This window comes from Tepidibacillus sp. HK-1 (genome assembly GCF_001748485.2).
In the GTDB taxonomy this organism is placed as follows: Bacteria; Bacillota; Bacilli; order Tepidibacillales; family Tepidibacillaceae; genus Tepidibacillus_B; species Tepidibacillus_B infernus.
This window is the reverse complement of sequence record NZ_BDGM02000001.1, coordinates 57,672-115,342: the sequence shown is the minus strand read 5'-3', so window position 1 is coordinate 115,342 and position 57,671 is coordinate 57,672. Positions and strand designations below refer to the sequence as shown.

61 protein-coding genes, 1 other RNA gene, 1 riboswitch and 2 other annotated features (2 of these 65 cut by a window edge) are annotated in these 57,671 nt (G+C 36.3%); of the genes, 4 read left to right on the top strand and 58 right to left on the bottom strand.

The genetic code is table 11. From position 1 onward, the window contains the following. The 16 genes from leuS to sigK all read right to left on the bottom strand — a co-directional run. Positions 1-748 carry the beginning of a leucine--tRNA ligase gene (gene leuS, locus BEN26_RS00600; RefSeq protein ID WP_069800275.1) on the bottom strand. Its footprint begins 1,724 nt before the window's first position, so the window shows 748 of its 2,472 coding nt (coding positions 1-748); the start codon lies at positions 746-748; its stop codon lies beyond the left edge, outside the window. A gap of 48 nt (positions 749-796) precedes the next feature. After that, positions 797-1,023: a binding site (T-box leader), on the bottom strand. Positions 1,024-1,079: 56 nt separating this feature from the next. Next, on the bottom strand, positions 1,080-1,826 hold the full coding sequence (locus BEN26_RS00595) for a class I SAM-dependent DNA methyltransferase (RefSeq protein ID WP_069800277.1): 747 nt from the start codon (positions 1,824-1,826) through the stop codon (positions 1,080-1,082). Further along, a complete protein-coding gene (locus tag BEN26_RS00590; protein WP_069800279.1) occupies positions 1,816-2,706 on the bottom strand; it encodes a CvfB family protein in 891 nt (296 codons plus the stop codon). The genes BEN26_RS00595 and BEN26_RS00590 overlap by 11 nt, the downstream gene beginning before the upstream one ends. Beyond that, the gene (rsfS, locus tag BEN26_RS00585; RefSeq protein ID WP_069800280.1) at positions 2,703-3,062 is read right to left on the bottom strand and encodes a ribosome silencing factor; all 360 of its coding nucleotides are present in this window, start codon (positions 3,060-3,062) and stop codon (positions 2,703-2,705) included. The genes BEN26_RS00590 and rsfS overlap by 4 nt, the downstream gene beginning before the upstream one ends. Beyond that, positions 3,046-3,657: a bis(5'-nucleosyl)-tetraphosphatase (symmetrical) YqeK gene (gene yqeK / locus BEN26_RS00580; protein ID WP_069800282.1), complete on the bottom strand. Its 612-nt coding sequence runs from the start codon at positions 3,655-3,657 to the stop codon at positions 3,046-3,048. The genes rsfS and yqeK overlap by 17 nt, the downstream gene beginning before the upstream one ends. Further along, positions 3,647-4,240: a nicotinate-nucleotide adenylyltransferase gene (locus tag BEN26_RS00575; RefSeq protein WP_069800284.1), complete on the bottom strand. Its 594-nt coding sequence runs from the start codon at positions 4,238-4,240 to the stop codon at positions 3,647-3,649. The genes yqeK and BEN26_RS00575 overlap by 11 nt, the downstream gene beginning before the upstream one ends. Before the next feature lie 2 nt (positions 4,241-4,242). Further along, complete coding sequence (gene yhbY, locus BEN26_RS00570) at positions 4,243-4,536, bottom strand: ribosome assembly RNA-binding protein YhbY (RefSeq protein WP_068723274.1); 294 nt, start codon at positions 4,534-4,536, stop codon at positions 4,243-4,245. Positions 4,537-4,551: 15 nt separating this feature from the next. Further along, positions 4,552-5,394: a shikimate dehydrogenase gene (locus BEN26_RS00565; protein ID WP_069800286.1), complete on the bottom strand. Its 843-nt coding sequence runs from the start codon at positions 5,392-5,394 to the stop codon at positions 4,552-4,554. Between the two features lie 59 nt (positions 5,395-5,453). Continuing rightward, positions 5,454-6,563, bottom strand: a complete 1,110-nt coding sequence (yqeH, locus tag BEN26_RS00560) for a ribosome biogenesis GTPase YqeH (RefSeq protein WP_069800288.1) — start codon at positions 6,561-6,563, stop codon at positions 5,454-5,456. A gap of 6 nt (positions 6,564-6,569) precedes the next feature. Beyond that, the gene (locus tag BEN26_RS00555) at positions 6,570-7,088 is read right to left on the bottom strand and encodes a YqeG family HAD IIIA-type phosphatase (RefSeq protein ID WP_069800290.1); all 519 of its coding nucleotides are present in this window, start codon (positions 7,086-7,088) and stop codon (positions 6,570-6,572) included. A gap of 180 nt (positions 7,089-7,268) precedes the next feature. Then, a complete protein-coding gene (locus BEN26_RS00550) occupies positions 7,269-7,571 on the bottom strand; it encodes an MTH1187 family thiamine-binding protein (RefSeq protein WP_069800292.1) in 303 nt (100 codons plus the stop codon). A 73-nt stretch (positions 7,572-7,644) separates the two neighbouring features. Further along, on the bottom strand, positions 7,645-8,421 hold the full coding sequence (locus tag BEN26_RS00545) for an ABC transporter ATP-binding protein (RefSeq protein WP_069800294.1): 777 nt from the start codon (positions 8,419-8,421) through the stop codon (positions 7,645-7,647). Further along, positions 8,421-9,449: a FecCD family ABC transporter permease gene (locus BEN26_RS00540; protein ID WP_069800440.1), complete on the bottom strand. Its 1,029-nt coding sequence runs from the start codon at positions 9,447-9,449 to the stop codon at positions 8,421-8,423. The genes BEN26_RS00545 and BEN26_RS00540 overlap by 1 nt, the downstream gene beginning before the upstream one ends. 2 nt (positions 9,450-9,451) lie before the next feature. Then, positions 9,452-9,775 carry a hypothetical protein gene (locus BEN26_RS00535; protein WP_181482148.1) on the bottom strand — a complete coding sequence of 108 codons (324 nt, stop codon included), beginning with the start codon at positions 9,773-9,775 and terminating at the stop codon, positions 9,452-9,454. A 108-nt stretch (positions 9,776-9,883) separates the two neighbouring features. Beyond that, positions 9,884-10,073: riboswitch (cobalamin riboswitch) on the bottom strand. 68 nt (positions 10,074-10,141) lie between these two features. Then, entirely contained in the window at positions 10,142-11,044 is a 903-nt protein-coding gene (locus BEN26_RS00530; protein ID WP_069800298.1) for a DMT family transporter, read from the bottom strand. 230 nt (positions 11,045-11,274) lie between these two features. Next, positions 11,275-11,982: an RNA polymerase sporulation sigma factor SigK gene (gene sigK, locus BEN26_RS00525; protein WP_069800300.1), complete on the bottom strand. Its 708-nt coding sequence runs from the start codon at positions 11,980-11,982 to the stop codon at positions 11,275-11,277. A 191-nt stretch (positions 11,983-12,173) separates the two neighbouring features. On the opposite strand from sigK, the gene BEN26_RS00520 reads away from it, so the two are divergent. Continuing rightward, positions 12,174-13,931 carry an SLC13 family permease gene (locus BEN26_RS00520; protein WP_069800302.1) on the top strand — a complete coding sequence of 586 codons (1,758 nt, stop codon included), beginning with the start codon at positions 12,174-12,176 and terminating at the stop codon, positions 13,929-13,931. A 180-nt stretch (positions 13,932-14,111) separates the two neighbouring features. On the opposite strand, the gene BEN26_RS00515 is transcribed toward BEN26_RS00520, so the two are convergent. The 21 genes from BEN26_RS00515 to BEN26_RS00415 form a co-directional block, all read right to left on the bottom strand. After that, positions 14,112-15,887 carry a peptidoglycan D,D-transpeptidase FtsI family protein gene (locus BEN26_RS00515; RefSeq protein WP_068723252.1) on the bottom strand — a complete coding sequence of 592 codons (1,776 nt, stop codon included), beginning with the start codon at positions 15,885-15,887 and terminating at the stop codon, positions 14,112-14,114. 77 nt (positions 15,888-15,964) lie between these two features. After that, complete coding sequence (udk, locus tag BEN26_RS00510) at positions 15,965-16,603, bottom strand: uridine kinase (RefSeq protein ID WP_068723250.1); 639 nt, start codon at positions 16,601-16,603, stop codon at positions 15,965-15,967. Between the two features lie 3 nt (positions 16,604-16,606). Next, the gene (locus BEN26_RS00505; RefSeq protein ID WP_069800304.1) at positions 16,607-17,872 is read right to left on the bottom strand and encodes a peptidase U32 family protein; all 1,266 of its coding nucleotides are present in this window, start codon (positions 17,870-17,872) and stop codon (positions 16,607-16,609) included. Positions 17,873-17,900: 28 nt separating this feature from the next. Next, positions 17,901-18,815: a peptidase U32 family protein gene (locus BEN26_RS00500; protein ID WP_069800442.1), complete on the bottom strand. Its 915-nt coding sequence runs from the start codon at positions 18,813-18,815 to the stop codon at positions 17,901-17,903. A 14-nt stretch (positions 18,816-18,829) separates the two neighbouring features. Continuing rightward, a complete protein-coding gene (locus tag BEN26_RS00495; RefSeq protein ID WP_068723247.1) occupies positions 18,830-19,465 on the bottom strand; it encodes an O-methyltransferase in 636 nt (211 codons plus the stop codon). Between the two features lie 83 nt (positions 19,466-19,548). After that, positions 19,549-20,577: an endolytic transglycosylase MltG gene (gene mltG, locus BEN26_RS00490; RefSeq protein ID WP_235589057.1), complete on the bottom strand. Its 1,029-nt coding sequence runs from the start codon at positions 20,575-20,577 to the stop codon at positions 19,549-19,551. 112 nt (positions 20,578-20,689) lie between these two features. Further along, entirely contained in the window at positions 20,690-20,983 is a 294-nt protein-coding gene (locus tag BEN26_RS00485) for a DUF1292 domain-containing protein (protein WP_068723245.1), read from the bottom strand. Positions 20,984-20,997: 14 nt separating this feature from the next. Next, complete coding sequence (locus BEN26_RS00480; protein ID WP_399167585.1) at positions 20,998-21,279, bottom strand: DUF1292 domain-containing protein; 282 nt, start codon at positions 21,277-21,279, stop codon at positions 20,998-21,000. A 2-nt stretch (positions 21,280-21,281) separates the two neighbouring features. Next, complete coding sequence (gene ruvX / locus BEN26_RS00475; protein ID WP_068723243.1) at positions 21,282-21,692, bottom strand: Holliday junction resolvase RuvX; 411 nt, start codon at positions 21,690-21,692, stop codon at positions 21,282-21,284. 60 nt (positions 21,693-21,752) lie between these two features. Then, positions 21,753-22,016, bottom strand: coding sequence for an IreB family regulatory phosphoprotein (locus BEN26_RS00470; protein WP_069800306.1), 264 nt, complete (start codon positions 22,014-22,016; stop codon positions 21,753-21,755). Between the two features lie 44 nt (positions 22,017-22,060). Continuing rightward, on the bottom strand, positions 22,061-24,709 hold the full coding sequence (gene alaS, locus BEN26_RS00465) for an alanine--tRNA ligase (RefSeq protein ID WP_069800308.1): 2,649 nt from the start codon (positions 24,707-24,709) through the stop codon (positions 22,061-22,063). A gap of 47 nt (positions 24,710-24,756) precedes the next feature. Continuing rightward, positions 24,757-25,602: a YitT family protein gene (locus BEN26_RS00460; protein WP_069800311.1), complete on the bottom strand. Its 846-nt coding sequence runs from the start codon at positions 25,600-25,602 to the stop codon at positions 24,757-24,759. A gap of 327 nt (positions 25,603-25,929) precedes the next feature. Further along, the gene (locus BEN26_RS00455) at positions 25,930-27,012 is read right to left on the bottom strand and encodes an AI-2E family transporter (RefSeq protein ID WP_255421828.1); all 1,083 of its coding nucleotides are present in this window, start codon (positions 27,010-27,012) and stop codon (positions 25,930-25,932) included. Positions 27,013-27,270: 258 nt separating this feature from the next. After that, positions 27,271-27,465: a hypothetical protein gene (locus BEN26_RS00450; RefSeq protein ID WP_069800313.1), complete on the bottom strand. Its 195-nt coding sequence runs from the start codon at positions 27,463-27,465 to the stop codon at positions 27,271-27,273. 14 nt (positions 27,466-27,479) lie between these two features. Beyond that, positions 27,480-27,677, bottom strand: a complete 198-nt coding sequence (locus tag BEN26_RS00445) for a hypothetical protein (RefSeq protein ID WP_068723234.1) — start codon at positions 27,675-27,677, stop codon at positions 27,480-27,482. A gap of 14 nt (positions 27,678-27,691) precedes the next feature. Then, positions 27,692-28,204 (bottom strand): PRC-barrel domain-containing protein, encoded by a 513-nt coding sequence (locus BEN26_RS00440; RefSeq protein ID WP_068723232.1) that lies wholly within the window; start codon positions 28,202-28,204, stop codon positions 27,692-27,694. A 44-nt stretch (positions 28,205-28,248) separates the two neighbouring features. Beyond that, a complete protein-coding gene (locus BEN26_RS00435; RefSeq protein ID WP_069800315.1) occupies positions 28,249-29,388 on the bottom strand; it encodes a cysteine desulfurase family protein in 1,140 nt (379 codons plus the stop codon). Next, entirely contained in the window at positions 29,385-30,002 is a 618-nt protein-coding gene (locus BEN26_RS00430; RefSeq protein ID WP_069800317.1) for a YczE/YyaS/YitT family protein, read from the bottom strand. The genes BEN26_RS00435 and BEN26_RS00430 overlap by 4 nt, the downstream gene beginning before the upstream one ends. A 65-nt stretch (positions 30,003-30,067) precedes the next feature. Further along, the gene (locus tag BEN26_RS00425) at positions 30,068-31,363 is read right to left on the bottom strand and encodes a replication-associated recombination protein A (RefSeq protein ID WP_069800320.1); all 1,296 of its coding nucleotides are present in this window, start codon (positions 31,361-31,363) and stop codon (positions 30,068-30,070) included. 9 nt (positions 31,364-31,372) lie between these two features. After that, a complete protein-coding gene (gene ltaE / locus BEN26_RS00420; protein ID WP_068723226.1) occupies positions 31,373-32,419 on the bottom strand; it encodes a low-specificity L-threonine aldolase in 1,047 nt (348 codons plus the stop codon). A gap of 62 nt (positions 32,420-32,481) precedes the next feature. Then, positions 32,482-33,054 carry a 5' nucleotidase, NT5C type gene (locus tag BEN26_RS00415; protein ID WP_069800322.1) on the bottom strand — a complete coding sequence of 191 codons (573 nt, stop codon included), beginning with the start codon at positions 33,052-33,054 and terminating at the stop codon, positions 32,482-32,484. 213 nt (positions 33,055-33,267) lie between these two features. Between BEN26_RS00415 and BEN26_RS00410 the strand changes: the two genes are divergently transcribed. Both BEN26_RS00410 and BEN26_RS00405 read left to right on the top strand, forming a co-directional pair. Continuing rightward, entirely contained in the window at positions 33,268-33,546 is a 279-nt protein-coding gene (locus BEN26_RS00410) for an autorepressor SdpR family transcription factor (protein WP_069800324.1), read from the top strand. 5 nt (positions 33,547-33,551) lie between these two features. After that, positions 33,552-34,214 carry an SdpI family protein gene (locus tag BEN26_RS00405; protein ID WP_069800326.1) on the top strand — a complete coding sequence of 221 codons (663 nt, stop codon included), beginning with the start codon at positions 33,552-33,554 and terminating at the stop codon, positions 34,212-34,214. A 61-nt stretch (positions 34,215-34,275) separates the two neighbouring features. On the opposite strand, the gene BEN26_RS00400 is transcribed toward BEN26_RS00405, so the two are convergent. The 21 genes from BEN26_RS00400 to BEN26_RS00300 form a co-directional block, all read right to left on the bottom strand. Further along, positions 34,276-35,253 carry a winged-helix domain-containing protein gene (locus tag BEN26_RS00400; protein ID WP_069800328.1) on the bottom strand — a complete coding sequence of 326 codons (978 nt, stop codon included), beginning with the start codon at positions 35,251-35,253 and terminating at the stop codon, positions 34,276-34,278. Between the two features lie 15 nt (positions 35,254-35,268). Beyond that, positions 35,269-36,249: an ABC transporter ATP-binding protein gene (locus tag BEN26_RS00395; protein ID WP_069800330.1), complete on the bottom strand. Its 981-nt coding sequence runs from the start codon at positions 36,247-36,249 to the stop codon at positions 35,269-35,271. Further along, complete coding sequence (locus BEN26_RS00390) at positions 36,246-37,256, bottom strand: ABC transporter ATP-binding protein (protein ID WP_069800332.1); 1,011 nt, start codon at positions 37,254-37,256, stop codon at positions 36,246-36,248. Before BEN26_RS00390 ends, BEN26_RS00395 begins: the two co-directional genes overlap by 4 nt. Before the next feature lie 16 nt (positions 37,257-37,272). Then, a complete protein-coding gene (locus BEN26_RS00385; RefSeq protein ID WP_069800334.1) occupies positions 37,273-38,142 on the bottom strand; it encodes an ABC transporter permease subunit in 870 nt (289 codons plus the stop codon). 11 nt (positions 38,143-38,153) lie between these two features. Continuing rightward, positions 38,154-39,074: a glutathione ABC transporter permease GsiC gene (gsiC, locus tag BEN26_RS00380; RefSeq protein ID WP_069800336.1), complete on the bottom strand. Its 921-nt coding sequence runs from the start codon at positions 39,072-39,074 to the stop codon at positions 38,154-38,156. A gap of 107 nt (positions 39,075-39,181) precedes the next feature. After that, positions 39,182-40,780, bottom strand: coding sequence for a glutathione ABC transporter substrate-binding protein (locus tag BEN26_RS00375; RefSeq protein WP_069800338.1), 1,599 nt, complete (start codon positions 40,778-40,780; stop codon positions 39,182-39,184). 186 nt (positions 40,781-40,966) lie between these two features. After that, positions 40,967-41,698, bottom strand: a complete 732-nt coding sequence (locus tag BEN26_RS00370) for a gamma-glutamyl-gamma-aminobutyrate hydrolase family protein (RefSeq protein WP_069800340.1) — start codon at positions 41,696-41,698, stop codon at positions 40,967-40,969. Positions 41,699-41,881: 183 nt separating this feature from the next. Continuing rightward, positions 41,882-42,619 carry a tRNA threonylcarbamoyladenosine dehydratase gene (locus BEN26_RS00365; RefSeq protein WP_069800342.1) on the bottom strand — a complete coding sequence of 246 codons (738 nt, stop codon included), beginning with the start codon at positions 42,617-42,619 and terminating at the stop codon, positions 41,882-41,884. A 142-nt stretch (positions 42,620-42,761) separates the two neighbouring features. Continuing rightward, positions 42,762-42,941: non-coding RNA, 6S RNA (ssrS, locus tag BEN26_RS00360), on the bottom strand. 88 nt (positions 42,942-43,029) lie between these two features. Beyond that, entirely contained in the window at positions 43,030-44,805 is a 1,776-nt protein-coding gene (aspS, locus tag BEN26_RS00355; protein ID WP_069800344.1) for an aspartate--tRNA ligase, read from the bottom strand. Between the two features lie 12 nt (positions 44,806-44,817). Further along, positions 44,818-46,086 carry a histidine--tRNA ligase gene (hisS, locus tag BEN26_RS00350; RefSeq protein WP_069800346.1) on the bottom strand — a complete coding sequence of 423 codons (1,269 nt, stop codon included), beginning with the start codon at positions 46,084-46,086 and terminating at the stop codon, positions 44,818-44,820. A gap of 92 nt (positions 46,087-46,178) precedes the next feature. Further along, positions 46,179-46,405: a binding site (T-box leader), on the bottom strand. Between the two features lie 78 nt (positions 46,406-46,483). Further along, a complete protein-coding gene (locus BEN26_RS00345; protein WP_069800350.1) occupies positions 46,484-47,983 on the bottom strand; it encodes a coproporphyrinogen III oxidase in 1,500 nt (499 codons plus the stop codon). A gap of 25 nt (positions 47,984-48,008) precedes the next feature. Then, on the bottom strand, positions 48,009-48,164 hold the full coding sequence (locus tag BEN26_RS00340) for a hypothetical protein (RefSeq protein WP_181482147.1): 156 nt from the start codon (positions 48,162-48,164) through the stop codon (positions 48,009-48,011). Positions 48,165-48,266: 102 nt separating this feature from the next. Further along, on the bottom strand, positions 48,267-48,704 hold the full coding sequence (gene dtd, locus BEN26_RS00335; RefSeq protein ID WP_068723203.1) for a D-aminoacyl-tRNA deacylase: 438 nt from the start codon (positions 48,702-48,704) through the stop codon (positions 48,267-48,269). 27 nt (positions 48,705-48,731) lie between these two features. After that, on the bottom strand, positions 48,732-50,852 hold the full coding sequence (locus BEN26_RS00330) for a RelA/SpoT family protein (RefSeq protein WP_399167613.1): 2,121 nt from the start codon (positions 50,850-50,852) through the stop codon (positions 48,732-48,734). A 141-nt stretch (positions 50,853-50,993) separates the two neighbouring features. Beyond that, positions 50,994-51,506, bottom strand: coding sequence for an adenine phosphoribosyltransferase (locus tag BEN26_RS00325; RefSeq protein WP_068723199.1), 513 nt, complete (start codon positions 51,504-51,506; stop codon positions 50,994-50,996). A gap of 22 nt (positions 51,507-51,528) precedes the next feature. Further along, positions 51,529-53,853, bottom strand: a complete 2,325-nt coding sequence (gene recJ, locus BEN26_RS00320) for a single-stranded-DNA-specific exonuclease RecJ (protein ID WP_069800354.1) — start codon at positions 53,851-53,853, stop codon at positions 51,529-51,531. A 308-nt stretch (positions 53,854-54,161) separates the two neighbouring features. Next, positions 54,162-55,106 carry a protein translocase subunit SecF gene (secF, locus tag BEN26_RS00315; RefSeq protein ID WP_084818868.1) on the bottom strand — a complete coding sequence of 315 codons (945 nt, stop codon included), beginning with the start codon at positions 55,104-55,106 and terminating at the stop codon, positions 54,162-54,164. Then, positions 55,096-56,328, bottom strand: coding sequence for a protein translocase subunit SecD (gene secD, locus BEN26_RS00310; protein ID WP_082732341.1), 1,233 nt, complete (start codon positions 56,326-56,328; stop codon positions 55,096-55,098). The genes secF and secD overlap by 11 nt, the downstream gene beginning before the upstream one ends. 131 nt (positions 56,329-56,459) lie before the next feature. Then, positions 56,460-56,693, bottom strand: a complete 234-nt coding sequence (locus BEN26_RS00305; RefSeq protein WP_069800446.1) for a post-transcriptional regulator — start codon at positions 56,691-56,693, stop codon at positions 56,460-56,462. Positions 56,694-56,774: 81 nt separating this feature from the next. After that, complete coding sequence (locus BEN26_RS00300; RefSeq protein WP_161937272.1) at positions 56,775-57,221, bottom strand: COG2426 family protein; 447 nt, start codon at positions 57,219-57,221, stop codon at positions 56,775-56,777. 90 nt (positions 57,222-57,311) lie between these two features. Here BEN26_RS00300 and spoVB point away from each other — a divergent pair, with 90 nt between their 5' ends. After that, positions 57,312-57,671 carry the beginning of a stage V sporulation protein B gene (spoVB, locus tag BEN26_RS00295; protein WP_069800356.1) on the top strand. 1,215 nt of this gene lie beyond the right edge of the window, so the window shows 360 of its 1,575 coding nt (coding positions 1-360); its start codon is at positions 57,312-57,314; its stop codon lies beyond the right edge, outside the window.

The window sequence follows — 57,671 nt, the reverse complement described above, 5'->3', positions numbered from 1 at the left end:
TAAACACTGAAATCTTCGTATCCTCTAATGCTGGAACAGTAAAAACCACTTCTGCTCCTTCACTTTTACCAATCCAGTTTTTTTGCATCATTTTTACTTTATCAGGCCAACCCTCTAATTGGTCTAAATCTTGAAGTAAGCGTTCCGCATAATCAGTGATACGGAAGAACCATTGGTTTAATTCTTTTTTGGTCACTTCGCTATCACAACGCCAACATTTCCCATCTTCGACCTGTTCATTTGCTAATACCGTGTTACAAGTAGGACACCAGTTAACTGCTGCTTTTTTCTTGTAAGCTAACCCTCTTTCATAGAAAAGCAAGAAGAGCCATTGGGTGAATTTATAATAATCAGGTAGACAGGTGGCTACATAACGATCCCAGTCATATGAAACACCTAAACGTTTTTGTTCATTACGAATCCTTTCCATATTGTTTAGGGTCCACTCTCTTGGGTTGACTCCTCTTTGGATTGCGGCATTTTCTGCAGGTAATCCAAACGCATCAGCACCCATTGGATGAAGGACTTGATATCCCTTCATTCGTTTAAAACGAGCGATCACATCACCAATGGTATAAACACGGACATGCCCCATATGTAATCCTTCGCCAGAAGGGTATGGGAACATCTCCAAGGTATAAAATTTGGGTTTTTTTTCATCTTCATTGGTTTTGTGTGCATCTGTTTCTTCCCAGATTTGTTGCCATTTTCGTTCAATTTCTCTAGGTTGATAAACCTGTTCATTCATGGTAAAAACCTCCTAAAAAATAATAAAACCTCCCACCCCAAAGCATGTGCTAGGGACGAGAGGTTAGGTTACATTTCCCGTGGTACCACCCTAATGATATCTACTCAACCATAAATACCACTCGAGCTCTTTAACGCAGAGGTACGGTAGAGAGTACTTTGCTTTCCTATCTACAGTTTAAAGGCGAGTTCGCAAGCTTTTGATTATCGGTTCTCACCAACCACCGACTCTCTCAAAATCTATGGCTTGTTACTACTCCTTTGCATTACTTTTGTACTAGATCAGATTATTTATGATTATATGCAATCTTGTCGTAAAATGTCAATAGAAATTAAGATTGTTTTCTTGCAACGTAAAAAATCCGCTCAGTATTTTCTTGAACTGGTTGCCATTGAAAATCACCAAAAACTTCCTCTAATTCAAAACCCGTTTCTTCTAAGCCTTGTTTTACCATTTCCATGGAATATGTTTGCTGAATATGAGTTTCTTGAAACTTTTCATAACAATGCTCAGATTGCTTCACAAAAAAAGTTAGATCATGGTTTACCATCAATTGATCGATATCTACCTCTGTTTGCCAAATCACAGAAATATCCTCATCATTCCAAGCAAAGGTTTGATCATGGAAGACTTCCCTAAATTTGTAAGGAGAATGCATATCAAATATAAAGTATGCCCCGTCCTCAAGATGTTTATTCACTTGAATAAATGCTTTTTTTACCTCTTCGATTCCGTGTAAGTAATTAAATGAATCGCAATAACTTATGATAAGTCCAACCTTTTGATCAATATCTAACTCCATCATGTTTTGTTGAATAAGAGGAAAAGAAACATGTGATTCTAACATCTTGTCAAAAGCGATGGACAACATTTCTTCGGATAAATCAACCCCGATCATTTGGTAGCCCTGTTTACTTAAAGGGATTGCGATATTCCCAGTACCACAGCCTAAATCAATGATCCGTGAAGGATGAAGGTTGTATTTTTTAATGAGCATCTCCGTTATTTTTATCCATTGGTCATATGGAGCATCTTTCATCAATTGGTCATAAACATAGGCAAATTTTTTATAATTCATCTCGATTCTTTAAATAAGTCCATCCTTCCTCTTGATAAATGACTCCATCCTTCATCAACTTTCCTAATGCTCGTTTAAATGCTGCTTTACTTAAATTAAATTTCTTTTGTAAAATATCTGGTGGGGTTTTATCCCAATAAGGCATAGCCCCTCCCCGTTCATGTAATACCTCTAAAATACGGTCTGCATCTTCTATTCTACTGGTTTGCTTTAATGGTTTCATTGAGAGATTTACTCTACCATCATCGCGAACAAAGGTAAGTCTTACCTGTACTTTTTCCCCTAATCTTAGTTCATGTATTTGTTCCATACGATGGAGAAAACCAATTTGATGATTTTCCAAATAAACATGTGCGCCTACACTTATATGACGAAGTACAATCCCTTTTACAAATTGGGTTTGTTTTATAGGATCTGGCAAATGACCATCTAATTGTTGATCGATGAAACTCTTTATTTCCTGTTCATCATCTACCAAATGGGCCAATAAGCGTTTTTGCTTATCATGAACCAATTTGACTAATAATTGATCACCAGGTTTTGGCCAAATTTTCTTTTCTTCTGGCAATTCAGATATAGGTAAAAGAACTTGCTTACTAATTCCATTATCTAGAAAAAAACCCATTCTTGTTTCATATCCATCTACAGTTAAAAAACCAATTTCACCCATAACAATTTTTGGGGTATGCAACGTTGCAGCTATTCTTCCTTTATGGTCATTATATAAAAAGACTTCAATCTGATCCCCTAGTTCAAACTTTTGCTGATTAGTCTCAGAAAAATGAAGAAGTACATCTTCTGTTCCATCGCTTAAAAAATAACCAAATGGAGACTCTCTTTCCACCTTTAATACATGGTACATACCTGTTTGTAAACTCATTCTGTATTCTCCTCAAATTCAATTCGGGGTGCATCTCCCCATAAACGTTCTAAATGGTAAAATTCCCTTTCTTCCTTATGAAAGATATGGACAACAACATCACCAAGATCGATAAGGATCCATCTTGCCTGATCCATGCCCTCAGACCCTTTTACTAAAACACCAACTTCATGCATTTTGTCCTTAATCTCATTGGCCACAGCTTGTACTTGTGTTTCAGAATTACCACTACAAATAACAAAGTAATCAGCGATCACTGATAATCCTCTAATATCTAAAATGACAACATCTTTTGCCTTCTTATTACTAGCTGTTTGTGCAGCCAACTCGGCAATTTCTCTAACCGATAATGCCATTTTCATCCTCCTTTTTTCTTTTCTTTTCAATCTGGTCAATTAAATCGTTTCTTGCTCTAACTGTTAAAGGATAAATCTTCATTTTTTTCTTGATCAAAAATTGAATTGTACCATCGATTGCGGCTAATAAGGCTTTGTCTAAATCTTTTTCTGCCCATTTCCGAATTTCCTCAACTCCTGGAAATTGTCGAGAGGGTTCAATATAGTCAGCCAAACAAACAATTTTTTCAATCGTTGACATTTGTTCTCTTCCAGAAGTGTGATAACGAATTGCCATAATTACATCCTCATCATCAATTTGAAACCTTTCTTGCACAATGACAGAAGCAACTGGTCCATGCCATAATTCTGCATTGTAATCTAACAAATCATTTGTTAATACTTCATGTTTTCTTATTTCATTAGCCAATTCCTCTTTTGACCAAAATTTGCAAAAATCATGTAATATCCCGGCTAGCTCAACTTTTTCAGGATCTGCACCGTATCCTTTGGCTAACTGTTTCCCAGTTTCCGCTACACCTAATGAATGAATATAACGATGCGCTGTTACTTGTTGTTTTAATTCGGATTTTAACCATGTTAAATCAATCTTCATAAAGATGATGCTCCTTAATATATTGTTCCACAACATCGGGAACGACATAACGGATCGTTCTCCCCATCTTTACCCAATCCCGAATTTGAGTGGATGAGATATCTAATTGTAGCATTGGCAGCATTTGCACCTGTTTATAGATTTTTTCCATAGTCGGTGACTGTGGAGCAAGCTGATATCCTGGTCTTTCTAAACCAATAAATTGAACCAATGATAACAATTCATCGATTCCAACCCATTTCGGTAGATATTGAACCATGTCCCCGCCAATTATAAAATAAAAAAGATGATCTGGATACCTTCTTTTCAATTCCTTTATCGTTTCAATGGTGTACGATGGTCCAGAACGTTCTAATTCAATCGTACAGAGCTTGTATCGTTGATCAATGTTCATCACTTGTTTCAACATTTCTACCCTATGTTGAATCGGTGTGATTTTTTCCTCACTTTTATGAGGAGGTATCGGCGCTGGTATAAACCAAATTTCATCAAGCTTTGCGTAAAACAATACTTGATCCACCATGACAAGATGTCCAATATGAAGCGGATCGAAGGTTCCTCCAAGTATTCCAATCTTTTTCATCATTACCTCGGTAATTCGATTTCTTTATTTTCCTTTGATTCCTTATATAACACGATCGTATGGCCAATAATCTGAACCAATTCTGCATTGGTACCTTCTACAATGGCAGCTGCTGCTTCATCAGCATCCTCTAGGCTATTTTTTAATACAGAAACTTTAATCAGTTCTCTTGCTTCTAAAGCCTCATTGATTTGTTTCACCATGTTTTCATTAACCCCACCTTTACCTACTTGAAAAATAGGATCAAGATGGTGTGCAAGTGAGCGTAAATACCTTTTTTGTTTTCCCGTTAACATATTTTTTCTTCCTTCCTAAACGATAGAATCTAATACTACACGTCTCATAATATTTGGATCTGGAGTGATTCCGGTCCATTTTTCAAAGGCAATCACGCCTTGATAAATAAACATCCCTAAACCAGAATGAATCTTTGCTCCTTGAGCCTTGGCATCTTGCAATAACTTGGTTTCAAGAGGATTATAAACAATATCACTAACTAAATGGTGAGGTTGAATCCATTCTTTTTTTATAAGTGTTTCCTTGATATTGGGATACATCCCTATCGATGTCGTATTGATGATAAGATCTACTTGTTCCATTTCATTTGGAAGTTCATGATATGTAATCGCTTTATGATAATCAGTCTGCTTTAACTCGTTTAATAATGCGTTTGCCTTATTCAGATCACGATTAACTAGAACCATGCCCTCAATTGGTTGCAGAGATAAGGTATAACTAATCGCCCTAGAAGCACCCCCAGCCCCCAAAATCATAATCCGTTTCCCTTGAAGCTGAAAACCCGTTTCTTCTTCTAGTGATCGAAGATATCCTTCTCCATCTGTATTGTAGCCAATCAGTTTTCCATCTTTGTTAACGATGGTGTTAACTGCGCCAATTCTTGCTGCCTCTTCAGATATTTCATCCAAAAAAGGAATTACATTTACTTTATAGGGAATCGTTACGTTGCATCCCTTAAAATATAAGGCTCTTATTCCTTGAATGGCATCTTTTAAATTCTCTGGTTTTACATCAAATGCTAAATAGATATCATTCAAACCTAAATTCCTTAAACTGGCATTATGCATTTGTGGGGATTTGGAATGGGCGACTGGATGACCAATTAACCCGATGATCCCTGTTTCACTATTTACCATATCAAACTCTCCCAAAAAATACTTCCTTTAAAGTTTCATTTACCTATAAAATATAAAGATTAGATCAATGCTTTACGAATGTGTACCCCTATTCCCTTCGGCACAAAAACATCTACATTTGTCGATTCTCCTCCAACACTTATCCATCCCAAACCTGAGATCACAATGTCCATTTTTTCTTTTCCAGAAACTTTAAAGGAATGTTTCATCAAATTTGGTAAAGCTCCAATCTCTTCCTTTGTAGGAGGGCTAAGTAGTTCTCCTAGATGTTTCTGATAAATCTCTTCTGCCTGACTCCTTTTTGTTCGATGAATAGGCAGCTCATTAGAAATATAACAAACAAAAGTATTAGTTGAATCCCCATTTTGATCGATTCGAGCCAATCCACCCCAAAATAGAGTTTGCTGACCATTTAATTGATAAACCTTAGGTTTCACGGTTTTTTTAGGTGAAATTACTTTTAATGTATGTGGAGAGACCCATTCACTCAAACGATCACGGTTTACTACTCCTGGCGTATCAATTAGGTAATGACCATCTTCTAATGGAAGACGTATCTCGTTGAGAGTAGTGCCTGGAAATCTTGAAGTGGTAAGTTCCACTTGTGTTTCACCTTGTAATTCATGAATCACTCGATTTATAAATGATGACTTACCCACATTGGTTGCACCCACGACAAAAACATCCTGATCTTTTCGATAAGATTGAATAAAGTCTACTACTTCGAGTATACCAAGATTATGTTCAGCACTTATGAGGAAAATCTCTTCTGGAGAAAGCCCATGTTCTCTAGCGTATTGTTTTAACCAAATTTTGACCTTGTCCCTATTTGTAGACTTAGGAAATAAATCGATTTTATTAGCAACCATGATAAAAGGATTATGGCCAATAAAACGAGGTAATCCTTGGATAAAAGTCCCATCAATATCAAACAAATCTACAATTTGAATGACAAGACTTTTCGTATTGCTTATATTATGTAAAATTTGCAGAAATTCATCTTCATCTATTTGTATCGGTTGTACTTCATTATAATGTTTAATACGAAAACACCTTTGGCAAATTAAATGTTCTTTATTTAATGTAGAGGTAGGAATATAGCCCGCCTTTTTCGAGTCTTCCGTCTGTAGGGCCACTCCACAACCTTCGCAATATTTAATCTCCGTCATTTTAAGCTAATCCTCCCATGACATCATTCCCCGTTTTTTCATCCAAGTTAAGATTCGTCTTTCGAAGAAACGGTTGATTTTTGTTCCTAATCCTTCCTTTTTGGAGATAGGAACTACTAAAATGGTATAAAGGCCTATCCGATTACCACCAAGTACATCTGTTAGTAATTGATCACCAATTACAACCGTTTCATTCACGGTCGAACCTAAAAGTTCTAATGCTTTATGAAATGCATCTTTAAACGGTTTCCTTGCTTTATAGATATAAGGAACAGTTAAAGGATCGGCAAATTCAGAAACTCTTGTCTTATTATTATTGGATACGATCATCACCTTAAAACCCATTTCTTGTAAGTCATCTAGCCATTTCACTAACTTTGGCGTATACTCTGGTGAATCAGCTTCAACCAATGTGTTATCTAAGTCAGTGATGATCGAGGTGATTCCAGCTTTTTTCAAGGCTTGTAGATCAATATCATATATCGATTTCACATGCAAATTGGGAGCGAATTTATCTAAAAACATGAATGATTATTCTCCTTCTTATCCCTTCATCTGAAAAATAACTATACCATATTTATCCTGTTTTCTGCAAAAAAAAATATTAGAAATGAAAAGATAAGTTAATGTAAACTTTATCATAAAAAAGAAGGCTACTAATAAAGTAGTCTTCCTCTATGATTAGGCTTTTATTTCTATTGAAAATTAAAGTTTTTCTTGAACAGATTTTAGCTTTTGCTCCATCGATGCTTTTTTATCACGACGATCATCGATTTTGATTGAAGTAGATACTCTTAAGGCTCCCTTTTCAAAAGGAACCTCATGCATTCTTTGAATGACGGATAAAATATCCTGTAGCTCTCCTTCAATAATCGTGCTCATAGGAGTCAATTGATATTTAAGCGTTTCAGGTGCTTGCTCCAAAACCTTATGTACTTCCGCTACATAATGACTAACACTTGGTGTTCCAGTACCTAGTGGAGTAATCGTTACTTCAACAATCGCCATTAAGAACATCCCCTTTCTTTAATTTTGATTCCTTTATATCTATTTTATAAAAATTTTAAAACTGTTAGAATGATTAATTTGGTAGCAGAACCTGTGGAATTCCCAGTTCTGGATGTTTCACCATAATTGTTTTTGTTTGATAAACCTCTTCTATATGTTCTTTTCTCAGAACTTCAACAACTTTGCCGATTCTTTGTATATTTCCCTGTTTCATAAGCAATAACCGATCGCAATACTGTGCCGCCAGATTTAAATCATGTAATACCATGACCACGGTTAAGTCTTTTTCCTCCTGCCATTTCCTAACTAGTTGCAATACCAATACTTGATGACCGATATCTAAATAAGTGGTGGGTTCGTCCAAAAAAAGAATCTTAGGTTCCTGTACCATTGCGCGGGCTAAAGCCACTAATTGCCGTTCCCCACCAGATAAGGTTTGAATGAGACTGTTTCTTTTTTCCCAGAGATTCATCAAAATCAGCGCGTTTTTGATCACTTCATCATCTTTAGCAGAGAGATTAGCAAATGGTTTTAACCAAGGATATCTCCCCATGGCCACGACTTCATGTACAGTAAAAGGAAGAGGAGGGGTTCCTTCTTGGCCAACAAAAGCAATAATTTTTGCAAGTTCCTTCTTGCTGTAATGTTGAATAGATTTACCCTGTAAAAAAATATCGCCAGCAAATTTTGATAAAAGCCCACTCATCATTCGTAAAAGAGTGCTTTTTCCACTTCCATTAGGCCCAATGATTCCAAAACTTTCACCCAGTTTTATCTCAAAGGAAATCCCTGATAAAATTTCCTTTGTACCATATTTAAAAGATAAGCTTTGCAACTCAAAAATCTTCATTAATGTTCTCTCCTTATTCCCTTTCGAAGCAAATAAGCAAAAAAAGGTGCACCGATCATTGCTGTAACTACACCGATTGGAATTTCTCTTGAAGGAATAATTGTTCTAGCTATTGTATCAGCCCACAATAAAAACAACGCCCCTGCTAAAGTAGAAATAGGAAGCAAATTCCGATGGTTTGGTCCAGTTAATAAGCGAATAAGATGAGGGATAATCAGACCAACAAATCCGATGATACCAACAATCGATACTGCTGCTGCAGCAAGTAATGAAGCAACGGTTAAAATATAAAACTTTTTCTTCTCTACTTCGATCCCCAAATGTGTTGCAGCTTGTTCACCTAAAGCCAATATATTTAATTCTCGGTATTGCGTGCCTAAATACAATAAACCAACTAGAAAATAAGGCAAAAGGATCCTTACATCTATCCAATCATGGTTGGCTAAACTTCCCATCATCCAAAAGATAATCGATTGCATTTTTTCACCAGACAACGCAATTAAAAAAGTTAATATTGCTCCCGAAAAAGCTTGAATAACAACCCCAGCTAAAATTAGTATCTCATTTGAACGAATATGCTGGGTTGAGGTTAATAAAATGACTAGGCCTAGTGAGATAATCGCTCCAATAAAAGCAAAAAGGGGAAGGCTGAATTGACCAAGGAATCCGATTTGATGTCCAAATAATATGGTCATTGCTGCTCCTAGTGCAGCCCCAGACGAAACACCCAGTATATATGGATCTGCTAAAGGGTTACGTAAAACCCCTTGGAATGCAACTCCAGCAATAGATAACATTGCTCCAACTAACAGGCTTAAGAAAACTCTTGGTAATCGTAAATTCCATACGATAGATTCTTGGCCAATTGACCAATTAGGCTCTAAATTTAAAAATGGTAGATGATTAAGTAGTATTCGCACGGTTAAGTTAGGTGGTACAGAAACAGAACCGATCATTAAACTTAAGATCATGGAAAACATGAGTAGGAGAATAAGCCCTCCAACCCATAAAAGGATTTTTTTATTCATGTTCATATCATAACCAACTCTAGCAAATCTGGATATAATGCATTGACAATACTTTCTAGGCCATCAATAATGCGATGTGCTCCTAAAACGATGCCGAGAGCAAATAAAGTTTCAGTCTGTGTACCTGAATCATCAGTAATCGTTGAAGGATAATTTGTGATGCTAGATACTGAGTTGGCTGGAGTTTGTACTTCAGGTTGCTTTGATGATACATCATTCGCAATTCCACATCCTGACAACCAGACAAGACTTTTTTTCAACATGCTCTTCTCTCCTTCTTTTTTTTGCATGTCGAGGAATAAAAATCCACAAAAGTACCCTACCATTAAAAAAACCTTTTTTATCCTAAGGACAAAAAAGGTTGTATGTATGGTGCTGAAAAACGTTATGAAGAATTTACGTTTTCTCGGCGCCTTCCTTTTCCTCGAAGGATAAGCTTCCTCTATGAATAGGCAGGTCTCCTGGCTTATGGCAATGCAATTTCGCACCTTCCCATCTTAATGACAGTGGCATCACACGAAATGCTTCCAATTTACAGTGGCGGGACCGCGTCGGGATTTCACCGAACTTCCCTTTTCATCTTTTAAGTCATGACTTAAAAGAACCTATTCATACATGCTATTCAATTATGTGTTCTATTATACATCATTTCAAGCATTGAACAAGTCCTTAAATTTAGTTCTAATCGTATTTTATTCGTTCATCAATGTTGCTTGTTTAGAAATCGAATTAGCTCTTAACGTAAAAATATAAACCCCGATAATCACTGTTACTGTTCCAATCAGCTGTACAAAAGTAATATGTTCACCTAAGAAAAAGTATGCAAAGAAAGCAGTAAAGATCGGATTAAAATTAAGAAACATCCCTGATTTTGTCCCTCCAACCTTTTGTACCCCTATATTCCAAAAGACCATTCCTAACACTGTTGCACCTATACTAACATAAGCAGTAGCCAACCAAAAAGAAAAATTCGGATCGATCACATAAAATGTGAACAAATTAAAAGGTAACAAAGTAAGAACTCCAAATATGCCTGCCCATAAAGTAGACATTAAAGGTGAAACCTGATGCATCACTTTTCTACCTACTACAGAATAAAGTCCCCAAGAACCAACTGCAGCTAACATGAATAAATCGCCTGTGTTGAAATGAAATCTTAAAAGTTTTTGCCATTCTCCTTCAGATATGACAATGAAAACACCTAGTAATGAAAGAGTCATTCCTAAAATTTGGCGCCTAATCATCGTTTCCTTTAGTAAGAAAAAGGAGGCAATGGCAATTGCAATAGGATTTAAAGCAGAGATTAATCCAACATTATCAGCAGTTGTCCTCTCAAGGGCAAGAAACATAAAGATATTAAAAAGGTCAACGCCCGTTATCCCCATTAAAAAGAGTAGAAAAAAACTCTTTCTAGGGGGAATAAACTGTTTTTCTTTAAACCAAACGATTGGAAATAAAAATAAAACTGCAATCAACCAGCGTATCGAAGTTAGCGTGATAAAAGAAGCGTGGCCAACCAGAAATTTCCCTGCAACAAAATTACCTGCCCAAAGCAAACTTGTTAATAATAATAAAGAATAGTACAACTGTTGCATCTCCTGTCCCTATCTCCTAAGAAAGTGTATGATCATACATTACACCATTTTTAAAGAATTTTAAATACTGGAATATTAAGAATGTGAGCTGTATCACATCATAATCCATCAATCTCATGTATCCTAATTAGAGTATATAAAAGGAGGAAGGAACATGGATCAAAAATTTACAAGTATTTAAAACCGATTCGATCAAATGTTTTCTTAACTTCTTCACCGTTTTTATCCTTCTAACCCTTCTTCCTTCCACTTCGATAAAACTCATTAAATAACTTCATCAGTGCTCTTTTTTCTATTCTTGAAACATACGAACGGGAAATGCCTAGTTCTTTGGCGATCTCCCTTTGGGTGCGTTCGTTTCCATCTATCAATCCAAACCGTCCAATGATCACTTCTTTTTCTCGATCATCCAAAATATGAAGAAAGTTATAGATTTTGCTTTTTTCAATTTTTAATTGTACTTCATCAATGACATCATCCAATTCCGTTCCTAGTACATCTATCAGGGTAATTTCATTTCCTTCTTTATCCGTACCAATTGGATCATGCAAGGAGACGTCTTTCTTGGTTTTCTTTAATGAACGTAGGTGCATGAGAATTTCGTTTTCAATACAACGAGCTGCATATGTAGCCAATTTTGTGCCTTTATTAGCTTGATAACTTTCAATACCTTTAATCAGTCCAATCGTTCCAATCGAGATTAAATCTTCTGTGTCCTCTCCAGTATTCTCGAACTTCTTTACAACATGGGCCACCAGTCGCAAATTATGTTCGATCAATTTGTTTCTTGCTTGCTGATCCCCCCTTAGTAATAAGGTGATTTGGTTTTCTTCATCCTTCTCACTCAGTGGTTGAGGAAAAGCATTATTTTTAACATAAGAAACAAATAAAGTTAACTCTTTAAGCAGTAGTGCAAGTGCGGTAAATAAGCCAGACACATTGTCACCTCCTAGGCATCGAAAAGGAAAACTATTATAGTATATGCAGCAAAGGAGAGTTACCGTGCCTGTACCATAAAACTTTTATACTTCACAATATTGTTTTTTTCTGAAAAATCTATAAAAATAAGAATATTTTGTATTATAATATAATTATACAAATACTAAAAAATTAAATGGGGGAGCATAAAATGAGTATTTTTTTGAAGGTTTGGCGTTTGATGTGGCAATATCATGACCAGATGAAACAATTGCTTCGCTTAAAGCCTTTATTTGCAACAGATGGTATGATCTTAGAAAGTCAAAAAGAAAGTAAGGTTCATTCGATATTTCTTTTTGCTGAGCAAACTGCTGAAGCACAAGAATATCCTTCTTCGAGTTCAAAGCATTCCTACTCTGAACAAGAACCTGAAGACCAGCGTGACAAATATTCTACAAGACAAAAGATTGGTTTATTTTTAGGACCACTATTATTTTTACTTACTTTATTATTTCCTACATTAGAAGACCTTACTAATGAAGGGCAGTCTGTAGCTGCCGTTGCATTATGGATGGCAACTTGGTGGATTACAGAAGCAGTACCCATTCCACTGACTTCGTTATTACCCATTCTTTTATTTCCGGCAACAGGTGCTGTAAGTTCCAAGGCTGCTACTGCTCCTTATGCTAATGATCTCATTTATCTTTATTTAGGCGGATTCTTATTAGCAATTGCTATTGAACAATGGAATTTACACCGTCGTATTGCTCTACATGTTATTAAAATGTTTGGCAAAAATCTAGATGGATTAGTTCTAGGATTTATGGTAGCTACTGGTTTTCTATCGATGTGGATTTCTAATACAGCTACATCGATGATGATGCTTCCCATTGGTTTAGCGGTTATTTATCAAATCGCAGATCTATTTAAAGAAAAGCAGATCAATATTAACACTGAACAGGGTAAATTCCCATTAGGCACTGCACTGATGTTAGGGATTGCTTATAGTGCTTCGATTGGTGGTGTGGCAACGATTATTGGTACACCGCCTAATACAGTCCTAGTCGCTTTTATTAATGAAACTTATGATAAACAAATTTCCTTTGGCCAGTGGATGGTATTTGGGGTTCCCATTGCCGTGGTAAGTTTGCTCTTTACATGGTGGTATTTAACGAAGATCGCCTTTAAAACGCAAATTAAGTCTCTACCTGGTGGTATTGAAGTCATTAATAACGAAATTCGGAAACTTGGAAGGATGTCAAAGCAGGAAAAACAAGTCTTGGTGATTTTCTCATTAACAGCTTTTCTTTGGATCATTCGAACGTTTGCTATTGATTGGTTTAAATCGATAGATATTCATACGTTTGATAAAATTAACGATACAACGATAGCCATGTTTGCTGCCATTCTTTTATTCATGATCCCTGTCAGTTTAAAAAACAACCAATTTTTATTAAGTATTGATGCTTTTAAAAAGGTACCATGGGGGATTTTACTTCTATTTGGTGGTGGACTATCGCTAGCAGATGCGATGGCTGATACAGGTTTAGCTGAATGGATTGCTTTAAAACTTCAAGCACTAGAAAATGTTCCAGCCCTTGTTTTGATGTTAGCGGTGACCACCCTAGTGATTTTCTTAACAGAAATGACCTCGAATACCGCAACAGCAACCATGATGATGCCAGTTATGGCCGCTTTAGCAATGGCAATGCATGCTCATCCATATGGTTTCCTAATAACTGCAGCCGTAGCAGCAAGCTTTGCATTTATGTTACCAGTGGCGACTCCACCAAATGCCATTGTTTTTGGAACAGGATATATTACAATCCCCCAAATGGCAAAAGCTGGTTTTTGGCTAAATATCTTTGGAGTTCTTCTTATAACCTTGTTAGCCTATTATTACATCCCAGTCGTATGGAATTTTGATCCGAATGTTTTACCTGATTGGGCAGTTTTTCAACCTAAATAGAATAGGTTTGTATATTCCAACGCGCTCCGTTGTCCGTGTATTTCTATGAATAAAAAATAAGGTAAGAAATACACTCCCAAAAGTCACTACTTATGGAATATACAAACCCCCAATGATAAGGGGGAAGAAAGTTATACTTTCCCTATAAAAATTGGGTCGTAAAAACGGCCCTTTTTATTTTTAATCCTCATAATCGGCTAGATCGTCCATAATCCCCATAAACACTTGCTTGGCTAATGGTTTTGAAGTAGAAACATTTTTTACTGCTACCGCGACCGCGTATTTGGGACTTTCAACAGGCCCATAACCGATAAACCATTGATTATTTTTGGTTTTATCTGTTTCTGCTGTTCCTGATTTACCTGCCAATTTCCATTTTGCTTGTCTTAAAATTTTCCCTGTCCCTTCCTCGACGACTTTTTCCATCATCTTTCTCATTTCCTCATAAGTCCTTGGACTTCCTACTTTTTCTTCGTTCTTATGAATAGAGAATTGATAATAATCTGCTCCATTTTTATATACGACTTTTTCTACTAATCGTGGCTGGTACACTTCCCCATCGTTTAAAACGGTAACTACCAAATTAGCCGCAGCTAGTGGTGAGATTCTTACATCCTGTTGGCCAATAGCTGTCCTTAATATGGAGCCAAGATCTTTTTTATTTGTATTCTCATGAAATACCCGATTCTTTTGTTCATTATCGATTTGTTGAAAGGATTCATTGTTAAAAAAACGGCCTCTCCAACCAACTTGCCCAACCAATCCTAACTTATCTGCATATTCCTCTATTTTTTCAGGGCCTAACCATTCTGCTACCTTTCCGAAAATAAAATTGATCGAATCGGCATAACCATCAGAAAAAGTCATTTCTTCTGAATCTTGGTCAACAGAGAAATGGTAAAAATCATATTCGCCTTGATAAGCAAATTTCTCTTGCGGTGTAACAACACCTTCTTCTAATCCAGCAATCGCTACAACGGTTTTAAAAATGGAACCTGGCTCAATGACTTGTACAGCTTTGTTGTTCCAATCCGTTGATGTAGGGTTCACTCGGTCTAATTGGAAATCTGGTGCACTTGCCATGGCTAATATGTCGGCATTTTTCGCATCTAACACGACAACACTTCCATCTTCAATCCCATATTTTCTTAATTCTTTTTCTGCGAAAGATTGAACCTCTTTATCGATTGTTGTGACTAATGATAAAGGGTAATAAGGATCTTCTGGTATCTGGTATTTTGAAGCTAGTCCATTTAATGGTTTTCTTTGATTGTCTACAAAATAGGCAATCTTTGATTCACCCACTCCCATCAACAACTCCTGAAAAGACTTTTGTAGTCCGGAACGACCGATTAAACTATCTTTTTTTAATATCCCTCGTTTCAAAAAGTCCTGATACGTTTCATTTTCTAAAATCTCTTTTGGAGCCTGACCTAAGAACCCAATGACATGCTTTGCAAGGACTTGTTCAGCATCTTGAAAGGTATAAGTCGTTGCTAAGATGCCAGGCATATTTAATGCCTCTATTTTCTTTTGTTGTTCAAAGGTGATTTCAATTGGATTTCCATCAATATCCAAATAGTTAGGTGATTTCATTTTACTCATTTTGTTGGTTAGAAAAGTTAAATTGAGGTTAAGGATGTCCGCTAATGTTTTGATATTTTCAGTATTGATCTCCTGCTTGATAAAAGGAAAAATAATCACAGTCCTGATTTCTTTTTGTCCTAATAAAGATTGTTGATTCCGATCATAAATGTTTCCTCGCCCATTGGACAAAATAAATTCTTGTTTTCTTTGGCGTATTGAGTTTGTGATCAAATCAATATGATGTGATGAAAAATCTCGAGTTGCAATGATTTGAATCCAAGATAATCTACCTAGTAATGCAACCCATAACATAGATAGTAAAATGAGAACTTGAAACATTCTTCGTTTATTTCTTGAAGGGTGAGCCATAATTATCCTCCACTTTTGGCAATATTATTACCATTTTTGCCAGATTCTCAGGAGGATAAACGAAAAGAAGCCATTAGCTACACGAGCTTGGCTTCTCTTTCTTGAAGAATCGTTTTTATTTTGGTTACCAAAAGATCGATCGCAACTTTATTTTTACCCCCTTCGGGGATAATGATATCTGCATATCGTTTTGTCGGCTCAATAAATTGTAAATGCATCGGTCTGACGACAGATAGATATTGGTCAATGACGGATTCGATAGTTCTTCCGCGTTCACGAATATCCCTAACCATTCTTCTAATAATTCTTACATCAGCATCTGTATCAACAAATATTTTAATATCCATTAAATCTCTTAGCCTTTTATCCTCTAATACCAGAATCCCTTCTAAGATTATCACATCCTTAGGTAGGACTCGATTGGTTTCAGCTTTTCGGTTATGAATTGAGAAATCGTATATCGGTTTTTGTATAGGTTGATAATTGAGCAATCTGTTAATGTGTTCAATAAACAAATCATTGTCAAAAGCAAAAGGGTGATCGTAATTGGTTTTTACCCTTTCTTCAAACGATAAATGAGATTGGTCTTTATAATAGGCATCTTGCTCAATCATAAGAACTTTCTGATCAGGGAAACTCTTGATAATGCGCCTGGCAACAGTCGTCTTTCCTGATCCCGTTCCACCGGCCACTCCGATTACAACGGGTCTTTGCATAAATCAATTCTCCTTCCGCATCATATCATAAGGGTAAACGGGCTGATCTACTTTTACCTTCACAATTTGAAGTGGGTGTCTTGCTGCATCTAGTAGATTGCCTTCTTCATCTTCTATCTGTTCAATTTTTTGTATAAATTTGGTATTCGAACCAAAGAACTCTACTTCTTGACCTACCATAAAATTATTTCTTTGTTGAATCGTTGCTATGCCTGTTGTTTGGTCATAGTCTAAAACCAAACCAACAAAATCGTATTTTCGCATTTTAGGCTCATTCCCATAAATTTGATCCTCTTGATTTGGGGTGGTGTAATAAAATGCTTTTGTAAGTGGCCTGTGGCTTGCTTTTTCAATTTCGTCCAACCAAGCAGGATTAAAGGTATAATTTTGTGGATCTTCAAAATAAGCATCAATCGCTTGACGATAAGCATTCACCACTGTTGCTACATAGTGGACACTTTTCATTCTTCCTTCAATTTTAAGAGAATCTACACCAGTTTCTATCATATCTGGAATCGATTCGATCATGCATAAGTCTTTTGAACTCATCGTGTAGGAATCATCTTCTGGATTAAATAATGGAATTTCCTGTTTATTATCCACCGAATCATTGTCCATCATACCATCTTCAAATAAATCATATTTCCAGCGACAAGATTGGGCACATCCCCCACGGTTAGCATCCCGGCTTGTCATATGATTGGACAATACGCATCGTCCCGAATAAGAAATACACATCGCACCATGTATAAATGCTTCAATTTCTACATCTACATGCTGTTTAATTTCGCGAATTTCTTTTAAGGAAACTTCACGAGCCAAAACGACACGAGCAATTCCTTCTTCCTTCCAAAACTTTACAGATTTCCAGTTTGTTGTCGAAGCCTGAGTACTTAAATGTATTTCTAAACCTGGTGCGATTTGTTTTGCCGTTTGTATGATCGATGGGTCAGCAACGATTATCGCATCAATACCAATATTTTCTAATGTTTTTAAATAGCTCTCAAGTCCCTTTAAATCATCATTATGAGCAATAATGTTTGTCGCAACAAATACTTTGGCACCGCGTTGATGAGCAAAGTTAACCCCTTTTTCCATATCCTCAAAGGTAAAGTTTCCGGCTTTTGCTCTTAAACCAAATTGTTGTCCACCAATATATACAGCATCTGCGCCGTAGCGAACCGCAAATTCAAGTTTTTCCAAATTACCTGCTGGAGCAAGGAGCTCTGGTTTTTTTATTGCAATTTGAGGTTGCATGATCGTACTCATTTGTTGTTTCCCCTCTTTCTATACCATTTTAATAATACTGCTCTTTGAAATAAAATCCAGTAGATAATGGTCTTTGATCTGTTTGTAATTTTTCGACCTCTTCAATCGATACGGATGTCGACTTATTTTCTACATATTCGTCAATAGCCTTTCGATAAAGAGCCGTTACTTTAACTAGATAATCGGTTGTCTTTAAGAGCCCTTCAATCTTTAAGCTATCGATTCCACCATCAATAAATAAACCTAAATGTTCAATCATACAAATATCATCACAGCTCATGATATGCGTACCATGTAGATCCTCGAACACTGGATATTGCTCATCAGGTCGTTTATGCTCTCTTAAAAATAAATTACTTTCCTTTGAAGTATCTTTCTTTTTCTCAGAACCTGTATAATTCAAATAACTTGATACCAATTCTCGTTTCGAATGGAAGATACAGGTCATCCCATGAATTTGCACCTGGACTTCCATATTGACGTGTTGTTTGATCGCAATCACTTCTTGTAAAGAAAGCTCTCTAGCTAAAATAGCTCTTGTAGCCCCCTTGCTTGCCCAATAATTTGCCGTTTCATAGCTGGTAGAAGTGGTTTCCGTATTCCAATGCAAGGCTAAGTCAGGTGCCACCTCTTTTACAGTCATTAGTACAGCAGGATCACCAAAAACAATAGCATCTACTTCTATTTCAGAAAGTTTTATTATATAATCCTCTAGACCTATAAGAGCCTGATTATGAAAAAGAGCGTTCATTGAAACATAGATCTTCACATTTTGATTATGAGCGATCTCCACCGCTTGTTGGATCATCTCTAAAGAAAAATCCCCAGGAAGTCTTAATCCATAGGCTTCTCCACCTATATTAATAGCATCAGCTCCTGCTTGGATTAACTGTTGCAATTCATCAAGATCCTTTGCGGTCACTAACAGTTCTGGTTTTTTGATCGTTTGCATCTCATTTATTCCTCCGTTTTATAACATACTGCCAATCCATCACCAATGGGAATAAACGATGTGGATAGTTTGGGAAAAGTAGCAATAAAATCATTAAAGTCGCGAATCTTTCTTAACATTGGTTTTGTTTCAGCGATTGTTGGATCAGCCACATATCCTCTAAAAAGGACATTATCAAAAACAAAAACTCCCCCCACCTTTAATAACGGAAAGGTTAAATGGAAAAATTCCTTATACTTCCCTTTTGCGGCATCGATAAAAATAAAATCTGCCTGTGGCAAAGTTGGTATGACTTGTATGGCTTCTCCCTCATGTAGGATAATCTGTTTATCTAACTTCATTTGTCGAAAATGCTCTCGAGCCTTGGCCGCCATGCTCGCTTTTCTTTCAATCGTGTGAATGGTTGCATCTGGCGCCGCTTGAGCTAACCAAATCGTAGAAAAACCAATCGCCGTCCCAACTTCTATAATGGTCTTAGGTTTAATCATTTGCAGAAAAAGCTGAATTAAACGGATGCTTGGAACCTGAATAATCGGGATTTCTTGCGCTAATCCTTCTTGTTGTATCTTGTAAAGGAGTGGATCTTCAATCGGCATTAATTGAGTCAGGTACTGTTCCACTTCCTCATTTATAAAACTCATTGGATGTTTTCACCTCTAATTTTTCACACTACGTTCTATATAATAACATATTGATAGTGTTAATTTGAATAAGTTTATTTATTTTATTTTCTTGATCTCGCATCATTTTTTTGGTGTTCTGCAAACGTCTTGGAAAAATAATGTTCACCTGTGTTATCTTTTTTGGTTACATAAAAATAATAAGGATTATTGGTTGGAGAAACAGCTGCTTCAATCGATTTTATTCCTGGATTACTAATTGGTCCAGGAGGTAAACCAGGATAGATATACGTGTTGTATGGGTTATCGATCTTCAGGTCATTATAAGTTAAACGTTCTTTTTGTTTGCCTAAAATATATTGAATAGTAGCATCAACTTGTAGATTCCAATGATCGTTTAAACGATTGTATAGAACCCCTGCAACAATAGGTCTCTCTTTATCTACGACGACTTCCCTTTCGATAATTGAAGCAAGTGTGATAATTTGACCCATATCCATTTTTCTTTTCTTTATCGTTGTTGTCCATTCAGGTTTCCACTCTTTTTTAAATTGCTCCAACATTACTTTAATAATTTCTTCTTCTGTGGCTCCTTTTTTTACTTCATAGGTTTTTGGAAATAAGTATCCCTCTAATTTATATTTGACATCTGGATTACTTGGGATCTGTTTAAAAAAATCATCTGCTACAGATCCTATTTTTGCCAATTGTAAAAATTTTTCCTTATTGATGATTCCTTGTTCTGATAAATTAGCAGCAATCTGCTCAACGGTATAGCCTTCAGGAACAGTGAAACGAACAATATCTAGAATAGCATTTCCTTCAACAAGAGCTTGTACGATTTCCTTTAATGACATATTATTAGACAATTCATATTTTCCCGCCTTAAGCCCAGGGGCTTCCCCAGTATACCTTACATACCATCTAAAAAAGAACTCACTTTTAATTAACTGATTTTCCTTAAGAATTTTGGCTATTTGGTTAGGATGACTTCCTTTTGGGATCTCGATCACTCGTTGATTAGCTTGAGCGTTAGGTTGAACAGGCTGTAATTGAGAATTGATGTAACCGATTAAAAAGATGCCAATTACCAATACGAAGCCAACGATTGAAATGCCCCATTTTCTATTCATATCAGGTTTCTCCTCCATTTTGCAATCGTTCATACATCTATTAACCTTATAAAATTAGCATAATTAAGATAAAAAAACAATGAGAGAGGAAAAATATCCCTCTCTCATTTCTTTAATCTTCGTGAAAAGTTAACTCATCAAATAATTCAGCAGCTTCTTCCCACTCATCATCATCTTCAATATATTCTAGTTCAAGCTTACCATTTTCATCTTTAACGACCTTTAGCACTTCGATATCCCCTTTTTCATCATCTGGGGATTGAAAGAAAGCATAATGAGTATTATCCACGATCAATTCTAAAAGTAATTGAAAAACATGTTCTTGGTCGTTTTCGTCATAAAGAGTTATTTCAGAACCAAGTTGTTCTTTTAATAGATGTACTTCCTTTGCTTTTCCACTTTTCATCTTATACGCCTCCGCTATACATTAAATTCATGGTCAAGAGTGTTAAATACCTCTTCAACAAGATCCCACTCTTCTTCATCCTGTATCGTAAACAATGTCATATCTTCTCCATTTTCTTCATAGCGAAAAGCATAAACCTCTGCTTCTTCTTCATCATCTGGGATATCAGTAGGAACGACTAGGATATAGTGTTTATCCTCGACATCAAATTGATAAAGGATCTCGAATTTTTCCTCATTTCCATCCTCATCAGGAATAAAAATAAACTCTCTATCATCCACTTCTTTGTTCATCATTTTCACCTCTTAAGATCTAAATAGCCTTGTAATATAAGCATAGCTGCCATTTTGTCAATCACTTGTTTTCTCTTTTTTCGACTTACATCTGCTTCAATTAAAGTTCTTTCCGCTGATACAGTCGTTAGACGTTCATCCCAAAAACGAATCGGTAATTGAAAAGTTTGTTGTAAAATCTCTGCAAATTCTTTAATCATTTCTGCCCTTGGTCCTAAACTGCCATTCATATTCTTAGGAAGTCCTACCACAATTTCCTCTACTTGATATTCGCTAATGATTTGTTGCAAACGGGTGATATCTCGTTCCAAACTTGTTCGGCGAAGAACCTCTACCCCTTGGGCAGTCCAACCTAATTCATCGCTCATAGCAATACCTATCGTTTTTTCGCCAACATCTAAACCCATGATTCTCATATTTTACCTCTAATGTTAGAAATGATCAAATTTAAAAGGGGGACATGATCCCCCATATGCTTATTCATGGTGTTGCTTTAGGTACGATTTTACTAATTCCTCGATGAGTTCATCCCGTTCCACTTTTCTGATGAGATTCCTTGCATTATTATGTCTAGGAATGTAGGCAGGGTCACCAGATAATAGGTACCCAACGATTTGATTAATTGGATTGTACCCTTTTTCTTTCAATGATTCATGAACGAGAAATAAGACTTCTCTAGCCTCAATCTCCACATCATCCGATCTAACATTAAATTTCATGGTATGATCCATCGAGTTCATCAACAACACCTCTTTCGATTTTACAAAATAGATCTCTATTTCTATTATAATTTTATTGTAACCGATTTTATATATTCAGTCACGTAATTCAATGCTTCTTGTAATTTTTCTGGATCTTTTCCACCTGCTTGCGCCATGTCAGGTCGGCCACCGCCGCCGCCACCTACTATACTTGCTAGTTCTTTAATCAATTGACCTGCATGGAAGCCTTTTTTCACCAAGTCATCACTTATAGAACCAACAAGGTTTACCTTATCATCTTGGACAGAAGCAAGAACCAAAATACCTGAGACTATTTTTGTTCTTAAATCATCAAGGAGATTTCGCAAGCTCTTCATATCCATTGGCCATACATTAACCCGTAATAATTGAATACCATCGATGTTTTCTAACCGGTCTGCTAGGTTTTTGGATTCAATATGACTTAGTTTTGCTTTTAAAGATTCATTTTCCTTCTGAAGTTCTTTAATTGTAAGCTGTAACCCTTCTACTTTTTGTGGTACATCAGATAGAGTTGATTTTAACTCTTTTGCTAATGATTTTAAAGTGGCTAATTGCCCATTTAAATATTCATATGCGTATTTACCTGTCACTGCTTCAATACGTCTAATGCCTGCCCCAATACTACTTTCAGAAATAATTTTTAATAAGCCGATTTCTGCAGAATTGTTTACATGGCAGCCACCACATAATTCCAGACTATAATCCCCTACTTGGACAACACGTACAACTTCGCCGTATTTTTCACCAAATAATGCCATAGCCCCCATTTCTTTAGCCTCTTGGATAGGTTTAATCATCACATTTACACCTTGGTTAGCCCAGATTTGTTGATTAACCTTTTGTTCTACTTCAGCTAATTCTTTCTCAGAAATAGCTCCAAAATGGGAAAAGTCAAAACGCAAACGATCTGCTGCAACCAAAGATCCAGCCTGATTCACATGTCCACCAAGGATATCTTTCAATGCTTGGTGTAATAAATGAGTTGCTGTATGGTTTTTTACGATACTCCTTCTAGCTTCGCGATCAATTTCTGCTAAAACTTGATCACCTGTTTTAAATGAGCCTTTGACAACTTCCACATGATGAAGGTGCTGGCCATTTGGAGCTTTTATTACATCGAGTACTTTCATCAATTCCCCATTTTTACCTTTGATCAGACCTTGATCAGCAATCTGACCACCGCTTTCTGCATAAAAAGGAGTTTTTGTAAGTAACACTTGTGCTTTTTGGTTTTCCGTTACAAAATCCACAAGTTGATCTTGGACAAGCAGATGACTTATTATTGTATCATTCACTACCCATTCATTATAACCAACAAACTCACTCTTATCCTTAATATCTGCTAAAACCCCACCTTGAACACGCATACTATCAATGTCCTGCCTAGCAGCTCTTGCCCGTTCACGTTGTTGCTCCATTTGTACTTCAAAGCCTTGTTGATCCACACTTAATTGATGCTCTGCTGCAAAATCTTCTGTTAAGTCTAGTGGAAAACCGTAAGTATCATATAGTTTAAATGCTTCTTCTCCACTAATCACCTTACGTCCTTGTTCTTTGGCTTCTTTAACCATTTGTTCTAATATACTTAGTCCTTCAGTCAATGTTTCATGGAAACGCTCTTCCTCGGTTCGGATCACTTTTTCAATAAATTCTTTCTTATCTAAGACTTCAGGATAATAGTGTTTCATGATTTCTCCAACAAGTGAAGTAATGGAATATAAGAATGGCTTTTCAATTCCAATGGTTTTCCCGTATCGAACTGCTCTCCTAAGAAGTCTTCGAATAATGTAGCCCCTACCTTCATTAGATGGCAAAGCACCATCTCCGATAGCAAAAACGATCGTACGAATATGATCAGCAATCACTTTAAGGGCTACATCTGTTTCGCGATCTTTATGGTAAGTTACCCCTGCAAGATTTGCAACTGTTTCAATAATGGGAAGAAATAGATCTGTATCAAAGTTTGTTTCTACCTCTTGCACCACAGAAGCCATTCTTTCTAACCCCATTCCAGTATCAATGTTTTTTCTTGGTAATGGGGTATAACTGCCATCAGGATTATGGTTAAATTGAGAAAATACTAGGTTCCAAATCTCCAGAAAACGTTCATTTTCCCCTCCTGGATAGCATTCTGGATCAGATGAATCACAGTAATGCTCACCACGGTCATAGAAAATTTCCGTGTTTGGTCCACTAGGTCCTTCTCCAATATCCCAGAAATTATCTTCAAGACGAACAATACGTTCATCAGGAATACCTATCTCATGATGCCAGATTTGGTAAGCCTCATCATCTTCAGGGTGAATGGTTACAGAGAGTTTGTTTGGGTCAAATCCCATCCATTTTTCATCTGTCAAAAACTCCCATGCCCAATGAATGGCTTCTTTTTTAAAATAATCACCAATCGAAAAATTACCTAACATTTCAAAAAAAGTATGGTGTCTAGCCGTTTTACCCACATTCTCAATATCATTGGTACGGATTGATTTCTGTGAATTCGTGATTCTTGGATTCTCTGGGGTTTTACGACCATCAAAATATGGTTTTAACGTTGCAACCCCACTATTGATCCATAATAAACTTGGATCATCATAAGGGATAAGTGAAGCACTTGGTTCAATCTTATGCCCTTTAGAGATAAAAAAATCTAAGAATGTTTGTCTAATTTCATGTGAACTCATTTTTTTCATAAGACAGTCCTCCATTTTTATATCGTGAATACGTGAATAATTGATGGTTACCAGACTTGATTAAAATTTCCTACGATTTTTTGCGTTGGTATAACACTGATAAAAGCTTTTTCATCTTCAGATAAAATGGTCTTTTTTAAAGTAGACCATTGGACATTAACAATGACACAAAATAGAACTTGTTTATCTGAATGGGTATACGCACCATTAGCGTTCCAAAAGGTAACCCCTCTTTTCATCGTCTTTGTAATCGCATCTGCTACTTGTTCCCCTTTACTGGTTACAATCATAACAGTAATTCTTCCTACATGGTTTAATAATACGTCATAGGTCCTAGAGGTTGCATAGATAGAGATCAATGTATACATTGCAATTTGGGGGTCAAAAAAGTAACCAGACGCCAGCACAATAAGTGAATTAATCACTAATGTGATCCGACCAATATTCAAAGCAAAATATTTAGCAACTACCCTAGATACAATATCGATTCCGCCTGTAGAACCACCTAGTCTTAAAACGATCGAAATCCCAATTCCGGAAATAATTCCCCCAAAAATAGCAGAGAGTAGAATATTATCAGTCCAGATATAATGAACAGGGATCATACGCAGGAAAAAAGCTAAAGAGGCAACACTAAGTGTGGTATACCCAACAAATTTTTTCCCTAAAAATTTATATCCCAATATCAGTAATGGAATATTATAAACTACGTTTTGAATACCTACAGACCACCCAAATAAATGGTAAAGTAAAATTGCAATCCCAGTAACACCACCAGAGATTAAATGGGAAGGTACGATTAATGAATTAATGCTAAACGCCAGAATCGCTGTTCCCATCAACACCCCAGCCACTTCAATGATCATTTTCCACCAATGTTTCTTCTCTTGCATCGTCCTTCTTGTTCGCCTCCACTTCTTTCCATAAAAAAAACACCTCATCCCAATCAGGGACGAAAGTGTTGTCTTCACTTACGCGGTACCACCCTGCTTACTTAGGCAAAACGTTAAAATCGTTTAACCATAAGTCGCTCTTTCCATCATTAACGGGATGACCCGAAGTTCATCTCAGGATTAGCTTTCAATCATCCTTCATCTAAAAGTTCTTTCAGCCTAAGGAACCTTCTCTCTTACAGATGGTCTATGATTTACTGGATCCGTCATCGATATCAAAACTTTTCATTTTGGCAATATTATATCGACCGTTAAGAAGAAAGTCAACTAAAGTCTTGAAGAATAGTATAGCCCAATATGTTGAAAAATCACCTTCAATATTGCAAAAATAGGAACAGCTAAAATCAGTCCTGCAATCCCTCCTATTTCTCCTCCCACTAATAAGGAAAGAATAATAAAGAGTGGATGAATATGTAAAGATTTTCCAACTATTTGTGGAGCAAATACATTACTTTCAAGGGTCTGAACCATCAGATTGACTGCTAAGACGGTCAATCCCATTTTCCAAGAGATACTTAATCCCACTATAATCGCTGGAGCAGCACCCAAAAAAGGTCCAAGGTAAGGGATAATATCGGTGATCGCCACAATAAAAGCAAGGAATAGGGAATAGGGTAAGCCAATGATCATATAACCAATATAAGCCATAATCCCTACAATTGAAGCCACTAATAATTGACCTCGAATATAATTTCCTAATGCCTCATCAATATCTTTAACTAAACGAATCATTTCTTTTCTTCGTTTTTTGGGTACAAAAGTAATTACCGTTTTTTCAATCAACTTAAAATCTTTTAAGATATAGAAAGTAACAAACGGTACCAAAAAAATAGTAAAAAGAACGCCTATTGTATTACTTATCCAATCCGTAACATTGGTAAAACCTGTCGAGATTTTCTTTTCAAGATTTTCAAGTGTTGAATCGATTCCATCTTGAAATGAATCGGGAATTGGATACTCATGATTATGTCTAATATTTTCAAGCCAACCTTCCAGCTTGCTAACCATGTTAGGAAGATACTCACTCAGTTCTTTCATTTGTGTAATCATCAAAGGAAAGGCATGAAAAAGAATGATGGCCAAAGACCCAAAAAACACAACATAAATCAATAATACTGCAATCGATCTTGGTACACCTCTTTGATGCAATTTGGTAACGATTGGATGTAATAAATAAGAGATGATGACTGAAATAAAAAAGGGCAATAAAAGATGACTTAAGAAAAAGAAAATTGCAGCAATTACTGGACTTAGCTTTACAAGTAAAAGAATAGCTAAAAGGAAAAGTATCGTTAGTGTCAGAAAAAAGAATAATTTTTTGTGAGGCCAATTTTCCATTTGTTTGTCCATTCTTTTTCCCCTTTCTGTCCCTTTCTATAGACAAGTATATGTTGTTTTATCTGTTTTTACGCATAAAAAAAGGTTTGTATATTCCATCACGCTCCGTCATCCGTGCCCTTCTATGAATAAAGATACGGAGAGAAGGGCACTTCTAAAGGTCGCTGCTTATGGAATATACAAACCCCAATAAATAGCGGATGAAAGTAGAACTTTCTTTAGATAAAAGAACGAAGTTTGCTATGCAAACTTCGTTCTTTTATCACCACTTTATCTGGTTCTAACCATTCTGCGAAAAATTCTCGATGTGCCAATCAAACGGAATAAACCTAGTCTACCCATCATATTAATCATCATATTCATTGCTTGATTCATCATACGCTCTGTTTTAGATGAACGCCGCATCATCCTTGTTACTGCCGCAACGAGTCCACCTATAATCATGATTTGTGCTAAGCGACCCATAGATTCAACCTCCTTTAGAGTGATTCTTGGATTCTTAACTCATCTTCCGTGAATAAATCATCTAGAGAACTTAGGCTGCCATCCTCTTCTACCTGATAGGTGGTAAGACGGTCTCCTTCAACAGCTAATTCAATAAAACAATCCCAGCAATAATACTGGTTATTTGCGATCTTCCCTATATTACGGCGATGGCAATTAGGACAGGTTAACAAAATAAACTTCCCCCTTAAATTGATTCCTCATCCATAATAACGTCTTGAACTTCATCTTGGGGTACAATCATTGCATCTTCTCCAAGCACCATTCTTTTTGGGTATTGAATAACTTTTCGACCCTCTGTTACATCGGTAAGGAATCCATCAGATAATTCATACCCTAATATTTTCCCCATTTCTTCCATAAAATAAACATCTTGAATTTGTCCTAATTCATGACCATTCGTCGTAAAAACAGGTAATCCTTTATAACGTTTTTTCCCAGAATAGATCCCGAAGTACTGTTCAATCAGATCTAAGGAAGTTAGAAAGCGTTTTGTGCCTACCGTAATTGCATCATCCCCAATGGCACCAATATGTTCAAACGCTAAATATTGCCTTTTTCCAAATAGGCCATCGGACTCAACTGCAATTCCTTTAAGTTCTCCATTTTCATCAAAATACACGTCTTTTGTAACGCCAATTTTTTTACCAGAACTAAGATCAATAACAGGTAGACCTATAACATCTTCTGTTTTCCGCAAATTAACCTTCCCTCCCTTATATAAGGGATATAGTTAGTATACGCTTATTTACGTTTTCGATTTACGATGTTAACAATTTCTTTGGCAGCTCTTTCTATATCTTCAAGGGTATTTCCATAACCAAAACTAATTCGAATGGCAGACTTAGCGATAGGATCAGGAAGATGCAATGCCTTAATAACACGGGTTACATCAATGGAACCTGCTGCACAAGCTGATCCACCTGATATTGCGATCTTTTTCATATCTAGACTTACAATCATCGTTTGCGTATCAACGGATGGAAAACTTACATTAAGAATACTAGGAACACCATGAAGGTCCCCATTGATAAAAAACTCCTCTTCCCCTAACTTTTCCTTCCATATTTTAATCATTCGATTTTTAAATTGTTGCGCTTTTTGCCATTTTTCTTCTCTTGTCTCAGTAAGAATTTTTGCTGCCTCTCCAAACCCAACAATTCCTGGTACATTCTCCGTACCACCTCTTCTATTCCTTTCCTGATTGCCCCCAATTAAAGGTCTTATTTTCACATCTTTATGAATATATAAAGCACCTACTCCTTTAGGACCATTAATTTTGTGGGAGGAAACCGTTAATAAATCGACAGGCAATGTAGAAACATCTATATCCATCACAGGAAAGGCTTGTACCGCATCCGTATGAAAAAGAATCCCCTTTTCCCGGGCAATATCTCCAATTTGTTGAATTGGCTGAATCGTTCCAAGTTCATTATTCACATACATTACACTAATTAAAATGGTGTCGTTTCGGATCGCTTGTTTCAATTGATCTATTTCGACTATTCCTTGTGAATTGACAGGCAAATAGGTGATTTCAAAATCAAACTGCTTTAAAAAATCGACTGCTTCAAAGACAGCTGAATGTTCAATTTCCGAGATGATAATGTGTTTTCCTTTCTCGCGTTGAGCTAATGCAGCTCCTACGATAGCCGTATAATCGCTTTCAGTCCCCCCACTGGTAAACACAATTCTTGTCGGATGCGTATGTAATGCTTTTGCTACGTAAACTCTTGCATCTTCTATGGGTATCTTTGCAATTTTACCTTTGGAATGGAGGCTTGATGGATTGCCAAAACGCTCCTGTAAAAAAGGAGTCATTTTTTCAAAGACCTGTGGATGAACAGGTGTGGTTGCTCCATGATCCAAATAAATATCGTTCATACTAATTTCTCCCTTTCTTTATTAATCCTCACATTAAATAAATGGATAAAAAATTGCATGACAGGTCCTATCATGACAGAAGCAATTACAGTCCCAATAAAGACAGGGCCACCCAAAATCCAACCGATGAGGAGTGCAATCATTTCCATCATCGTTTTTATTTTACCTATACCCCAATGAAAACGATCAGATAAAACAAGCATCAAACCATCTCTAGGGCCTGGCCCCAATTTTGAAGTAATGTACATACCAGATCCCATGCCCATAAAAATAATACCAAGAAATAGAAACATTATTTGAGGAATGATCATTTTCATGGTTGGTAACAGATACAAAAAGAGATCAAGAAACCAGCCAACAAAAACCATATTAAGAACGGTACCAACCCCAAGTATTTTTTTATCCATCAAATAACTTACTGCAATCACGACGATTCCCACAATTTGTGACCATGTACCAACTGTTAAACCAAGTGTTTTATATAATCCAATATGGAGAACATCCCAAGCAGAAACCCCTAAATTGGCTTCAATAATCAATGAGATGCCTAAACTCATCACAATGATGCCCATAAAAAATATAATCATACGTATGAACCATTCATGTTTGCTCATTTTACCTCTCCTCAACCAACACATTCTCTCTCTACAATTTACAATTCACTTATTAAATATAATTGTTACTTTCTTTTCCTTTGTTGCAATTTTGCTTCCATCCCTTGATCACTTGGAAAGTAATACTGTGTTTCAGACATTCCATTTGGCAAATATTGTTGTTCTACAAAGTGATTGGGATAATTATGAGGATATTTATATCCTATGCCATGACCTAGTTGTTTTGCTCCTTTGTAATGAGCATCCCTTAAATGAGATGGAACCTGACCTAGCATTCCCTTTCTCACATCGGAAAGAGCTGAATCTATAGCTTGAATCACCGAATTTGATTTAGGACTTTCTGATAAGTAAATCACACATTGAGCTATGTTTATTCTCGCTTCAGGCAATCCAACAGCTTGAAGGGCATGTAGGGTCGCAATAGCTTGTTCTAACGCATTAGGATTTGCCATGCCGATATCTTCTGACGCATGGACAATGAGTCTTCGGACAATCAGTTTGGGATCCTCACCTGCTTCCAGCATTCTAGCCATCCAATATAGAGCTGCATCTGTTGCACTACCCCGAATTGATTTAATCATGGCACTCATCATATCATAGCGTGCATCCCCTGTATCATAACGAATCGCAGGTTGTTGAATGGACTCTTCAGCAATAGCCAAAGTTACTCTAATTTTTCCATCCGCATCTGGAGGGGTCGTGGTTACCGCTAATTCAAGAGCATTTAGAGCCTTCCTTAAATCTCCGTTTGCCGTATAGATGATGTGTTGCAAAGCTTCATCTTCCATCTCAACTGGCTCATTACCTAGTCCGCGTTCTTTATCTGTTAAAGCCATTTCTAAGGCTTCTTTCATCTCATCTTCTATTAAAGGTTCTAGTCGAAATAATTGACTTCTAGATAATAGGGCTGAATTTACCTCAAAGAAGGGATTTTCAGTCGTTGCTCCAATTAAAATCAGATCGCCCTTTTCAACAGAAGGAAGAAGGGCATCTTGTTGTGCTTTGTTAAAACGATGAATCTCATCTAAAAAAAGTATCGTTTTTCTTCCGTAAAGTCTAACTTGTTCAGAAGCTTTTTCGATTACTTCTCTCACCTCTTTGACCCCTGCACTTACAGCATTAAGGCGAACAAATTCACTCTGTGTCACTTGACTAATCACATAAGCAAGACTAGTTTTTCCTGTACCCGGAGGGCCATATAGGATGATCGATGAAATCCTATCTGCTTCAATCGCACGACGAAGAAGTTTTCCCTTACCAACAATATGCTTTTGACCAATATATTCATCTAGATTTCTAGGACGTAAACGATCAGCAAGCGGAGAAAATTGGTTTGTTGTTGAAGAAAATAAATCATACATGAATCAGCACTATCCTCGTTTCCTTAATTGTTGTACCACTTTCGTAAAAATATTTACAGTCTGTGTAATATCCTCATCTTGAATTTCGCGATGAGTGGTTAAACGGATTAAATATTCTCCAAATGCACTTCCAAGGATACCAAATTCCTTTAATTCATTTAAAAACTGAACGGCTGTAATGCCCAACTGTTTTATATTGATTAAAACAATATTAGTTTCAACATGTTCAAGGTCAATCTGAATTCCTTCAATTTCATTAATCCCTTTTGCCAAATCTTTTGCACGATGATGATCTTCTGCGAGTCGATCAACCATCTTGGTTAAAGCAACAATTCCAGGTGCAGCCATTAAACCAGACTGTCTCATTCCTCCACCAAGACGTTTGCGCCATTTTCTAGCCCGTTCTATCCATTCTTTTGGCCCGGCTAAAATAGAACCCATTGGTGCACTTAACCCTTTAGATAAACAGACTTGAACAGTGTCTACATATTTGGTAAATTCTTTGACACCTACATCTAATGCTATCGCTGCGTTAAATAAACGAGCTCCATCTAAATGAACAGGTATGCCCTTTTCTTGTGCCAACTGGTAAACTGCTTTCATATAATCAGGTGGAATAACGACTCCTCCTGCACGATTATGTGTATTTTCTAAGCCAATCATTGCCGTTTGAGGAAGATGAATATCTCCTTCTTCACGAATCGCTTCCCGAATTTTATCAAGTGGCATTCTTCCTCTTTCACCTTGAATCGTTCTTGTTTGTACCCCAGCAAGGGCAGCTACTGCTCCAGCTTCATAATAAAAAATATGTGAATCTGCTTCTAGAATGATTTCATCCCCTGGCTTGCCATGAGTTAAGACAGCAATTTGATTCCCTTGTGTACCACTTGTTACAAATAAGGCTGACTCTTTCCCCAGCATTTCAGCAGCAAGAGTTTCCAGTTTTGTAACGGTTGGGTCTTCGCCATATACATCGTCACCTACTTCTGCATGATACATTGCCTCACGCATTTCTTGAGTAGGTTTTGTTACAGTATCACTTCGTAAATCGATCATCTTATCTCACTCTCCCAGAATTAATTCTTTTAAAAAATATCATATCACCATGTGGCTTCTGTTTATAGCGCTTTTTCAAATTGGTGAATATATTCAATTCCTTCCTGCCAGTTTTTAATTCTTGGAATATCAGCAGGATAATCCTGATTATACTTGGCATCCATGATGATGGTGTGTATCTTTTTTGCTAAAAGGTTATTGATATGCTCAGGGTCATCCTCAAAAAAAAGATCAATTCCTAATTGATTAGCAACGGTTCCTTTATCATGTGCATTCATAAAAAGATTTTCTCCATTATATGGAAAATTATGTTTTTTTAGCCACTCGATTGTAATCTTTCTAATCCGATCCGTATCAGGCCTTGCAGTGATAAAATAAATCTGATTTCCTTCTCCCTTTAATTGTTGTAATGCTTCAGGTGCATGTTCAAGTGGGATTCCAACTGTGTAAATTTTGGCTTCAAGTTTGCGCCAAATTCTTCTTCCTTCTTCTTCAGATAATCCATACGGTTCATCTAAATAAAAGGTTGTGACTTCATCTTCTTTTACATCGCGATTCAATACTTCATTATACAATTGAATCGCTGTTCTTTGTGTTTGTTTAATCGTTCCGTCTATATCAATACCTAGTCTCATACAATTCCCTCCGGCATAATCTCTTTACTTTATTTACTATATCACTTCTTTAAATCATTCATAAATGAAATCTACATTTTTCTGCACATTTTTTTGGGCTTATTATTTTTTAAAAGATAGGATATACTTTAATTAGATATTTAGAAATTTATCTAAATATTAAACTAACCTTGATTGCCCCAAGAACATTAGTGGAAAGGCAGGTGTGTATTCATGTCATCCTTTAATCATACATTTAAGGCCTTATCAGATCCGACGAGAAGAAAGATAATTCAATTATTAAAAGAAAAGCCATTAACGGCTGGAGAAATCGCCGATCAATTTGCAATGACAAAGCCAAGCATCTCCCATCATTTAAATATCCTGAAACAAGCAGATATGATCCAGGATGAAAAACAGGGGCAATTTATTCTTTATCAGCTGAATACAACTGTTTTTCAAGATATTATGAGCTGGATGATCGATTTAACCGAACAAAAAATCAAGGAGTGAAAATCATGAAAAAATCAGATTGGTTTTTATTAGCCATTATTTTGTCTACGTTTGCCATTGGACTTATTCTTTCTTCTCAACTTCCAGATCAAATCCCAACCCATTGGAATATACAAGGAGAAGTCGATTCCTATAGTGAAAAATGGCAGGCGATATTGCTTTTCCCTGGTTTGAATTTGTTGTTATTTTTCTTCTTTTTCGTCACTCCGAAAGTTGATCCAAGAAAAGAGAGTTATGCTAAATTTGCTGGGGTTTACATTATTTTCCGATGGAGTATTCATCTGTTCCTTGCTCTGATCTATCTCTTAACCTTGTTATATGCATTCAAAGGAGCAGACCAGATCCCTAATTATCTACAAGTTGGTTTTATCGTTCCATTTCTTGTTTCTGTGTTATTTATTATTATTGGCAACTATTCCGGAAAGATTAAGGACAATTATTTTATCGGTATACGTACACCTTGGACATTAAGTAGTAAAGAGGTCTGGTACAAAACTCATCGTTTGGCAGGAAAGTTATTTGTGATCACAGGGATATTGGGTATCATCGGTAGCCTTTTCCAAGGTATGATTGCTTTTATCCTTTTAATTGGCTCCCTTCTCATCTCAGTAGGGGTAATCACTTTATATTCATACCTACAATATCAAAAGGAAATAAAGGGGAAATAAAAAATAAAAAAGGTAAAAAAGATCTTCCATGTTTGATCAATCATGGAGATCTTTTTTCTGCCTAATTTTTTATCTTTCTTTTTCGGGTGAGCTTTTCTAGGAAGTTTTCTCCAAGAGGAGAGATCGTGGTTCCTAGACGTCCAGACCGAATGATTAACAAACCATACTTTCCAAGGAGACTAATCCTTGTTCTTAATTGTTGTTCAGAAAAATCATACCCTTTCTTTTGTAATGTTTTCCGTAAAGAATTACGACCAAATGATTTTCCTTGTTTTTTACCCTCCAGATATTCATTTAAAATGAGAATTCCATCATATAACATCCCATACTTTTCTAAATGCATTTTTGCCTTTTCAATTTGTTTTGACTCTTCTTTACTTAATTGCTGATCTTGGTGGTTCATTTTTACAATTTCCGAAACCTCATGGTCAAGTTCCTTTGCCAATTTCAAAATTGATTTCATATAGCGATTGGTAATTAAATTATAATAAACTTCTTCCAATTGATAGAATTGGATCAGTTCATAATAGATGGATAAATCAAGAATTCGATCGCCAATATTGATTACTTTCTCTATTTGTTCTGGAACAAAACGCTCTTCGTTAGGAGTAACTGCTATATTTACTTGACTTTGAACTGATTCACCCGGCACATAAGGGATAAAATTTAGTTCTATACCTGTTTCCCTTAGCAACTTGGTTGTCTCAATGGTATTTTCCCAGATATCGTTGACAACCAAAATATCCGTTCCTTTAGGCAGTGAAAAGAGCGGCCTTAACATTGTATAATTTAAGTTACGCCTTACCACAATCAATTTTGTATCTATAGAAATAAATTTTTCTACATGTCGTTTAATAAATGGAGATGAAATGAGTATAGCCGTATTTTTTTTTATTTTCGTTGCGTTTGATAAGTCTTCTAAAAGAATGAGTTCACAAACAAATAGATCTTTCCCTATATCTATAATTTGTTTCATCATGAATTGAGCAGTATGCATTTGTACTGCAACAATATATATAGTAAATTTCTCGTTATTCATTTTTCTACTCCGTTACTATTTCTCATTATATAAATTACATGCCACAAAATGCTCTGATTCTATTTCTTTCCATATCGGGATTTCTTGCTTACAAATATCCATTACTAAAGGACAACGCGTATGAAAGGTACATCCTGATGGTGGATTTGCTGGGCTAGGAATATCCCCTTCTAATATAATTCTTTCTCTTTTAATAGTAGGATCTGGAATAGGTACGGCCGACAATAATGCCTTGGTATAGGGGTGTAAAGGATTTGCAAATAAGCGATTCTTATCTGCGAGTTCAACAATTTTCCCTAGATACATCACCCCAATACGATCACTAATAAATTCAACGACACTTAAATCATGCGCGATAAATAGATAAGTCAAATTCAATCTTTCTTGTAAATCCTTCATCAAATTTAGTACTTGAGATTGAATCGACACATCTAATGCAGAGACTGGTTCATCACCAATCACTAATTTAGGATTAATGGCTAATGCACGGGCAATTCCAATTCTTTGGCGCTGTCCGCCACTAAATTCATGGGGATATCGCTTGCTATGATAATGATTCAATCCTACTAGTTCTAATAACTCTCCAACTCTTTTTTCCTTTTCCTTTTTTGACAAAGATTCAAAAATTGTTAATGGTTCTGCTATAATTTCTCCGACTGTCATTCTTGGGTTTAAGGAAGCATAAGGGTCTTGAAAGATCATCTGCATTTCTCTTCGCATCAAGCGAATCTCTTCGTCAGAAAGTTGAGTTAAATTTTTTCCTTGAAACCAAATCTCTCCTTCTGTTGGTTCAATAAGCCTTAACAACATTCGACCAGTGGTAGATTTCCCACTCCCCGATTCTCCTACTAAACCAAATGTTTCTCCTTCATAAATGTTGAAAGAAATCCCATCAACAGCTTTTACAAACTCTTTATTTTTACTAAAGAGGAAGTTGGATTTCACAGGAAAATATTTCTTTAAGTTTTTCACTTCTAATAGAGATGCCTTGCTCATTGTGCAACCTCCTCCACATCTATCTCTTGGTGTATTATTTCCTCATTTAACCAACATCGGCTTTTATGACTTTCAGTTATTGAAAATAAAGGAGGCTCTGCATGTAAACATTTTTCGATCTTAAATCTACAGCGTTCAGCAAATTTGCATCCCATAGGCATATTTTGGGGAATAGGGACATTACCGGGAATTGAATCTAAACGGTTCTTATTTACACCCATTTTTGGAACAGAGTTAAGTAAGCCTTTTGTGTAGGGATGTTTAGGATTAGCAAAAATCGTATATACGTCTGCTTCCTCTACTACTTTCCCCGCATACATCACTATCACTCGATCACACATTTCGGCAACAACTCCCAAATCATGGGTTATCAGCATAATCGAAGTATTCTTTTCTTTTTTCAACTTTCGCATTAAATCTAAAATTTGAGCTTGAATGGTTACATCAAGTGCAGTTGTAGGTTCATCTGCAATAAGTAATGTAGGTTCACAAGACATCGCCATGGCAATCATTACCCTTTGTCTCATTCCACCAGATAATTGATGGGGATATTCATTCAAAATGGATTCAGCTCGTGGTATCCCTACTAACTTTAACATTTTTAGCGCCCGTTGCTTAGCTTCCTTTTTTTCAAACTTTAAATGAAGTCGTATCGCTTCTTCAATTTGTTCCCCGATTTTAAAAACAGGATTTAAGGATGTCATAGGTTCTTGGAAAATCATTGCAATTTCGTTCCCTCGGATTTTCCTCATTTGATTTTCTGTTTTTTTTGTTAAATCCTCCCCCTTAAAAAGGATGCTCCCGTTAACAATTTTCCCAGGAGTATTCCCCAAAAGTTGCATCACAGATAAAGAGGTAACACTTTTCCCACATCCTGATTCACCAACGATTCCTAATGTTTCACCTTCTCTCACCTGAAGTTCAACTCCATCTACAGCTTTTACGACACTTTCATCTGTGAAAAAATAAGTTTGTAAATTTTTCACTTCTAAAATTGGTTTTCCCATGCTTCTCCCTCCTATTCTACTCTTTGATTTTTGGATCAAGTGCATCTCTTAGTCCATCTCCTAAAAGATTAAAAGCTAATACTGTTAAAAAGATAGCCAAACCAGGAAACAATGCCACATGTGGTGCAGTTCCTAAATAATTTCTACCACTACTTAGCATCGCTCCCCATTCAGGTGTTGGAGGTTGGGCACCTAGCCCAAGAAAGCTTAAACTGGAAGCAACAAGAATAGCCGTACCAATTCTCATACTAAAATAAACAATAATCGTTGATACTGTGCCAGGGAAAATATGTTTCCATATTAAGCGTTTATTTTTTGCTCCTACCGATTTAGCGGCTTCAACATATAGAGTATGTTTTAATGCCAACGTATTACTTCGTACAATTCGAGCAAAAATAGGAACACCAAATATGGCAACAGCAATAATTACGTTACCTAGACCTGGTCCAAGAATGGCAATAATTCCAATAGCTAACAAAATCCCGGGAAAAGCTAATAACACATCTGAAAATCTCATAATCAACGTGTCAACCCACTTCCCATAGAAACCACTAAGCAACCCAAGTACTGTACCGATGATTGCACCTACCAAGACTGATGAAAAACCAACGAATAAGGAAACTTTCGTACCAACGAGAATTCTACTAAAAATATCTCTCCCAAATTCATCGGTACCTAACCAATGATCAGCAGAAGGCCCAGCCAAAATATTGTTATAATCAGGTTCCTCCATTGGATAGGGGGCAATATAGACACCAATAAAAGCGGTGAGAATTAACAATAGAATAAAATTGCCTGCCACTAAAGCCATTTTTTGTTTCTTAAATTTACGCCAAAATTCTGAAATAGGAGAATAGGGTTTAGTATTATAAGCTAAATTTGCCATCTTTCATCCTCCTATCCCAAACGTATTTGTGGATTTAAAATTCCATACAAAATGTCCACAATCAAATTGATTAGTACAAACTCTAAAGCAAACAGTAACATCTCTGCTTGAATAATGGGATAATCTCGAAATGCGACTGCATCAATTAGCAATCTCCCAAGCCCAGGCCAACTAAAAACGGTTTCGACGACAACAGAGCCCCCAAGCAGGAAACCAAATTGTAAGCCTGTCATGGTTACAACTGGAATCATGGCATTCCGTAATGCATGTTTCCAAACAACGATTTGTTGGTGAAGACCTTTTGCACGTCCTGTACGAATATAATCTTCTTTTAAGATATCCATTAAACTTGATCTGGTAAAACGAGCAATCACAGCTGCAACTCCCGAACCTAATGTTAAAGATGGAAGAATAAGACTTTTCCAAGAATCAAATCCTGATGTCGGAAGCCAACCTAAATATACAGAGAAAAGTTGAATTAGCATTAACCCTAACCAGAACGAAGGTAGACTAATCCCTGAAACAGCCGTAAACATTCCTACATAATCCTGCCACTTGTTTCGTTTTGTTGCAGAAATCACTCCAATCACTAATCCTAAAATAAATGCCCACACCATACTCACAATGGTTAACCACAATGTAGGCATAAATCGTTCGCCAATTTCAGTGATCACTGGTCGTTTTGTTTTTAAAGATATACCAAAGTCACCTTGTATCACATTCTTAACAAATGTAAAGTATTGGTTAACAATTGGTCTATCTAATCCTAATTGTTGTCTTACTAACTGAATATCTTCATAGCTTGCATCTGGTCCAGCTACTAGACGAGCTGGGTCACCAGGAATCATTCGTACAAAAAGAAAAATAACAATAGAAACAATAATTAGAATAGGAACAATGCCTAACAATCTACGGATGATAAACTTGAACATTCCTCTCCCTCCTGCTGATAAACATGCCATTTCTGCTTGCCTTTAATATAGTATATGATAAGAAAAGGGGACGCATCTAATAAGCGTCCGCTTTTCCATTACTTTCGTTATTTTCTTACGATTTCAGCGTTTTCCACACTTAATGCACCATCTGGTAACAAATAAGCTCCCTGTAAATAATCTCGTTTACCAAAGATCGTTTCATCTACACCTAAATAGACCCATGGTGCATCTTCCCAGATTAGTTTTTGCACCTTAGCATAAGCTGCTTTACGTTGCTCAGCATCAGCAGTCTTTAATGCTGCTTGAATGGCTTCATCTGCTTTTGGATTTTGATAATAAGCTGTATTGTATCCTTTTGGTGGTATCAAATCTCCTCCTAACAATGGCCGAATTCCCCAATCGGCATCCCCTGTAGAAGGTGACCAACCACCATAATATAATTGAATGGTTGCATCTTTAGGATCTTGTACTGTCCAAATTTTATCAGCCATTGTTCCAGTTTCCATATTCTCAATATTTACTTTTACTCCAATTTGAGCTAATTGTTGTTGTAAAAATTGTGTTGCTTTAATGGAAATAGAATTGTTATTGGACCATAAGGTTGCTTCAAATCCATTTGGATAACCAGCTTCAGCTAAAAGTTGTTTGGCTTTCTCTACATTAAATTCATAGGGCTGCTGTTCAGCAAAAAACTGAACATTTGGAGCAATAATAGAATTCATGATTGTACCATAACCATTATTCACTACTTTTAGGTAAGCCTCTTTATTAACCGCATAATTTAATGCTTGACGAACCTTAACATTATCAAAGGGTTTCTTTTGTGTGTTCATTGACATATAACGAACGATAATACTTGGTTTATTTTCCACAACGATACCGTCTTTTCCGTTAATTGAATTTACTTCTTCTGCAGGAACCGGATAAATAAAATCCGCTTCTCCAGTTTTTAACATTGCAATTCTTGAACCATTTTCAGGTACTGGTTTGAAAGTAATGCTATCTAATTTTGGTTGCCCTTCCTTCCAGTATTGATCATTTTTTACTACCGTTAAATGATCCCCTGGCTTCCATTCTTTAAACTTATATGGGCCTGTTCCAACTGGATTTCTAGCTACATCTACTCCTTCTTTTAATGCCTTTGGACTAATCATCATTGCTGCTGGATGGGCGAAGTTATTTAACATTGCTCCAAAAGGTTCTTTTAATGTTACTTTAACGGTATATTCATCAACAACTTCAGTTTTATCAACTAATGCAAATAAGCTATGTCTTTTTAATTTACTGTTTGGATCCGCCAAACGATCAATATTTGTCTTTACAGCTTCCGCATTGAACGAAGTTCCATCATGGAAACTAATCCCTTTTTTAAGGAAGAAGGTGAATTCTTTCGCATCCTCACTTGCTACCCATTTATCCGCAAGAACGGGTACCATTTTCATATCTTTATCAAAGCCAATTAAGCCTTCAAGCATGGTTTTCTCAGCAGAAAATGACAACGTATCATTAGTATCATGTGGATCCAAACTAATAAAATTATCGGCAACAGCTATGGTAATATCATTACCTTCTTTAGCTGTTGACTCCTTTACATTTTGGCTTTCTTCTTTTGGTGCACTTGTTTTGCTTGAGCAACCAATTAATGCAATAGATAATGTAAGAATGAGAATGACTGAAAGGACTAAAGTTTTCTTTAAGTTCATTTGCGTTTCCCCCTTCAAATTTTTTTAATGTTTCTCCGTATTCTTATTTCTCTTTGATGAAGCAATAAAGGTAGTAATAATTTTCTGAAAATTTAATATAGTTGGATATAATAATACAATAATTTTTCACCTATTTCAACCATTTTTTAATGATTATAGGGGCTGGGATTGGCTAAATGACAATAATTATAGTGTTTTTTGGTTAAAATGGGTTACAAAATCTATAAAATATTGGCCTATTTTGGCCATTGTTTGATCCTGATGCCACATCATTTCTGGATGGAATTGAACCCCCATTACAAAGGTGTGTTCCGTACTTTCAAAGGCTTCAATGATTCCATCATCTGATTCCGCTACTTTTCTAAAACCCAAAGCTAAATCTTTAATTGCTTGATGATGAAAACTATTCGTAAAAACCCGTTCAACACCTACCATTTCAAAAAGCTTACTACTTTTTTCAATATTAACGTAATGAGTAGCTTCATATCTTGGAGCAGTCTGCATATGTAAAAACTTATCATCAAGCTGCCCATTGATATCTTGATAGAGTGTCCCGCCTTTTGCCACGTTCAATAATTGAATCCCCCGACAAATGCCTAAAATTGGTTTATCAATTTTCATCGCATATTGAGCTGTCATAATTTCTATTCGGTCACGAAATGGATAAATCTCTCCAATTTTTGGATGTAATCCTTCACCATAGAACTGTGGATGGATGTCGGAACCGCCCGTAAAAATAACTCCATCTACACGCTGAATTATTTCCTTCCAAACCTCTTCTTCTTCCACTAAAGGAAGGATAATTGGGATTCCACCAAACTTTGCAACTCCTGTAAAATACCCATCTGCTACATAGGCTCCTGCATAAGGTGCTTGAATAGAGATTTTGGATGAAGTGATTCCAATCAAAGGCTTCAAGCTAATGCCCCCTTTTATTTAATTTTGGTATATGAAGCTTCAATAATTTTTTATTTAATAACATACCACATGATAATAAAAATTTAAATAACAAAATTCAAAAAAATTCATATTTTAAAAATTTTAAATTTTGACAGATAAAAAATAAAGGAATTAAGCAAAAATCGCTTAATTCCTTTATTTTTATGATTGAATAAGTTCACGCACAACCACACTAGCTAAAATCATACCCGCAACTGGTGGAACAAATGCGTTGCTGGCTGGAGGTCTTTTTTCTTTGCGAATTTCACTTGTTTTTTTGCCGACCACTTGATAAAGATCTTCTTGAAGTGCGATTGGTTTTTCTGGAGAAAAAACCACTTGTACTCCTTTGTGAATTCCATGTTTTTTTAGCTGTTGTCGAATTACTCTAGCAACTGGATCAGTATGTGTTTTGGAGATATCTGTAACGACAAACTGGGTAGGATCCATTTTATTGGCAGCACCCATGGAGGAAATAATAGGGACATTTCTTTTTTTACTTTCAAGAATAACTTGGATCTTACATGTCATCGTATCGATCGCATCAACGATGTAATCAGGCTGATGAGAAAAAATCTCCTCTGCAGTTTCTTCATTGTAAAACATATGTAAAGGAATCACTTCACAGTCAGGGTTGATCTCTTTGATTCTTGTTACCATCAGCTCTACCTTTGACATTCCTACAGTGGAAGTTAAAGCATGGATTTGTCGATTGATATTGGTGATATCGACAACATCCTTATCAACTAGAATAATTTTTCCAATAGCTGAGCGAGCTAATGCCTCTGCAGCATAAGAACCTACCCCACCAACTCCTAATACGACCACAGTACTATTTTTCAGAATTTGAAGATTTTCTGATCCAATTGCTAATTCTAACCTTGAAAACGCATGTAACATGAACGATTTCCTTTCTCAAATTCGTTATATTCATTAATCTTTTTCATTTAATTTATCAATTTGATACTATGTAAATTCAGATGAAATGTATATTACAACAATCTCCGTCATCCATGCCTTTTTTTGAAGAAAAAGCAAAAAAAAGAGCCCCGGGTATGCCGTGTTTCCTAGGTTTTGAACCTGCTCTCGCAGGTGGGTGTCCTGTCTTTGATTTCATAGGTCCAAGATAAATCATGGCTTCTTATCCACCAAAGAACCCGAACTCCCGTAAAAAAGGTGTTGGCTCAAAACTGTCGGTACTTCACGTACAACTTAGGGCTCTTATTGTTAACTTGTAATTTTATGTTACCATATGGATAAGCCGAAAATCAAGTGGGCTTTGTTACAAAATCTTTACCAATCTAACTTGTCTATTCTTGGCCATCTTTTTCAATCTGTAAATGAAGCTCATTTAGCTGTTTTCTATCAACTAGAGTTGGGGCACCTGTTAATAAGCAATTGGCTCCAGCTGTCTTTGGAAAGGCAATGGTATCTCTCAGATTGCTTCGTTTGGCTAGAAGCATAATGATTCGGTCTAACCCAAAGGCAATTCCTCCATGGGGTGGAGTTCCATATTCAAAAGCTTCCAATAAAAAGCCAAATTTTTCCCAAGTCTCTTCTTTGGAGAATCCTAAAGTCTGAAACATCTTCTCTTGGATCTCCTTTTTATAAATCCTCATACTTCCTCCACCTAATTCGTACCCATTCAACACCATATCATAAGCTTGTGCTCTTACCTTAGCTGGGTCTGAATCTAACAATGGAATATCTTCGGTTTTTGGCATGGTAAATGGATGATGCTCTGCTACGTATCTTCCTTCTTCGTCATCATAAGCAAGTAGAGGAAAATCAGTCACCCATAAAAATTGATAAACATCATGAGGAATTAAGTTTAAATCTTTACCTAATTTAAGACGCAGATTTCCTAATGCATCCGCCACCACTTTCTTTTGATCGGCAACAAAGAGTAGTAAGTCGCCATTTTCTACTTCAAGGATTGCTTTCATTTGTTTTAATTCTTCTTCTGTCACAAATTTAGCAATCGAGCCTTTGACCTCACCCTCTTTAAAAGCAAGCCAAGCAAGACCCTTAGCACCATAACGAGTAACAAATTCTGTTAATTGATCAATCTCTTTTCTACTATAATGAGCACAACCCTTTGCATTGATCGCTTTAATTTGCCCCCCGTTTTCAATCGTATTTTTGAATACTTTAAACTCGCTATCTTTTAAGACCTCAGATATGTCTTTTAATTCTAAACCAAAGCGAATATCTGGCTTATCTGAACCATATCGATCCATGGCTTCCTGGTAAGTCATGCGTAAAAAAGGACGCTCAACTTTGTAGCCGATGGTTTCTTGGAATAAGCCAACCATCATTTCTTCCATAAGATCTTGAAATTCTTGTAACGGCATAAAGGACATCTCAATATCCACTTGTGTAAATTCAGGTTGTCGGTCTGCACGCAAATCCTCATCTCTAAAGCAACGTGTAATTTGATAGTATCGTTCAAAACCAGACACCATTAAAAGTTGCTTATATAACTGTGGGGATTGGGGCAAGGCAAAAAAATGACCTGGATGTTTTCGACTGGCAACAAGATAGTCTCTTGCACCCTCTGGTGTACTCTTGGTAAGCATCGGTGTCTCAATATCTAGAAAGCCATGTTTATCCAAAAAATTACGAATAAAGATCATAGCTTGATGGCGCAATATCAGTGTTTTTTGCATTTCATTTCGCCTTAAATCAAGGTAACGATATTTTAGACGCAAAGTCTCATCAATATCTATATGATCTTGAATGAAAAAGGGTGGATTCTTTGCTTCATTAATAATTTGGATCTCTTTTACATCAATTTCTATTTCTCCTGTCGCTATATTTGGGTTAATCGTTGCTTCATCCCTTTTAACAACCATCCCTTTTACAGCAATAACATATTCGTTTCTTGCTTTATCCGCAATCTCATGAGCATCTTTTGAAGCTTCTGGATTGAAGATCAATTGAACAATTCCACTTCGATCCCTTAAATCGATAAAAATGAGTCCCCCAAGGTCACGCCTTTTTTGAACCCAACCACTTAATACAACTTCTTCACCTATATGTTCTGTATTAAGTGTTCCACACTGATGAGTTCTTTGTAGTAACATCTTTCTTTCCTCCTATTCCTCTTTAAGTTTACTTTTAACTATCTCAACAATCGTTGATAAAGATACTTCCTCTTGATCCCCTGTTTTCATATTGCGGACAACAATTTTATTTTGATTTAACTCATCATCCCCCAAAATCAAGACTAATTTTGCTTGTAGTCGATCAGCTGCTTTCATTTGAGCTTTCATTTTTCGACTTAGATAGTCTTTTTCTGCAGAGATTCCTTTTTCACGTAATTCATCTAAAATCTTCATGCTAACAGCTTGTACATTTTCCCCTAGAGTGACAAGATAAACATCGATTCCTTGATCAAGATCTAATGCCACTTCTTTTGATTTCAATGCCAGGGTGATTCTCTCCATGGAAAAGGCATAACCAATACCAGGAACATCATCACCGCCAATTTCAGCTACAAGCCTATTGTAACGGCCACCTCCACACAGGGTTCCTACAGCTCCAATACCTTCTGACATGATTTCAAAAGCCGTTTGTGTGTAGTAATCTAAACCACGTACTAATCTTGGATTCTCCACATATTGGATTCCCATCTGATCTAAGTATTCTTTCACTTTATGATGATGAATTCTACAATCTTCACATAAATACTGATCGATCGTCGGTGCATCTTCTGTGACTGCTTTACAGGTTTCATTTTTACAATCTAACACCCTCATTGGGTTGCGGTCGATTCTCGACTGACAATCTTTACATAAATGATCTTCAACTCCATGTAAATGGTTCACAAGCTTTTCTCTATAGACTGGGCGACAGACTGAACAACCTACACTATTGATTTCTAAGCGAAGTTCATTAAGCCCCATATCTTCAAACTGACGCATCGCCATCGAAATCACTTCTGCATCAATACTTGGATCACTACTTCCTAATACCTCAACACCGATTTGTGTAAATTGGCGTGTTCTTCCTGACTGAGGCCTTTCATAGCGAAACATCGGTCCAATATAGTAAAGTTTAGTAGGATCTGGATTTGCAAAAAGTTTGTTTTCCACAAAGGAACGAACAACAGAAGCTGTTCCTTCTGGGCGTAAGGTTAAACTACGATCCCCTCGATCTTTAAAAGTATACATCTCTTTTTCAACAATATCTGTTGTCTCCCCAACACCACGTTGAAATAACTCAGTATGCTCAAAAATGGGAGTCTTAATCTCCTTATAATTGTAGCGCTTGTAAATATCTTTTGATTTTTGTTCGACATATGTCCACAATTCTGTTTCTCCAGGTAAAACATCAGCTGTACCTCTTGGAACATGAAACTTCATAACGCTCCTCCTTACAAAATTCTTGTTTATATTTTCCTGAATGAAAAGATTGAAACCAATAAAAAAAATCCCTCTCCTGATGTTTTTCTTTCATCAGGGACGAGAGATACGAAGATCACCCGTGGTACCACCCTTTTTGGATAAAATCCCACTTCATTCCCATTAACGTTGGTAAACGCTACTTGGTTACTTCCAAACATTTTCACCAAGAGTCCTCTAGGATGTCTTTCCTTAGGTCGTAATAGAGAGATGATCTCAGCCTATTCATCCCCTCTCTGGCTATCCGTTTCCTAACTACTCTTCCCTTCACAGGATCCTTATTAAATCATATGTCACATGTTATATAATCATCATGTATTATTATCGATCTTTATCATACTTTGCTAAATAAGGAATGTCAAGCTACCACTTGAAAAATTTCATTTAGTTTCTCTATCTTTAAGTCAATTTGCGTTCCAATCGTTTCAATATAAACTTTTGGTTCTTTCGGATTTGGGAACCGTATGAGTATATTTGAATTTGGCGGCATCAATTTGCTTACCGCTCCACACCCTAAACCAATAATCGTTTGTTTTTCTTCCATAATAAGAATGTTATAAATGCTTTCTCTGTTTTCTAAAGCATATCCTACGTTTTCTAAATTACCTAGCATATTTTTTTGACGGTACAAATAATAGGGATGATAATGATGTTCTCTTGCCCATCGGCTAGCTAAATCCATCATTTTTCTAATTTCATTTTTATCAATGATATCATATTCTGCTTTATTCTTTGTCAAATAAGAAGCTCTTTTAAAAGCCATGGTGTGAACAGTAATCGATTCCGGTTGTAAATTTGTTAGTTGATCAAGTGAGTACTGAAGTTGTTCCGTTCTTTCCCCAGGTAAACCAATAATTAAATCCATATTGATATTGTCAATCTTCATTTTTCTTGCTAAGTGAAATTTATCAATCGTTTCTTCTACTGTATGATGGCGGCCAATGAGGTCTAATGTTTCTTGCGTAAATGTTTGCGGATTAATACTGATCCGGTCTACCTTCCATTTGTTTAACACGTTGATTTTATCAAGGGTAATCGTATCAGGTCTACCTGCCTCAACAGTAATTTCACGAAGATCTGCTAAATCAATCCATTGATTTAATTGCGCAAAGATTTGATCTAATTGTTCGGCTTCTATACTTGTAGGTGTTCCTCCTCCAAAGTAAATGGTTGTCACCTTACGACTTGATTCTTTTAACCATTTCCCTATTTTTTCAATCTCTAAATGTAAGCCTTTTAGGAAACCATCAACCGTTCCATTCCTCCCTTTAATTGAATAAGCAGGAAATGTACAGTAAGCACATTTTGTTGGGCAAAACGGGATACCTATATAAAGGCTGACTTCCTGATTAATCTCGTATAGGTCAGGGATTACTTTCAATTGTCTTTGAACAATCTCTCTTAACAAAGCGATTTTGTTTGGCCTTAATAAATATTCCTTCTCCAGAAATTGATCCACTTGGTCCATTGTCATCTCTTGCAGCAATTGATGGTAAAGCTTAGTTGGTCTAATCCCTGTAAGAATTCCCCAATCTTGTTTTTCACCTGTGATATCTTCTAAGATTTTAAGCCAAAGATGCTTTACCGCTTGTTTTGCGACCTTTCGCTTTTCTTCTTCTGTTAGATTCATAGAAACGCTTCGTTCATAGGTATAGGATGTGGATTGTTGGTTTTTTATCACTTCACCCTTTACTAAGACAAAATCTTTACCATATTGTTCATCTATATTGACCAGATAAGCTTCTTCCTCAGCCTTTTCTTCAAAGAGGAGTTGATCAGTTTCCGTTTTAAATAAATCAAAAATCATTTCAATCTCTCTTTTAAATGGATGATCTTTTTGTTGCCATATGATCTTCATGTATCTAGCCTCTCCCACCTTTTAATCATGAATGACGGTGCAAACGAGAAGATGTATCCTTTTCAATATCTCTAGTCATTTCATTCATCTTGGCTTCGTCGATTTCAATTTGATCACACAAATCTAAAGAAACCTTCTGGTTCCATTGTCTTGCTAATACTTCTTTCTTTGATTGATGCAAGAAAATCCCTCCACTCATCTTCTATCCTTAGTTTCTCCAAAGTTTTCTTCATTCAATCCTAAGGATAGAAAAAGTTAAGGGACATTACCTACCTGATCATTTTTAGGTCTCTAAGAGGATGGTCACTGGTCCATCATTCGTAAACTCTACATCCATCATCTCACCAAATACACCTGTTTCAACATGAACGCCTTTTTCACGAATCAGTTCATTTAATCGTTCGTAAACTTTTCTAGCTATTTCAGGCTTTGCTGCATTCATAAAGTTGGGGCGACGCCCCTTTCTAGCATCTCCATATAAAGTAAATTGGGAAACAGATAAAACACTTCCTTTGATATCAAGAAGAGATAAGTTCATTTTCCCTTCTTCATCTTCAAAAATACGTAAATTCACGATTTTATCTGCCATAAATTGAAGATCTTCTTCTCCATCATCATGAGTAACGCCTACTAAAATCATTAAACCATAATCAATGGCGCCTACTACCTGATGATTTACGATAACCTTGGCTTTTTTTGCCCGTTGAACCACAATTCTCAAAGCAAGACTCTCCTTCTAGCATGTTTGCTATTGCATAATTCTACGAACAGTATAAACGTCCTTAACCCTTTTTATCCGCTCTACCACAGAATGTAAATGTTCTGTATTATGAATTAAGATGGTCATTAAAATAGAAGCCATCTTATTTTTGTCTGATTTGCCAGTAACTGCTGTCATATTCGTTTTTGTTTCAGAAACTGCTTGTAAGACTTCATTGAGCAAGCCTCGACGATCCATTCCAATCACTTCAATATCTACATTATAAGAATGTTCTTGAACATTATCCCATTCAACCTCTATTAATCGTTCTTTATCTTCAGGGATTTGGATATTTGGACAATCTTTACGATGGATGGAAACCCCTCGTCCTCTAGTAATAAAACCTACAATTTCATCACCTGGTACAGGGTTACAACAACGGGAAAAACGTATGAGGAGATTATCGATCCCTTTAACTTTAACCCCTGCAGCCATTTTTTTCTTAACAGTATTTGTGGGCTGACGTAAATCAAAATTTTTAATCGTATCTTCATCACTTAATTTTTTACCCTTGTCTGTTAAACGAGTTACAATTTGGGCTGCTGTAATCCCACCATAACCAATAGCCGACATCATGTCTTCTTCGTCATTAAAGTTAAATTTTGCTGCTATCTCCTTTAATAAATCAGAAGTCATGTATTGAGTCGGGTCATAACCTTGTCTTCTTAATTCCCTCTCGATACTTTCTCGACCTTTTATTACATTTTCTTCCCGTTTCTCTTTCTTAAACCATTGCTTTATCTTACTTCTTGCATGGGAAGACTGGGCAATCTTTAGCCAATCCTGACTTGGCCCATAGCTATGTTTGGAGGTGAGGATTTCTACAATGTCACCTGTTTTTAATTGATGATCAAGTGGTACAATCTTTCCATTCACCTTTGCACCGATACAACGATTTCCAACTTCAGTATGGATGCGATAAGCAAAGTCTAAGGGTACTGAACCTTGAGGTAATTCTATCACATCTCCCTTAGGGGTAAAAACAAAGACCACATCAGAGAATAAGTCCATCTTTAGGGACTCCATGAATTCTCTTGCATCCCGGTAATCATTCTGGTACTCAAGAATTTCTCTAAACCAAGTAAGCTTGTCCTCAAAAGAATGCTCAGAATGTATTTTCCCCTCTTTGTAAGCCCAATGGGCAGCAATACCAAATTCAGCAGTGTGATGCATTTCATAGGTACGAATTTGAACCTCTAAAGGCTCCCCTTTTGGTCCAATGACAGTGGTGTGCAGGGATTGATACATGTTTGCCTTAGGCATAGCAATATAGTCTTTAAATCTGCCAGGCATTGGTTTCCATAGCGTATGAATCGTCCCTAAAACAGCATAACAATCCTTAATACTTTCGACAATCACGCGTACGGCTAACAGATCATAAATCTCATTAAATTGCTTATTTTGTTTTACCATTTTACGGTAAATGCTATAGATGTGTTTGGGTCTTCCAGAGATTTCTGCTTCAATGCCCACATCTTCCATTTTATTTTGAATGGACTCGATGACTTTATTAAGATAATCTTCCCGCTCTGCTCTTTTTTTCTTCATCAGGTGGACAATCCGATAATATTGCTGTGGGTTTAGATAACGTAATGCGGTATCTTCTAGTTCCCATTTGATCGTAGATATTCCTAAACGATGAGCTAAAGGTGCAAATATTTCTAATGTTTCATCTGCAATACGCCGTTGCTTTTCTTCAGGAAGATGTTTTAGTGTCCGCATATTGTGTAGCCTGTCTGCTAACTTAATCAATATGACACGAATATCCTTTGCCATTGCAACAAACATTTTTCGATGATTTTCAGCTTGTTGTTCTTCTTTTGACTTGTATTTAATACGTCCTAATTTAGTAACCCCATCTACTAATCTTGCAACTTCTTGGCCAAATCTTTCTGTTATTTGTTCTAAGGTTACCTCTGTATCTTCTACGACATCATGAAGAAGTCCAGAAATAACCGTTACCATGTCTAATTGAAGATCAACTAAGATTTCAGCTACCTTTGTTGGATGAATAATATAAGGTTCTCCTGAACGCCTTGTTTGACCTTCATGTGCTTTTTTAGCAAAGAAATAGGCATCTTTAATTAGATCAATATCTTTGTCAGACATATATTTACTTGCTTTTTTAACCAATTGTTCTATTGCCGATTCTAATTCCATATCTATTCACCTATTCTATGGTCAACTAAATGACGATTGCAAGAAAAACCCAACAATTCTTTGTTGGGCTTTCCTATCCTTATTATACTATTAATACGTGACTAAGGAGAAAACGTCAACACCCGGTAGTTTTTCCCTTCCATTTAAATAACTTAATTCAATAAAAAAGGCTGCTCCAACGACTTCTCCGCCTAATTGTTCGATTAATTTAATGGTAGTTGCAATAGTACCTCCAGTTGCTAATAAATCGTCTGCAATCAATACTTTTTGTCCAGGTTGAATCGCATCCTTGTGAACAGCTAGTGCATCCTTCCCATATTCTAAATCATAGGTAGCCTGAATGGTTTCAGCAGGTAATTTACCAGATTTACGAATAGGTACAAAACCAACACCTAATGCATAGGCTAATGGGGTTCCTACCACAAATCCTCTTGCTTCTGGACCCGCGATTAAATCAATTTCCCTTTTTCTTGCAAATTCAGCTAATTGATCAATGGCCGCTTGATAGGCTTCCCCATCTTTTAATAGGGTTGTTATATCTTTGAAGCTAATTCCTTCCTGTGGAAAATCTGGAATAACCCTAATTAACTTTTTAAAATTCACGATGACTCCTCCTAAATATTTTCTATTGATCCTCTAGATTAACAAACCATTTTCCAAGCTGTTCGGATGTAGAATATAAGAATAATTGCTTTACTTCTTCAAACTCTAGATAACTTCGATATAAGTCAGACTGAGTTAATTCTTTTCTTTCCGGATTTGGATTGAAATGAATCTGTTCACCCTTTACTATTATAAAACCTAATTCGCTAAAAACATCAAGAACAAATTGAAATATTTCTGAACTAATTCCTAAATTGTTAAAATAATGTTCGGCTTTGAATCGATTTTTTAATAACTCATTTTGCTTTAAGGTTGCAAAGATTTGTTTAAAAAGATTTCGGTCTAAAGCCTTAGAAAACAATTTATTATCATTATGTCCATAAATGCAATAAATTCTTTCAATCTTAGCATATTTTTTCAATATCTCTCTCATTACAGAAAGAGAAGGTGGCATGTGAACGAGCACCAGTGCAGTAGTCTTTGAATCAGCTACTTGATCCCAATTTTGGTATGAAATTTTGTTCATATCTTTAATAGAAATAAGATCATTTCCTAAATCTTCATCATACAGTAAGATTATTTTATTGTTATCGATGGAAAGTTCTAAGAGTCTATCGGATAGGGATGAAGAATTTCGCCAATCAAATACTTGTAAATGAGGAATATTTACATCTCTTATAATGATTTGTGGTTTTTGCTCTTGATTCCATTCGTTGATCGATAATTCGCCAAGAAGCTGGATTTTTGAAAAATGGGCAATCTCTTTTTTCAAATCTCCCATGTGAAATGCTAAAGCATCTATAGTCTTCCCATCGCTCTTAACCTTCAGTTTTAGATGTTGTTTTTCTTTCCCAACAACTGTAATCTCAGTTACTTCACTTTGATCAATGACGATTTTTGGAGTAGGATTACCAATTCCGTATGGAGCTAATCGTTCTAATTGTTGTACCAATTGCAGATCAATATCCTCTATTTTACAGGTCACATCCACTTTTTCAATTGGGATGAAATCCTCCTCTGTTAACCATTCGTTTGCTAATTGATGTAATCTAGTTCTTAATTGTGCTATATCTTTCTCATGGATAGATAACCCTGCCGCTGCTGGGTGTCCCCCAAAATGAGGTAATATATCCTTCACAGTCGTTAGGGCTTGGTAAATATTATAACCTTCAATACTTCGTGCTGACCCCTTAGCCATCTTGGTTTCAGGGTCAATACTTAAAACAATCGTAGGCCGGTAATATTTTTCTAAAATTCTTGAAGCCACTATCCCAATCACGCCTACGTTCCAACCTTCATTGGCCACCACGATCACTTGATATTGATCTAATTGAGATTGTTTAATCAATTGAAAGGCATCTTCCGTAATTTGCTCTACAATTCCCTGCCGTTCTTGGTTGATTTCATTTAATAATTGAGCCAATTCTGTTGCCTCTTCCGCTTTTTCGGAAATAAAAAGCCGTACTGCATGTCCTGCCGTATCTAAACGTCCACTAGCATTGATTCTTGGAGCAATGACGAAGCCAACATGACCAGCAGTGATTTCTTTTCCTGCTAATCCGGTTTCTTCCAACATCGCTTTAAGGCCAATATGCATTGTTTCTCGCATCTGCTTTAAACCAAGACTTGCTATAATTCGATTTTCATCATAAAGAGGAACGAGATCAGCAATGGTTCCAATAGCAGCGATATCAATCAATTCTGTTGGAACACGACCCAACAAAGCATGTGCTAATTTAAACGCAACACCTACACCTGATAAATATTTAAAAGGGTATGTATCATTTGGCTTTTTAGGGTTAATCACGGCATATGCATCAGGTAATACCGGTGGAGGCTCATGATGGTCAGTGATAATCAAAGCAATCCCTTTTTCTTTGGCAAATGCCGCTCCTTCTATCGCACTTATTCCCGTATCTACTGTAATCACAACCGCAAAACCCTGTTTTTCTGCTTGACTTAACGCCTCTTTATTTAAACCATAGCCCTCTGTAAATCGATTTGGAATATAATATGCAAAATTTGCTTTTAAGGTTTTTAAGGTCTTATAAAGCAAGCTTGTACTTGTGACCCCATCTGCATCATAGTCACCATAAATCAAAATTTTTTCATTCTTTAAAATGGCTGAGTGAATACGATCGACCGCTTTTTTCATTCCATCAAGTAAATAGGGATCATACAGTCCTGCTAAATCCGGCTGTAGAAATTGCATGGCATGTTTTTCGTCGATACCTCTAATCGCTAATAACTGGGCGACTTTTTCGTTTATACCACAAGTCATCGCGATGCTTTTTACAACTTCTGTATCTGCATATTGAATTTGCCAACGCTTTTTAGGTTTAAGCATATTTCCACCCCTTCTAAGACGAATTTCATTATAATTGAAAAATAATGGTGGGGCAATGAAATATTGTGTAAAAAAGGTTTGTATATTCCATCGCGCTCCGTCATCCGTGCCCTTCTATGAATAAAGATTATGGAGAGAAGGGCACTTCTGAAGGCACACAAAGTGTACAAGTCGTGCTACACAGCTAAAGCTGCTAGTCACGCTATGTCGCAGCTTATGGAATATACAAACCCTTAAATGACAAATGGAAGAAAGTTATACTTTCTTAATCTTTTAAGAAAAAACCGCGGCTTTTACCGCGGTAACTCTTATGCTTCAGTTTGAGGAACTAATCGTTTCTTATTTAAATCTCTTGCTTTCCACACTACCCAAATTTGGGACGCAATAAAGATCGAAGAATACGTACCACTTAATAAGCCCATGAGTAAGGCAAATGAGAAGTTTTTAATGCCAGTACCACCAAAGATATATAATGCTAAAGCTGTAATGAAAACAGTAAGTACTGTATTGATTGAACGAGTCAATGTTTGATTGATCGCTGTATTTACAACATCAGCGATATCCTCAAATCTCTTAATCTTAGCATTTTTCAAGTTCTCTCTGATTCGGTCAAAAATAACAATGGTATCGTTGATCGAATAGCCTACAATAGTTAAGATCGCAGCAATAAAGGTTAAATCAACTTCAATTCTTAAAATGGAGAACATAGAAATCGTAAAGAAAGCATCATGTAATAAAGCGATAATGGCAGCAATCGCAAAACGATATTCAAAACGAATTGAAACATATAGAATAATTCCGATTGAAGCTAACAGAACAGAATACATCGCTTTTTTCGCTAGTTCACGACCCACTGTTGGATTTACAGTACTTTCTTGAATATCCACTTGTGAACCGTATTTTGAACGAAATACCTCTTTTATCACAGGTAAAGCTTTAGAATCGATTGTTTGGTCAAAACGAGCTATCGCCATTTCATTTTGATCTCCTGCAGTTCTGATTACACTAGGAGTCAAATTGATGTCTTTGATTCCTTGTTGTTTTGCTTTATTTTCCGCTTCTTTAAAAAGATTTCTTACATCTTTTTCAACAAAAGTCTTACCAATATTCACATCTAAACGGGATCCACTCTTAAAATCAATGCCTAAATTTAATCCAAAAACAACTAAGGATAAAAGACCTAGGATCAATAAAGATGCAGAGATAATAAAAAACTTCTTCCTATTCCCAACGAAATCAATATTAAAGTTCACTTATCTCTTCCTCCTTTACACCATAAAACCAGGTTTTATTGACAAGGTTGGATCTTACGAAGAGATTAAGCAATAATCTTGATCCATACACAGCAGTCAACATACTAACAAGGATACTTACAATCAATGTCACTGCAAAACCTTGAATTGGTCCACTTCCAAAATAAAATAAAACAATAGCCGCAATAATTGTTGTGATGTTCGCATCTAAAATCGTAGCAAAAGAACGATGTGAACCGGCACGAAGTGCAGACAATAAGCTTTTTCCACTTCTTAATTCTTCTTTGATCCGTTCATATGTAATGATATTAGCATCAACCGCCATACCGACACCTAGAACCAAGGCAGCAATACCTGGCAGTGTTAACGTAACATGCATTTGCCAGAACAATACTAGGATCAGATAGACGTATACAATCAATGAAAAACTAGCGATAATACCAGGAATTCGGTAATAGAAAATCATAAAGAGCAATACCAGAATAGAACCAATGATCCCGGCCTTTACAGCTAATTGTAAAGCTTTCATTCCTAAACTTGCACCCACACTTTGAGATTGAATCTCTTTCAACTCTAAAGGAAGAGCTCCGGCATTTAATAAATCAGCCAACTGCTGTGCTTCTTCTACTGTTCTTTGTCCGGTAATGGTTGCTATTCCATTTGAAATCACAGATTGAACGGTCGGATTGGTGATCATATCCTCATCAAGAAAAATACCAATCGGTTTGCCAATATATTCAGATGTAATTTTTGCAAACTTATCTGCATCTTTTAATTTTAATTCTACAATGGCTTGTCCATATTTGTTGACATCCACTTTTGAACCACCTGGAACTAAATCATTCCCATCCATCAATATTTCATTATTTTCATTTCTAAAGGTTAATTTAGCAGGTTTACCTAATAAATTACGGGCTTTATCTTGGTCAGTGACCCCTGCTAATTTAACACGAATTCGATCATTACCCTCAATATCAATCTCAGGTTCAGTTACACCAAGCACATTGATTCTTCGTTCAATGGCAGAAACCGTATCTTTTAAAGCTTTATTAGTCACTTCTTGTCCATCTAAAGCCTTTGCTTGATATAATACTTCAAATCCACCTTGAAGGTCTAAGCCTAAGGTAATGTTTTTTAATACGTTCCCAGTAGTGAAGATCATTGTTAGGGAAAGTGCTGCAATGATGATAATAAGTCCGACTAGTTTACTCCAACGAACCATGAACAGTTGTCCTCCTTTTTTGCTCAATAAAAACATTATAATTCTTTCAAGAAAAGGGTGCAAGAAAACATAAATTAACCTACAAAAATATACAAAATTAAAAAGCATCCAAAGATGCCTTTATATAAAGACTAATTTATATTTAATCCTTTATAAGCATTTAACGTCATCCAATTCATAAAAGTAGTCACTTTCAACGATAAAATATCATTTACCAATTGATGGATAGGGGGTAATTCCCCGTTGTACTTCTCTGAAATACAATCCCATACCTCTTTACCTGTCACATGTTCATAGCCCATTAAAGCAAATTCTTCTGCTTTGCTTTTGCACAATTGTTCTATTTGCTGATTTAGTTCATGCATCTCCAATTTTCTTCACCACACTTCCAATTCTTTCACTCTCATTATACGATATGTTCAGAGAATTGTCCTACTATATTCTTTCTAGCTCAATAAAAGGTTGCTTGCAATTCCCATGATAAAACCAGCAAATACAACACCAAGAGCAATGGCCGGAAAAGCATAAGAAATCTTAACTCTTAAAAAAGTGGCAAGTAATGCGGCAGACCAAGCACCTGTCGTTGGTAGTGGTATGGCAGTAAAAATAAACAAGCCAAAAGCACCATAGCGATCTAGATTATTTTTCCCTTTTCTTAGGGTACGCCGATAACTCCATTGATACATTCTTCGATACCAGTTAAAACGCATAAAAATCCGACTAATAGGCTCAAACAAAATCAAGAGGGGAAGAATTGGTATCATATTGCCAAGCACACTTAATAAGAATACCTCCCAAAAGGGCAATCCTAGGCTAATCCCAATTGGTATCGAGCCTCGTAACTCAATAAAAGGTAACATACTGATAAAAAGGATATAAAGTTCTGTTTTCATCGCCATCTCCTTCATATAGAAGTCATGAGTCCATCTTTTTGGACATATATCATTATAGACAAGAAATAGACATAGAAAGAAGGGAAAGAGATGAAGAAACAAAACTTTGTGAAAGGAACGATGATCCTAGTTGTAGGTGGCCTTATTACCCGTGCACTTGGTACCATCTATCGAATCTTTTTATCACGAATGATTGGCCCTGAAGCAATTGGCCTATATCAAATGTCCTTTCCCACACTTATTATGATGATCACGATTGTCACAGCAGGTCTACCGATTGCGGTATCCAAATTAGTTGCTGAAGCTGAGGCTGAAAAAGATTTAGCAAAGGTAAAAAAAGTTCTTCATATCGCCCTTTCTCTAGTGATTCTTATTTCTTTGATTGTCTCATTCTTATTTTATTTGCTAATCCCTTTAATTTCAAAATATTTTTTAACGGATGAGAGAGTT

What these genes read in the sequence shown, in the direction of transcription:
- secD (WP_082732341.1), bottom strand. Translation starts at nt 56,328, where the DNA reads ATGGTTCGTTGGAGTAAACTAGTCGGACTTATTATCATCATTGCAGCA.
- BEN26_RS00390 (WP_069800332.1), bottom strand. Translation starts at nt 37,256, where the DNA reads ATGGGAAAACCAATTTTAGAAGTGAAAAATTTACAAACTTATTTTTTC.
- BEN26_RS00330 (WP_399167613.1), bottom strand. Translation starts at nt 50,852, where the DNA reads ATGTCTGACAAAGATATTGATCTAATTAAAGATGCCTATTTCTTTGCT.
- BEN26_RS00425 (WP_069800320.1), bottom strand. Translation starts at nt 31,363, where the DNA reads ATGTATGATTTATTTTCTTCAACAACAAACCAATTTTCTCCGCTTGCT.
- BEN26_RS00555 (WP_069800290.1), bottom strand. Translation starts at nt 7,088, where the DNA reads ATGTTTTTAGATAAATTCGCTCCCAATTTGCATGTGAAATCGATATAT.
- BEN26_RS00505 (WP_069800304.1), bottom strand. Translation starts at nt 17,872, where the DNA reads ATGAGTACGATCATGCAACCTCAAATTGCAATAAAAAAACCAGAGCTC.
- BEN26_RS00430 (WP_069800317.1), bottom strand. Translation starts at nt 30,002, where the DNA reads ATGAGCAAACATGAATGGTTCATACGTATGATTATATTTTTTATGGGC.
- BEN26_RS00405 (WP_069800326.1), top strand. Translation starts at nt 33,552, where the DNA reads ATGAAAAAATCAGATTGGTTTTTATTAGCCATTATTTTGTCTACGTTT.
- recJ (WP_069800354.1), bottom strand. Translation starts at nt 53,853, where the DNA reads ATGCTTAAACCTAAAAAGCGTTGGCAAATTCAATATGCAGATACAGAA.
- ruvX (WP_068723243.1), bottom strand. Translation starts at nt 21,692, where the DNA reads ATGAGAATCATGGGTTTAGATGTTGGCGAAAAAACGATAGGTATTGCT.
- BEN26_RS00565 (WP_069800286.1), bottom strand. Translation starts at nt 5,394, where the DNA reads ATGGTAAATAGTGAAACAGGGATCATCGGGTTAATTGGTCATCCAGTC.
- BEN26_RS00385 (WP_069800334.1), bottom strand. Translation starts at nt 38,142, where the DNA reads ATGGCAAATTTAGCTTATAATACTAAACCCTATTCTCCTATTTCAGAA.
- BEN26_RS00495 (WP_068723247.1), bottom strand. Translation starts at nt 19,465, where the DNA reads ATGAGTTTTATAAATGAGGAAGTGGAACAGTACCTGACTCAATTAATG.
- BEN26_RS00345 (WP_069800350.1), bottom strand. Translation starts at nt 47,983, where the DNA reads ATGAAGATCATATGGCAACAAAAAGATCATCCATTTAAAAGAGAGATT.
- BEN26_RS00545 (WP_069800294.1), bottom strand. Translation starts at nt 8,421, where the DNA reads ATGAAGATTTTTGAGTTGCAAAGCTTATCTTTTAAATATGGTACAAAG.
- ltaE (WP_068723226.1), bottom strand. Translation starts at nt 32,419, where the DNA reads ATGATCGATTTACGAAGTGATACTGTAACAAAACCTACTCAAGAAATG.
- BEN26_RS00530 (WP_069800298.1), bottom strand. Translation starts at nt 11,044, where the DNA reads ATGCAACAGTTGTACTATTCTTTATTATTATTAACAAGTTTGCTTTGG.
- BEN26_RS00460 (WP_069800311.1), bottom strand. Translation starts at nt 25,602, where the DNA reads ATGCAAGAGAAGAAACATTGGTGGAAAATGATCATTGAAGTGGCTGGG.
- yqeH (WP_069800288.1), bottom strand. Translation starts at nt 6,563, where the DNA reads ATGACGGAGATTAAATATTGCGAAGGTTGTGGAGTGGCCCTACAGACG.
- BEN26_RS00300 (WP_161937272.1), bottom strand. Translation starts at nt 57,221, where the DNA reads ATGAAAACAGAACTTTATATCCTTTTTATCAGTATGTTACCTTTTATT.
- BEN26_RS00595 (WP_069800277.1), bottom strand. Translation starts at nt 1,826, where the DNA reads ATGAATTATAAAAAATTTGCCTATGTTTATGACCAATTGATGAAAGAT.
- aspS (WP_069800344.1), bottom strand. Translation starts at nt 44,805, where the DNA reads ATGTTACTACAAAGAACTCATCAGTGTGGAACACTTAATACAGAACAT.
- BEN26_RS00515 (WP_068723252.1), bottom strand. Translation starts at nt 15,887, where the DNA reads ATGGCTCACCCTTCAAGAAATAAACGAAGAATGTTTCAAGTTCTCATT.
- udk (WP_068723250.1), bottom strand. Translation starts at nt 16,603, where the DNA reads ATGCAAAGACCCGTTGTAATCGGAGTGGCCGGTGGAACGGGATCAGGA.
- BEN26_RS00520 (WP_069800302.1), top strand. Translation starts at nt 12,174, where the DNA reads ATGAGTATTTTTTTGAAGGTTTGGCGTTTGATGTGGCAATATCATGAC.
- BEN26_RS00455 (WP_255421828.1), bottom strand. Translation starts at nt 27,012, where the DNA reads ATGGACAAACAAATGGAAAATTGGCCTCACAAAAAATTATTCTTTTTT.
- BEN26_RS00375 (WP_069800338.1), bottom strand. Translation starts at nt 40,780, where the DNA reads ATGAACTTAAAGAAAACTTTAGTCCTTTCAGTCATTCTCATTCTTACA.
- yhbY (WP_068723274.1), bottom strand. Translation starts at nt 4,536, where the DNA reads ATGTTAACGGGAAAACAAAAAAGGTATTTACGCTCACTTGCACACCAT.
- BEN26_RS00435 (WP_069800315.1), bottom strand. Translation starts at nt 29,388, where the DNA reads ATGAACGATATTTATTTGGATCATGGAGCAACCACACCTGTTCATCCA.
- BEN26_RS00365 (WP_069800342.1), bottom strand. Translation starts at nt 42,619, where the DNA reads ATGTTACATGCGTTTTCAAGGTTAGAATTAGCAATTGGATCAGAAAAT.
- BEN26_RS00540 (WP_069800440.1), bottom strand. Translation starts at nt 9,449, where the DNA reads ATGAATAAAAAAATCCTTTTATGGGTTGGAGGGCTTATTCTCCTACTC.
- rsfS (WP_069800280.1), bottom strand. Translation starts at nt 3,062, where the DNA reads ATGGCATTATCGGTTAGAGAAATTGCCGAGTTGGCTGCACAAACAGCT.
- BEN26_RS00575 (WP_069800284.1), bottom strand. Translation starts at nt 4,240, where the DNA reads ATGAAAAAGATTGGAATACTTGGAGGAACCTTCGATCCGCTTCATATT.
- gsiC (WP_069800336.1), bottom strand. Translation starts at nt 39,074, where the DNA reads ATGTTCAAGTTTATCATCCGTAGATTGTTAGGCATTGTTCCTATTCTA.
- yqeK (WP_069800282.1), bottom strand. Translation starts at nt 3,657, where the DNA reads ATGAAGATTGATTTAACATGGTTAAAATCCGAATTAAAACAACAAGTA.
- BEN26_RS00550 (WP_069800292.1), bottom strand. Translation starts at nt 7,571, where the DNA reads ATGGCGATTGTTGAAGTAACGATTACTCCACTAGGTACTGGAACACCA.
- BEN26_RS00400 (WP_069800328.1), bottom strand. Translation starts at nt 35,253, where the DNA reads ATGAATAACGAGAAATTTACTATATATATTGTTGCAGTACAAATGCAT.
- BEN26_RS00485 (WP_068723245.1), bottom strand. Translation starts at nt 20,983, where the DNA reads ATGAAAAGTGGAAAAGCAAAGGAAGTACATCTATTAAAAGAACAACTT.
- BEN26_RS00450 (WP_069800313.1), bottom strand. Translation starts at nt 27,465, where the DNA reads ATGGGTCGCTTAGCACAAATCATGATTATAGGTGGACTCGTTGCGGCA.
- hisS (WP_069800346.1), bottom strand. Translation starts at nt 46,086, where the DNA reads ATGAAGTTTCATGTTCCAAGAGGTACAGCTGATGTTTTACCTGGAGAA.
- mltG (WP_235589057.1), bottom strand. Translation starts at nt 20,577, where the DNA reads ATGAATAGAAAATGGGGCATTTCAATCGTTGGCTTCGTATTGGTAATT.
- BEN26_RS00395 (WP_069800330.1), bottom strand. Translation starts at nt 36,249, where the DNA reads ATGAGCAAGGCATCTCTATTAGAAGTGAAAAACTTAAAGAAATATTTT.
- BEN26_RS00415 (WP_069800322.1), bottom strand. Translation starts at nt 33,054, where the DNA reads ATGAGACTAGGTATTGATATAGACGGAACGATTAAACAAACACAAAGA.
- alaS (WP_069800308.1), bottom strand. Translation starts at nt 24,709, where the DNA reads ATGAAAAAAATGAGTTCACATGAAATTAGACAAACATTCTTAGATTTT.
- BEN26_RS00480 (WP_399167585.1), bottom strand. Translation starts at nt 21,279, where the DNA reads ATGATGAACAAAGAAGTGGATGATAGAGAGTTTATTTTTATTCCTGAT.
- BEN26_RS00535 (WP_181482148.1), bottom strand. Translation starts at nt 9,775, where the DNA reads ATGGTAGGGTACTTTTGTGGATTTTTATTCCTCGACATGCAAAAAAAA.
- BEN26_RS00410 (WP_069800324.1), top strand. Translation starts at nt 33,268, where the DNA reads ATGTCATCCTTTAATCATACATTTAAGGCCTTATCAGATCCGACGAGA.
- BEN26_RS00305 (WP_069800446.1), bottom strand. Translation starts at nt 56,693, where the DNA reads ATGCATGAACTAAATCAGCAAATAGAACAATTGTGCAAAAGCAAAGCA.
- BEN26_RS00470 (WP_069800306.1), bottom strand. Translation starts at nt 22,016, where the DNA reads ATGAACTCGATGGATCATACCATGAAATTTAATGTTAGATCGGATGAT.
- BEN26_RS00590 (WP_069800279.1), bottom strand. Translation starts at nt 2,706, where the DNA reads ATGAGTTTACAAACAGGTATGTACCATGTATTAAAGGTGGAAAGAGAG.